A 57,671-nucleotide genomic window follows, 5' to 3' on the forward strand; every position below is an offset into this window, starting at 1 on the left:
ATTTTGGGAGTGATTGCATTATTTCTCCTGCCTCTTGCAGTAGTAAATCCATACTTTATGTATGTTATTAATCTTATTCTAATCTATGCCATCCTTGCACTAGGTCTTGACTTAATTGTTGGTTATACAGGTCAGGTTTCGGTTGGTCATGGTGCATTCTTTGGGATCGGAGCATATGTGGCTGCGATATTGGCCAAAAAATTTGGATTTTCACTTTGGATGAATCTTCCACTTTCTATTGTGGTTACCGCATTAATAGGTTTTGTCATTGGATTTATTGGATTGAAATTAATTGAAGAATACTTAGTTATGGCGACGCTTGCATTTGGAACCATCATATGGCTTGTATTCTTAAACTGGAATGATCTTACAGGCGGACCGATGGGAATTGCCGGAATACCTGCTCCTCCGCCTATTAAAATAGGATCATTTGAACTTTTATTTACACGTTACCATGATTATTATCCCTTATTATTGATATTTGTATTTCTAGGTATTTTAGTCACACGTTTAATCATTAAGTCCGGATTTGGCCGTGCATGCACCGCCATTCGTGATGATGAACTTGCAGCTCAAGCAATGGGAATCCCTGTATTTAAAACAAAAGTAATGATGTTTACCATTTCAGCTGCTTTTTGCGGTGCAGCTGGTGCCTTATATGCTCATTTCCTGCGTGTGGTTAGTCCGGAAACCTTTGCTTTTGGGATGTCTGTCACCATTTTAACAATGGTTATGATTGGCGGCCAAGGTTCTATAGCAGGAGCGTTGATTGGAGCATCGATTCTTACCGTTTCTTCAGAGGTACTACGTGAGACACCTGAATTAAGAATGTTAATCTATGGATTTCTAATCGTCATCATGATTATGTTCTTCCCTAAGGGAGTCATGGGGTTATTAAAAATGTCAAAGAAACGATTTTTTCAAAAAAATTCAAAAGTGGAGAAAACAGCGATAGAGAAAGAGGGGTTAAGTTATGAGCAATAATCTTGTTAATGAATCAGCTATCTTAACCGTCAACAAACTTTCAAAGGCTTTTGGGGGAGTAAAAGCTGTAAACAATCTTTCATTCTCCGTCTCCGAAAACAATATACATGCGATTATCGGTCCGAATGGAGCTGGTAAAAGTACATTATTTAACCTTATCACAGGAGTTATTACACCTGATGAGGGGAAAATACAGCTATTAAATCAGGATATTACTTCATTGAGACCAGATAAAATTGCAGAGCAAGGGGTTTCACGTACATTCCAAAATATTCGCTTATTTCCTGATATGACCGTTTTTGAAACTGTATTAATAGGAACTTATCTTTTAACAGGTGGTAAACTTCTCCCTGCTGTATTCCGGACTAAGAACTTTCGGAATAAGGAACGGCAGGCAAAGGAAAGAATTGAAGAAATTTTGAAATTTGTTGGTTTATGGGATTTGCGCCATGAGTATGCAGCGAAGTTATCCTATGGAAGTCAAAGACGTGTTGAAATTGCCAGGGCTTTAGCAACAAATCCACGGTTATTATTACTGGATGAGCCTACCGCTGGTATGAATCAAAAGGAAACAAAAGAGCTGATGAATCTATTTACACAGGTAAGTAAACAAGGCATTACCATTTTAATTATTGCTCACGATATGCACCTGGTAAATACTTTGTCCAACCAAATTACTGTAATAAATTTTGGAGAAAAGTTGGTAGAAGGTCCTCCTGATGTGATTCAAAATCATCCTGCTGTATTGGAAGCTTATATGGGGAGGGCTGAAGTCAATGCTTAATGTTGAAAACGTTAGTACATATTACGGACAGATATGTGCTATAGACAATATTAGCTTGAAAGTAGAAGAAAAGGAAGCAGTTTCCGTTATCGGTGCCAATGGTGCAGGAAAGAGCACTTTATTAAAAACCATAATTGGTGAGTTGCGCCCTAAAAGTGGTAATATTCAACTTTCCGGTAAATCAATCGTTAATGAAAAAACGTTTAAACTAGTAAGTCGCGGCATGACACTTGTTCCTGAAGGAAGACATGTATTTCCGTTACTCTCCGTTTGGGATAATTTACTTTTAGGCGGTTATACACTTCCTACAAAAAGTCGTCAACAAAGGGCTGAAGAGGTCACTGAGCCATTTCCGATTTTAAGAGAAAGAAAAGAACAGCTGGCAGGTCTATTGTCTGGAGGAGAACAGCAAATGCTGGCGATTGCAAGAGCCATGATGACGAAACCTAAATTATTATTACTGGATGAACCATCAATGGGTTTATCACCAAAACTAGTTTTTGAGGTCTATGATAAAATAACCGAATTACATCAGCAAGGAACCACCATCCTTTTAGTCGATCAGAATGCTGAAATGGCGATTGATTTTTGCAGTCGTGGGTATGTATTAATGGCCGGGCGTTTAGCAGGCGAAGGTACAAAAAAAGAATTAAAGGAAAGCGAAATCGTTCAAAAATCTTATCTTGGATAAATTTTCAAAACATTGACAATTTTCCCAAAAAATATTATATTGTTTTTAGGGCATAAATAGGGATAAATTCCTTTAATAAAATCATAGGGAGGAAATAATAATATGTCAGTCCATGGCGAGACGCAAAAAGTAGAGATTCAGAGATTCCGAAAGTTCAAAACAGCCCAATATTATCCGAAAAGCTTGGGAAAGCCAGAACACCATATTGATAATGAATTTTGCATGGCCGTTCGAGCTGGAAATCGAATCTTTTTGAGGGGGCAAACTGGATTTGATTTAGATGGTAACTTTCACGGTATTGGCGATGTGGCAGCGCAAGCCGAAATGGCATGTACCTGTGTAAGGCAGCTGATCGAAGAGGCTGGCGGAACGATTAATGATATTTGTAAGATTACCGTTTACTTGATGCATCGTGAAGATCGAAGCAAAGTCTATCCGGTCATTGCAAAACATTTTAAAGATGTATACCCTTGCAGTACTGGTTTATTGGTAAGCGGATTTGCGATGCCTGAGATGTTAATGGAAATTGATGTTGAAGCTGTTATTAGCGAATAGAATTTATTTTTTTAGTAGATTAATACTACTTTCATAATGAATACTAAAAAATTAAATCTACCGAGGAGGGGTAAAATGACATTTTCGGTAGCGGGACGCTGTTCTTCCACCGGTGCATTAGGAGTAATTGTAACTTCGAGTAGTCCAGCAGTTGGTGCAAGGTGCCCATGGGTAAAAGCTGGAGAGGGTGCTATTTTATCACAAAATGTAACTGACCCGAGATTAGCAACTATCGGTTTTACCGTGTTGGAAAATGGCTTTGATGCCCAGTCGGCTATCCGTTCAATGAAGGAAGCTTCGCCGTTTCCGGAATACAGGCAACTGGCGGTAGTGGATTCGAAAGGAAATTCCGCTGCATTTACAGGAAAAAAGGCACTAGGTGTCCATGGAGAATTTTGTGCTAAAAATGTTGCTAGTATTGGAAATCTCCTTAGTGATCCTGCGATTCCGGAAGCAATGGGGCATGTCTTTTTAGAAACGGAAGGAAAGCCATTGGCAGAAAGATTAATTTTGGCGCTTGAAAAGGGCTTTCAGTTAGGCGGAGAATTAGATCAGGAACACTCTATTGGACTCTTAGTATATACAGATGAGCCATTCCCTTATGTTGACCTTAGAGTGGATTATAGTGATCATCCTCTTGAAGATATAAAGAAGCTATGGGAAATTTACGGTCCTCAGGCAAATGACTATAAAGTAAGGGCTGTTGTTCCAGAAATGGCACCTTCCTATGGAGTTATTGGTGACGAATAACGTTTTAGGTTAAGTTAAAATCTAACTCTGGGCAATAGTTTGCTAATGAATAGAAAAACACATGGGATTTTGATTGGGAGCCCCATGTGTTTTTTTATGAAATAATGTGTTATAGAGGAGATTGTCGGCGCAAGGAGGAAACGTTACATCCTGGACCACAATAATAAAGAAAAGTTTGCTAATGTAAGTCGGGGTTTACCTCTTTGATTCTTCGGCCAATTAACTATCTATTTTATAATAACACTAAAAATGCTGCCCAAAATTAAAACTTTGAGCAGCATTTTTAGTTTTGACCCGAAAAAAATGAGGCCGTTTGGTTTTCTAAAAAAGTAGGCTGAAACCGTCCTTTTGAGAAAAATTGACAGAACCATCCCCATTTTTTTACACTACACTGTTTTTAATGGCATTACTATCACTGACATCGGGATCAATGACTGTGGAAGCAGGGACCGCTACTGGAGAAAAGTCTCCATTTTGTTCTCCAAAGGCCTGATTTCGCTTATAGGTTACAAGTTGATCAATTAATTGCAGGGTCCCCATATTGGCTACTGCACCATTATCAATTGTATTCACTTTAAATCCAAGAACATTGATGACAACTGGTGAAACAAAAAACATGTTAACACCCCGTTTTTTCAAGTTATTTACATCTAGTTCAAAACAAGAATCAATGCGGACTATAAAAGGCTTGTTTTAACTGAGTTGCTATCAGAGATATCCGGGTCCAATACCCAAGAATTAGACAGTATTGTTGGGGATAAGTCCCCGTTCTGTTCTCCTATTCCTTGGTTCCTTTTATATGAAACAAACTGATCCAAGTGTTGGCTTGGACCTAGATTAACGACTCCTGCATGGTCGATCGCATTTATCTTAATTCCTAATATATTAAGTGATACAGGTGCAAATGTCATAGGATTGCTCCTTATAAATTAGGTAATTTGGCCGTTTCAAAAGAAGAATTAGAATCAATTTGATCCCGGTCATCAACAGCACTTCTGGTGCCAATAAAATTGGTTCCATCTCCCATATTTTGGCCAAGTCCTTGGTTTTTTTTATCAGAATTATGCCATTCCGCTAAAAGGTTTTGCCCCACATTTATTGCTGATGCATTCTCAAATGAATTCACCTTTATGATATTAATATTGATATTAATGTATGGAACCGGACCCACCATTTAAAACCTCCTAATTATTTTTCCTTAAAGGGGTTTACCAGTTATTTTTTGTGAGTTGGAATCCTCGATATCATGATCCAAAATCGTGCTTGTTGTGTAAATTTTCAAACATCCATCAGCCAACTGCTGGCCAAAGCCTTGATTTTTCTTTGCAGATACATTCCTGTTTATTTTCAAGGTAGAACTAAAAGAGATGGAACTACCATGATCGATATTATTTAGTTTTATTCCATTAATAGTCACCTTGGTTGGAATAAAGTCCATGAATGATTATCCTCTCTTTGGCATTACCCCGGGGTACTTAACTATATGATTGTTAACTAGAAAATATGATTTTGTATATAGGGACTAGACGGAACGTGGTAAATCATGGGGGCTTCATTTTAAGATTGGACACTTTTTATGAATGATTTACTAAATAATAAATATTATTAATTATAAGAAGAAATGTACGGGGATTCATACTGAGTCTTACAAGGAGGATGATCCATCATGGATATGAATAAGATCTTACAATGGATGGATTTGGCGAAAAAATACCAAACTGGTGATTTTTGGGATGGGATTTTTGATCAATCCTCCTTTGAAGAATTTATGAAAAGTAATATGGATCCAAATAAATCGGGTGAACCAGCAATGAGAGCGGGTCAGGGGAAAAAGTTTCCCCCAACAGATATTTTCATAACCGATGAGGAAGTTCTGTTAATCTCAGATTTAGCAGGTTATGTAAAAGAAAATATACAATTATCTGTATCAGGAACCCATCTTTTAATCAAAGGAAGCAGTCACCAAATGATGACGGGGGAGCCTGTACAGAAAGAAAGATATCATGGCTCTTTTGAACGGGTTATTCAACTTCCTGAACCGACGTTTCCAAATCAAATTCGGGCTAAATTTAAAAATGGACTTCTATTTGTTACATATAAACGGCAATTTTTAAAAGAAGAGCGAGTAGATATCGATTAACATAGTCGGAAAAATAAAATTACTTTAATGTGGGGAGACACGATGCCTATAAAAAGGATGTTCAATCAAAAGGCTGAAAAAAAAGTCTTAGATAATATGGAAAAGCAGACTTTAAGAATCAATGCACTCGAAGTTCAATTGAAAAGCCTATTGGAGTTTGAGAAGAAGATTCGAACATCGATGTATAGTTACAACAATGGGGAAAAAAATGAACAGGAGCGAGAAAAGACACTAGGTAAGGATTTAAAAATAATAAAGATGGAGAATGCCCATAATTTTAATGAAATCAATAAAAGATTGGAAGAAATGGGACAAAGAGTAGAGCAACTTGAAAAGTTTAGAGAGAATAAAGGACACTCACAATCAATAATAGAAGATCATCGACAGACATCAACTGAAGATTTTTCAACACATGAACATAAAAGTGAAAAAAGAGATAACATGGATGTGTTTTTCACACAGATTGAAATGAGAGTACAACTCTTAGAACGCAATATTTTATTGGTGAATGAAGTCCAGGCTGGGTTGGTAAAACGGCTAGAGGAGCTAATAGATATTAGTAATGGTTTAGTGAAACGAATGGACGAAACAGAGGTACCAATTAAAAACGAAGAACCTATTTTAAAAACGTTATATATTGAAAAGTTATACCTAGAAAAGTATGAACAAAACAATAACTTTGCTCAGCTTGGCATTAAAAGTTTAAGCGGAGCATTAAATATTGGTGCGACATATGGAAAAGAAGCAATCCCGAAGAAAATCACTGAGCAAGTAAAAGAGGAAATGGAAAAAATGAAGGAAATGAAAGGGGAAATGGAAAATAACCAGCCTAGTTCAGATCAGTCTGGTCCTATTCACCATGATGAATCATCCTCAGAAGGAGCTTCTGCCCCATCAGAGGACAAGATTCCATATACGGATATTGTCATTGAGGAGGACGATCCTTCCCATGAAGAGGATTTTTTTTAGGGCTTCTCCAACCTGGAAGTCCTATTTTTGATAGTTCATAATATATAGGCAGCCCAATAACCAAAACCAAAGCCTCCTAGGTTACTTATGCGCCGAGCGTCAAAAAAGGGGAGGGGGAATTAGAAACCTATCTCTATGTCCGGTTCCATTGTTTACTGGACTCAATTGTTTCGATAAATTTCTCAATTGTTGGTGTTAAGTACGTATCAGCTCTTCTAACAAAAACAGTCTTTACCTTACTATATTGCTCTGGAAGCGTATGAAATTGAACTAGACCCTCCTTTTCTAATTGTTTAACTTCTGACTTTGGAACGAATGCCACACCAAGTCCCATAACAGCACTGCGCAAAATGGTTTCTAAAGTACCAAATTCCATTATTTTTTTGGGCGTAATGTTTTGATTTTTATACCATTCTGCTAGACGTGCTCGGTAGCCACAACCTTTGCTGAAACATAATATAGTTTCTTCTTTGATATCTTCTAATGTGGTGACATGAGTATCAGAAATTAAAACGAGCTCCTCTTCAAACACTTCATAGGACAGAAGGTCGTGATGTACATCCGTTTCTGTAATAAAAGCACCATCCAACTTATGATTTAATACTTCCTCCACTAATGATTCTGTAACTCCCGTAAATACAGACAAATCGACTTCTTTATATTTTTTAATATAACTAGACAAAATTTTTGGTAGATGTATAACCGTTTCGATTGTACCAATTTCTAATTTTCCAGACGGTTCTTTATTCGTTTGAACGGCATTTTTCATTTCTTCTGTTAGTAATAATATTCTTTTACTATAGGTTAATAGTTTTTTACCCTCCGGTGTTAAGCTCATACCTCGTCGATGTCGATTAAAGAGAGGAGTATTCATTTCAGCTTCTAGCTTACGAATTCTTGATGTAATATTTGATTGCACATAATTTAGCTCTTTAGCAGCTTCTGATATAGTCCCTTTATCCGCAACCACCTGAAAAATCTCTAGGTCTTTAAATTCCACTTTTCATGCCCCTCTATCATTATTCTGTATTCTTATGATATCACGAAAAATGATAGTAGATCATCATTATTATTGATTTTACAAGATATCAAATAAGGGAGATAATCAATCTGCTATTAATTCAGGGAGGAAGATGGAATTTGAGAAATAAAGTTTTATGGGGAGCTTTTTTATGTTTTATTGCTGCCGTTTCATGGGGAGCCATGTTTCCAATCGCACATGCAGCTTTTAAACATATCGATCCCTTTTATTTTACGATCATTCGTTATGGTGCTGTTACCATCATTTTGGCAGTAATACTATTTTGGAAAGAAGGAAAACAAGCTTTCCGTTTTGAAGGTCTAGGTCTTCCATTATGGTTCTTCGGCACAATGGCGTTTACAGTCTATAATTTATTTATCTTCTGGGGAGAAGATATAATGGGTGAATCAGGGGTAATGGTTGCATCGATTATGGAATCCTTAATGCCGATGATTTCCATTTTATTCGTATGGATGGTTTTCAAGAAACGCCCTCAAAGATTCACTTTTATCTGTGTACTCGTGTCATTAATTGGTGCGATTCTCGTTATTACAAAAGGTGATATTCGAGCATTTCTAGGCGCGAGAGATTCGATCATGCCTTCCATACTCATCTTTATTGCAGTGGTTGGATGGGTCATATATACAATGGGTGGGAGTAGGTTTACTAGTTGGTCCGTTTTACGGTATTCGACGTTAAGCTGTTTACTTGGAACGCTAACGGCGGTTGTGATTGTGGCAGCAGCGACACTGTTTGGATATATATCATTCCCTACAAAAGAAGTGATGATCGCTGCAAGTCCGCATTTATTGTTTATGATAATATTTCCTGGCCTCATTGCACTGCTCGGTTGGAACATCGGTGTCAGCATTTTATCACCCATAAATGCCCTTTTATTCATTAACTTCGTACCCGTTACTACACTTTTAATTTCGATTTATCAAGGCTATGATGTAACAATGTTTGACATTCTAGGTACCGTCTTGATTGTTATTTCACTGCTGGCTAATAATCTTTTTGTAAGGGTGCAAAAGAATGGTTACAAGCAGCATGTTCAAACAAATTTGCATCAACGAGCATCCTAACTACCCAAACCTCTTGTTTGGTAGGAAAGAAATTTTTTTATATTTAATAAAATAAACAAAAAAGGAAAACATCAATAAATCGTTTTCCTTTCTGTTTGGTACCTTTTTATTTTAGCATACTATCTAAATAGCGAATCACTTCATCGTGTTTACCGGAAACTTTCATATCTCTTTCCTGATCCTTCATCAGTTTTTCTTTTGCTTTTCTTAATACTTCTTCCTCAATCGCCTGCGGTATGACTACAACCCCATCTGCATCCGCTATAATGATATCCCCAGGACTAACGGAGGTTCCACCACAAGAAATCGGGACGTTGACTTCACCCCAACCAGCTTTCGCGCTTGAAGCAACGGTTGTCCCTTTGCAGAAAACGGGGAAGTTAAGCTTTTTTACTCCTAGGATGTCTCGAATCACCCCATCGGTAACTACCCCTTTAATGCCTAATGTTTGCGCAAGTCCCAGGATGAAATCCCCTGCGATGGTTCGATAGGTATCACCTTTAGCATCCACTACAAGAATATCTCCCGGCTTGGCTTCACGAATAGCACGTAGAACGTATTGATTATCCCCAACTGGCATTTTTACTGTATAGGCACGACCTGCCATTCTGTATTCTTCTTTTAGCGGTTTAATTAATGGATCCATATTATTAAGTCCTTGCATGGTATCTGAAATACAAGTAGTTGGAATCTCAGAAAATGCCGAAACAATCTCGCTCATTTTTACCCTCCTAAGATCATAATAGAATGTTCTTCAATACAGCAAAAACAGTGGACTTTATATAATAGTAAAAATGAATGGGTGAATATTACAAAATGGAATCAAAAAAATTTTGTAACTAGTATTTAGAGTAGTTCAGCATTACAATCTGTATTCCTAGTAAGCGGTACTTTCTTGTTTGTGATTAGTTCTTTTTATCTATTTTTTATTTCAAAAAGATATTTTCTTCAGAATAGGGGAAGATAGGATGGATTAAAATATCCTGGAGGTTAGTATGCCGGAATATGTAGAAGTGGCTGGTCGGGCTATCTTATCTTTTTTAGTCTTATTTTCGCTTGCAAGAATACTTGGCAAAAAACAGATTTCACAGCTTACGTTTTTTGATTATGTGGTCGGAATTGTAATTGGTGACATGGCTTCACAAGTAGCAATTGATACCTCCATGAAAATTGTGAATGGCTTAATAGGATTAGTGGTTTATACTCTTTTGTCCTTAGTCCTAGCTTATGGTGCGATTAAATCGTTTAAGTTTAGAGATCTAGTAGAAAGTAGTCCTTCTATTTTGATTAAAGATGGGAAAATAATGGAGAAAGGTCTTTTTAAACATAAGATGACGTATGATGACCTTATGAATGGTTTAAGAGAAAAAGATGCATTTATGATTGAAGAGGTTGAAATGGCTATTTTGGAAACAAATGGGCAGATTAGTGTAATGAAAAAACCAGAGTTCCAGTCGCTAACTCCAAAAGACATTGGTCTAAGAATGAAAGCGGACCATGCCCCTTCCTTAATTATTATCGATGGAACTCTTCTAGAAAAACGTCTGAAATCCTTAGGCTATACAAAGGATTGGCTTCTTAGTGAGATAAAGAAAAAAGGGGCAAATCATTTTGAAGATGTCTTTTTAGCTCAGATTAATTCTAATGGAAATGTATATGTTGATTTATATGAAGATAACGAAAAAGAGTGAATTAGCATTAACAAAAGACTGTTTTAAAAGCTCACAATAAATGCAGCCTTTTAAACAGTCTTACTTTTTATTCCTTAATACTCTTGATTAGATTATGATCTGTACGGTTTCAGCATTTTTATCTAATTTAAAGCGCACTTTTTTATCTCCGCAAACTAGATCATACTCACCAAGGAATCCTTCAAATGAAACTATTCCATTGTCATCTGTCTTACCCGTGACATTTGTAGACCAGTCTTCTTTTATCAGCTTCTTTAATACTTCATATGAAGGTTTTGGACTATTATCAGTTCTGAGAAAACCAGCCGGTGCACCAAGCCATGCACCATCATCACTGAAGGACCATGTTGTGATGGCTTCTACTAGAGGATGTTTAAACAGAATGGTATACATTTCTTCTATTTCTTTTGCCTGACGTTCTTCGAATTCAGGTGTTGACGGCCATTCTGGAATTTGATAATCATTCAAGTCTTCGATATGAAGCGGCATGAGATGTCCTGATGTCAATGTATTTTCTGTAAAGTGAATGGGAAGTCCAAAGTGCGAAAAACGGTCTAGAACTTCTTCTAATTTCTCACGCCCACAATATCCTTGGTGCTGATGTGATTGAATCCCAATTGCGTCGATTGGAATACCTGCATGCAAACATCCATCAATTAAGATTTCATAATTAATGGATGTATTAAAGTCATTTAATAATAGTGTCGCACCGGGATTACATTCACGTGTTTTTGCAAACATTTCTTTAATGATCCCAACACGGCCAAGTTCTTGAGAAATTCGCGTAATCCCATTGTCATACTTATCAAAAATTGGCATGATCACAACTTCATTAATTACATCCCACATATCGATTAGTCCTTTGAAATCGGAAACATCACGTTCAATTCGCTCAAACTGTGCTTTGAGGATTTCTTCATTGCTCATTTCCAGAAGCCATGGCGCCGTGACCGTGTGCCAGCAAAGAGGATGTCCTTTTACTGTTACATTTCTTTCTTTTAACCACTGAGCAGCAGCTTTTAATTCCTTTGTTCGCGGTTTTCCTTTTTCAGGCTCAAAAGTTCCCCAATAAAAAGGCAGTGTTGCAGAGTTAAAAACATCTAGGAACTTATCAAGTTTTTGTTCCTGGAAAGCTAGGCGCTCTGCTGGAACATTTTTGTTCGCTACATCAATCACATCAAAAATGCCGCTGCCAAAAAGGAACTTATGGTTCGTATGTTTAAGTACAACTTCTTTTCCAGCTACAGGATTTCCTGCTTCATCCACAAGTTTAATCGTCTTGCTCGCTTTACGGTGTGCCAATTCGTTCGTTTGTCCCATCATGCTACCTCCAATTTCATAACAGTAATGAACTATTTAAGAAACCACTTTCATATGTCAATAAAAGTCTACCAAACTTTGTCTATCCAGTATATTAACTATACTGTTTATCTATAGTTTTTAAAGTAAGTAGTTTATTAATTATGGGTAATCCTATCTTGAATGATTCAGACTTCTAGTTTTATGGGGTTTTAGCCATAATTGAGTGGAAGAGTAGAGGAGTATTATTGGAATAAAAGTGATAGCAGATGGATGTAGGTCTCGGTAAAACAAAAGGGAGGGTTCTCTTGCAAAATAGTACAAGCAGAGCCTTCGCTGATCTGTTAAGTAACATTTTATGTATTCTTTTTTTATCTGTGTTGATCGAAAAGAATCTGATTACCATCTGGATCTTCTATTATAAAATGCACTGGTCCTTCAGTGGCTTCATCTGCTTCAGAAAACATTGTGATTCCTTTTTCTTTTAGCTGCTCTTGAAGTTCACATACGTCTGTAAATGAGTCGAGATTTTCTGCATTTTCATTCCACCCAGGATTGAAGGTAAGGATGTATTTTTTCTAACTTAGCTTGGAATAGTATCCTTTCTATTTTTAAAGACCAATTATTTTATTGAACTTTTATTAATGGTAAACTGAATGGGTTATGCAATAATCTTGTGAATACAATAATAACTTAGAAATGAATCAGGTGAAATAGATGAAATCTGCAGGTATTACGGTAAGTGAAATTCTCCGCCTTCCCGTTTTAAAAGAGGCAAAGGTGATTAGTGGTGAATTGGGAATGAATCGTGTTGTTAAATATATAGACATTATGGAGGTTCCTGATGTTACAGGCTGGCTTAGAGAAGGGGAGGTCCTGCTTACTACTGCTTATGCTATTCGTCATGATCCTACACTACTACCGAAATTAGTGGAACAATTAGCACTGGCTGAAGCAGCGGCTTTAGCAATCAAAACTGAGAGATTTCTACATGATATGCCCATAGAGATGATCCAAATGAGTCAAAAATATAACTTGCCAATTATCCAACTTCCCAATAATGTACCGTATATGGATATCACCCATGCAGTCATGGAGCAAATCATTGATAAACAAGCCTCTTTGCTAAGAAGGTCGGAAGAGATTTACAAGACTTTGACTACGTTAGTCGTAGAAAATAAGGGAATACAAGCGGTTGCGGACAAGGTTTCCGGGTTGTTAAGATCGTCGATGTGGCTAGTAGATAAAACTGGAAAGACAATTGTTTCCTCTCCCGCACATACTCCGAATCTCCCTTCACATAATAAAAAGTTTTGGAATATAAACGTGGATAAAAAACATGAAGGAAAGCTCGTTATTGATAAAGCAACATTAGATGATGTCGAGCTTATATGTGTAGAGCAAGCAAGGCTTGTATTTTCATTAGAATTAATGAGAAGGAAAACGGCCATAGAAACGGAAAATAAAATACGTGGTGATTTTATTGAAGAACTTTTGTCTGGTTTAACCTTATCTAAGGAAGTCATCATCAATAAAGGAAATCAGCTAGGATTTAAACCAGACGGTGAGTGGGAACTTGCGATCGTTGAAGTAGAAAATGATAACGATGCTGTGTTAATTGAAAAAATTAGTACCTTAGTTGTACAAACTTCGCAAGAGTATCGAATAAAGTCGCATATTCTTGATAAGGGTAATCGTTTATTGTTAATACTTGCCTCACAGAACGATGAACAAATGAAACATATTGGCAATAACGTACCTTTGCATTGGAGGTCGATTTTGTCTCCTATTATTCAAGGGCGGCAGGGTATTCGGATTGGTTTTGGAGGAAAAAAACCGTTATGGGATATTCAAGGCAGTTTTTTAGAAGCAAAACGTGCAATGATGATGGGGTCCAAATTAAATCGGTATCATCAAATATTTGATTTTGAGGAGCTGGAATTGTTCCAATTATTAATGGACGCTACAGAATTTGTTGATATGGACAAGTTTGTAGAAAAAAAGATTGGTTTGCTGGTTGACTATGATAAGGAAAATGGAACGGACTTGGTAAGCACTTTATACTATTATCTTTTTACAGGTGGAAGTTTGATGGGAACAGCCAAGAAACTTTTTATCCATCGAAATTCTGTGAAATACCGGATGGATAGAATTCGAGAGATAGCCGATATCGATATGGAGAATTTCCAGGAGAGATTTATTTATTACTTTTGCATCATTTATTTTAAATTGAAAATGGAAACAACAACTTAGGGTCAATTTGTGCTCAGAGCACAATTGACCCTATTTTTTTTTGGCTTTGTAGGACATTGTAGTGATTCGGAAGATTATTTAGAATTAAAAACATTCAATACTTTCTTTTTTTTCAGAAAATGCAATAAGAAAGGGGAATTTGTATGATTGGTATTATTCGGGTTTTCACGACTGATCAGGAAGAAGTACTTCAACAGCATGGGAAGGTAATTTCTAAATCTTTTGATGTCCCAACCATAACAAAATGTATCCCTGACCAGCCTTTAGGAATCTACAATGATGAAACAGAAACTATTGCGGTTCCTAAGATCGTTGAGTTAGGCAAACATATGGAACAAGAGGGTTGTAAGGTTCTTGTTATTAGTTGTGCAGCTGACCCTGCCATTAACGAACTGCGAAAAGAAGTGTCCATACCCATAATCGGTGCTGGTAGTGCTGCAGCTCTAACGGCTTTGGCGATTGGGGAACCTGTTGGTGTCATAGGAATTACAGAAGCACCACCAGCCGTGATTGAGCAAACATTGGGCAACTTGCTTGTTGGGTATTCAAAGCCAGAAGGTGTGTCGAACACAACAGATTTATTGACTCCTGCCGGGCGTCAAAATGCAATAGAGACTGCAAAAGGATTACTCGGTCAAGGGGCAAAAGTCATTGTCTTTGCTTGTACTGGATTTTCTACGATTGGACTAGCTGATCTGTTAAGAGAAGAGATTAACGTTCCAGTTATTGATGCTGTTGAGGCAGAGGGAATGTTTGCGGCCACCTTGTATCATCAGTTATCTATAAAAGCATAAAATAATCGCTTACTAGTGTTCCGAAGTGGGTAGGGAAGAACTAGTAGCATTGGTTGAAAGAAGGTTTTCCATTGGTCCGATCCTATCTTTTGCTCTTAATATGTGTCTTTATATGGGCGGGAAACTACCTTGCACGTCAATTTTTACTTAAAGAATTTTCTCCCTTGTTTCTATCAGCCTTTAGCCTGACTGTCATCTCGATTTTCTTCTGTTTATTGGCTTTCTTTACTAAATCCTACGTTCGCTTACAGCGAAAGGAACTGGTGATATTTTGTTTTGCTGGTTTAATTGGATTAGTAGCAAATCAAATCTTTTTGTTTATGGGTCTAAAATATTCAACGGCCACCAATGCTTCCTTAATTTTTAGTTTATCACCTTTAATAACGGCAGGTTTAGCAGCTGTCTTTCTGAAGGAAAAGGTAACAGGACAAATGGTAATTGGTAGTATAATTGCAATTTTTGGTATTTTTTTAGTTTTATCCGTACGAGGAGAATTCGTTTTCAATATTGGTGATGTCCTCCTCTTTGGAGGAACAGCCACATTTGCCTGTAATCTTATTTTTGTTCGATTGCTATCCAAAAGGCTATCACCTATTATCATTACAACCTATAGTTTTATGATGGGTGCGATCATTTTTGATCCCTTCCTTTTGATTGGCACCAACATTGATTGGAATCATTCAATTGCCATTTGGGGATTTGCGATATGCTCGGTGGTAATCGGACAGGGACTTACCACATTAATGTGGAATAAGGCGATGAATGATGTAGGTGCAGCAAGAGCAGCCGTTGTGTTAAATCTTCAACCTTTAATGACCATGCTGCTAGACTTTTTGATTTACAAGAACACTGTGACTCTGCAACAAATGATTGGGGCAGCGCTTGTATTTACCGGAATCCTTTTTAGTATTTTACAAAAAACTACTATAAGAAAGGGTCATTTCGAAATGATGGCTACCCAAATAGCAGAAGCCAATACGGTTAAGAACAAATCAAAGGCTAAGTAATAAACTTGCAAAGAAAGCTATCAAAGCATATAGAGAAAGCAAGTTAAGTCCAATACAGATTAACTATTAATAGGGGGAAATACTGTGAAACATGAAACTCAAGATGAAAAACATCCACGTTTATTTGAACCATTTACATTTATTTTAACGCTCATAACATCAGTCTTTGGTGCGATTATCGGTATGCAGATTATTGTAAGTCTAGGGGTAACACCAAATACTTCGATTATTGGTGCTCTACTAGCGATGTTGATTGCTAGAATTCCAATTGCTATTTTTGCGAAATACAAATCTGTTCATCGTCAAAATCTTATACAAACAGCTATATCTGCTGCAACTTTTGGAGCAGCCAATAGTCTATTAATTCCAATCGGTATCCCATTTCTAATGGGGGCACCGGAATTAATCATTCCAATGTTAATTGGTGCTGCGTTAGCGATGTTTGTCGATGCAGCCATTCTTTATAAACTTTTTGATTCAAAACTGTTCCCTGCAAAAGGCACATGGGCGCCTGGCGTTGCAACAGCTCAAGCGATCCTGGCAGGTGATAAAGGTGGTAAGAGGGCTGGTTTACTTGGAGTCGGTACTCTAATTGGTATTGTTGGTTCTTTTCTTCATATACCAATGTCAGCATTTGGTGTTGCTTTTATCGGGAATATTTGGGCCCTTTCTATGTTTGGTATCGGTCTTTTGTTCCGCCAGTACTCTATTCCTGTGTTTGGAGTAGATGTAAACGCACTTTATATTCCACACGGCATTATGATCGGGGCAGGAATTATTGCATTAGTGCAGGTTTCGATGTTGATTTTTGCTAAGAAAAAGAAATCTGAACCATCAACGAAGGATGAAGTGGCAGCAACCATAGAAGTGGCTGATGATGTAGAGTTTACTCGCCCAATAGATAAAGCAAGGAAAGCCTTAGGGTTAGGTTTCGGTGCCTACCTAGCTGTTGCATTAATCATTGCGATTACAGGCGGTATTATCACAGACATGTCTCCCGGTATGTTCATCGGATTCTTGTTCTTTGCTGCTTTTGCTGCATTCGTTCATGAAATGATCGTGGGTATCGCGGCCATGCATTCAGGCTGGTTTCCAGCGTTCGCGGTAGCATTTATTACTCTTCTAATTGGGATGATGGTTGGGTTCCCGCCATTAGCTCTTGCATTGTTAGCTGGATTTAGTGCTGCTACAGGGCCAGCGTTTGCTGATATGGGCTATGACTTTAAAACAGGACATATCTTACGTGGTGCTGGGAAGAACAGAGAATATGAAATTGCAGGGCGAAAACAACAATACTTTACGTCTATGATTGCCTTTGGTGTGGCGTTATTAACAGTGCTTGTTACTTACAAAGGATATTTTGCACAAAATTTAGTACCTCCAATTGATGCAGTTTATGTTTCAACGATTGAAGCAGGTACATCTGCAGATGTTGCAAAACAATTATTACTTTGGGCAATTCCTGGTGCCATTCTTCAACTTATTGGTGGACCAAGCCGTCAATTAGGGGTTCTTTTTGCAACAGGTTTATTGATCTTAACTCCTTATGCAGGTTTTGCAGTACTAACTGGTATTGTCATTCGCTTAATTTGGGTAAAAGCAAAGGGTAAAGAAGCAGAAGCACCTATGAGTATTTTAGCAGCCGGATTTATCGCAGGGGATGCATTATTCAGCTTTTTCAATTCTGTTTTCAAAATGGGCAAATAAGGGAGAGTAAAATGGCGAAAATTCAATTAGATAAAAAAATTGTTGAGTATGCAGTATATGGCGGTGCAGTCCTCGGTGGCGGTGGGGGAGGCTGGATTGAGGATGGTCTGCAAATTGGGAGGTTAGCTCTTGACGTTGGTCAGCCTGAACTTTTAACCGTAGAGGAGCTTTCAGATGAGGATTTGCTCGTTACAGCTTCATTAGTAGGTGCACCTGCTGCAAAGGATAAATTTGTTAAACCGATTCATTATTCAAGAGCATTAGAGCTTCTTTCACAAAAAATCGGAAAACCGATTCAAGGAATTATTACAAACGAAAATGGAGCAGGTACTACGGTAAACGGATGGTTTCAATCAGCCGTAACCGGTATCCCAGTTATTGATATTCCATGTAATGGACGAGCACATCCAACTGGCTCTATGGGATCAATGAATCTTTCAGAGCAAGAGGACTATGTCTCCCATCAGGCTGCAGTTGGCGGTAAAGGCTCTAACTACATGGAGTTGAGTGTATCTGGTTCACTTGACAAGGCTTCGACATTAATTCGGAAAGCTTCGATTGAAGCTGGCGGTTTATTAGCGGTGGCTAGGAACCCCGTAACGGTTGCTTATGCCAAGGCTCATGGTGCTGCTGGGGCGATTCAACAAGCGATTCAGGTAGGAGAAGCATTGTTAAGCCATGTTGGCGAAGCGGCTATCGATGCCGTGGTAAGTACCCTGGGAGGAAAAGTGGTTACAGAAGGAACAGTAACGGACTTTGTTCTTGAAACTACAGGCGGTTTTGATGTTGGTACCGTCACCATAAATGATTCCTATGAATTAACATTTTGGAATGAATACATGACGATTGAAAAAAATGGTGAGAGATTTGGTACTTTTCCTGACCTAATTATGACACTTGACGCAAGAACAGCTGAGCCGATTGTCTCGGCAGCTATTCAAAAAGGTCAGCAAATTGCTGTAATAGCAGCTCCGAAGGAAAAGTTAATCTTAAGTAGTACCATGAGAAATCAAAAGTTATTAAAACCAATAGAGGATATTATTAATAGATCAATACTTGAATATAGCATTTAAGCGGAATGGAGAGGAAAAACGATGGTACTTAAGCAAACTCTAACAGCCATTGACACATTAGACAGTGCCTATGTTTCTGGGGAAAGTGTCAAGGGATTATTTAGTTCTTATTCAAACGTTACTGTAACGGTACAAACAGTTCAAGGTGATAAAGGCAGCACTGATTTCATAAAAATAGTGATTCCGGGTTCAAATGGAAAAAGTAATGGTGGAGATGCACCAACCTTTGGAATTGTAGGGAGATTAGGTGGAATCGGTGCTCGTCCAAGTCGAATTGGTATAGTTTCCGATGCGGATGGTGCGGTAGCAGCCGTCGCTTCTGCATTGAAGCTAGCTGAGATGCAAAAAAAAGGGGATACGCTGGTTGGCGACGTAATTGTTACCACTCATATTTGCCCAGATGCGCCAACTCGCCCACATGAACCAGTTGATTTTATGGATTCTCCAGTAGATATTTTGACTATGAATAAATATGAAGTAGTCCCGGAAATGGAGGCCATTTTATCAATTGATACAACTAAAGGAAACCGTGTCATCAACCATAAGGGAATCGCTATTTCACCAACTGTGAAGGAAGGATACATTCTCCGTATTAGCGATGATTTGCTTCGGATAATGGAAATGACAACAGGTCAATTCGCGGTGACCTTCCCAATCACAACGCAAGACATTACACCATACGGAAATGATTTGTATCATATAAACTCCATCCTACAGCCTGCTGTTGCTACATCAGCTCCTGTAGTCGGTGTAGCGATTACCGCTCAAGCCGTTGTTCCAGGCTGTGGAACTGGTGCGAGTCATGAAACCGATATCGCAGATGCCGTGCGGTTTGCCGTAGAAGTTGCAAAAGAAGCAACTAACGGAACATGTGAATTATATAGTAAAGACGAGTTTAATAAAATCATAGAATTATATGGTTCTATGGAAAGATTCCAAACGATGGGGCAAAAAGCTCCTCAGCTGTAGTTAGGGGAGGGCATCTGCCCTCCTTTTATTTTCATATAATCAAGGGGTGTAGGGATGGAAAGGTTAGGAATGATAACTATTGGTCAAGCACCAAGAAACGATGTTGCACCTATTATTAAGAAATACTTGGACGGGCGTGCGCAGTTGGTTCAAGTTGGGGTGTTGGACGGAATGACGAAGGAATATATTGAAGAAAATTTGTATCCAGAAGAAGGGGATTATGTATTAACATCACGATTGGTTACAGATGAATCCGTTATCATGGCACGTGAGAAAATTAAACCGATTTTACAAGAAAAAATTAATGCTCTTGAGAAAATGGGGATTAAACAAATCCTGCTGCTATGTACAGGTGTATTTCCCGGTCTTACTACTGAGAGCGCTTATTTAATCGAACCTGATCATGTAATTCCTCCAGCTGTTAAGGCAATGGTTGGAAGTAGAAGATTTGGAGTAATTGTCCCGCTAGATGAGCAAAAAGAATCCCTAGTATCGAAGTTTTTACCGTTTGGGTTATCACCTTCTTTTGGTGTTGCATCGCCTTATCATAATGATCCAAAAAGCTTTGAAACAGCTGCAAACGAACTGAAAGATAAAGTAGATATTATTTTACTCGATTGCATGGGTTACACAGAGGAAGCAAGGGAATTGGTTTCACAAGCAACAGGCTTGCCAGTTATACTTTCTAATGCCATTATGGCAAAATTAACATCAGAAATGATTTAAGAGGGTGATTAAAGTGAATCAACAGTTAATCGAAATTAGCAAAAATGTATTGGTAAAATGTTTAGGACTCAAAGAGACTGAATTGTTCCTTGTTGTGACCGATGATGTTAAAAAGGAATTAGGTGAATCCTTATTCGAAGCGGGTAAACTACTAGGTGCAGAAAGCATGCTAATGGTAATGAAGGAACGAAAAAAATCAGGAGAAGAACCACCCGCTTCCGTAACAGCAGCGATGATTGAGGCAGATGTGGTGGTATGTCTTACAGAACACTCGTTAACACATACACAGGCAAGAAAGAAGGCTGCGGCTTCTGAGACACGATTAGCCACGATGCCAGGCATAACTGAAGATATGTTCTTAGAAGGGGCCATTGCAGCTGATTATTCTCAAGTGAAAATATTAACTGAAGCGATGACAGATGTTTTAACGGAAGGAAAAAGCGTTCGGATTGAAAAAGATGAATACACACTCACTTTTTCTATTGAAGGAAGGGATGGCATCCCAAGTACAGGAATGTATTTAGAACCTGGGCAGTCTGGTAACCTGCCTTCAGGGGAAGCGTATATTGCTCCTGTGGAGGGAACAGCGATTGGACAAATTACAATTGACGGCTCCATTGCTGGTATTGGCCGTCTTGATACACCTGTCCTTTTAACGATTGAGAATGGTCGGATTGTTCGTGCCGAGGGTGAGGCAGGGGCAAAACTATTGGAAATTTTAGGCGATGGCGACGGCAGACTCCTTGGTGAATTTGGCATTGGAACGAACGACAAAGCTAGGATTACCGGCGTTGTGTTGGAAGATGAAAAAGTATATGGAACCATTCATGTTGCTTTTGGGAGCAATAATACCTTTGGCGGTACTATTTCAGCCGGCGTTCACATTGACGGGGTCGTGACAAAGCCAACGGTTTATATTAATGAAGAAATATTAATGGAAAACGGGAGCTTTAAAAAATAAAAAGGTGCTAAAGGGAAGGCGGATTCTATGACGAAAATAAGCCATATTACCAGTAGGTTAGAACTAGAAGGAATCACTTTGCCTAATGATTTCCTTAATCAAACAATAGAAGTCCTTACATCTCATGAATCAGTCCGCGGTTTTCAACCAAAGCCCCTGCCAGAAGAAATGTTCGAAGCGATTATCACAGCTTCACGTAGTGCTCCGACATCATCTAATCTACAGGCCTACAGTATCATCGTTGTCAAGAATGAAGAGCGAAAAGATAAACTAGCTCGTTTATCTGGCAATCAGAATTTTATTCGAGAAGCACCTGTATTTCTAATTTTTTGTGCGGATATCTTTAGATTGAAATATGTAACCGCTAGACAGGAGTATCGGTTTTCTGCAGATACGCTTGAAATGTTTTTACTTGCAGCAATGGACGCCTCGTTGGCTTTGCAAAATGCCGTTGTTGCAGCTGAATCCCTAGGTTTAGCGTGTTGTCCGGTTGGTTCAATAAGGAATGATCCAATTGCAGTTGCAGAGGAGTTAAACCTGCCAAAGGGAGTATTTGCTGTATCGGGATTGGCGATAGGTTTTGAGCGAGAGGGAGTAAGACGTGGAGTGAAACCACGGCTCCCTTCTCAAGTGACTGTACACGTAGAAACCTATTCCAGAGACGATTTAGATAAGTATTTGAATGAATATGATCAAACTATGATTTCACGAAGAACATATGATGGGCGGCGAGTTTCATTAGCCGGTGAACCAGAAAAAGGGGGAATCGAGTATGGTTGGTGTGAGCATACTGCCCGCCGCTGCAGTCGTCCTGAAACCATAGCTGTATCTGCAAGCTTAAGAGAAAACCTTAAACAAATTCTAAAAGAGTATGGTTTTTCATTAAAATAAGGAAGGATGTGTAAAGTAGTGGAAGTAATCGAGGCTGTTAAATCAAGGCGAAGTACTAGATCCTATGAGCCTAGTAAATTACCGACTGAATTTATCCAAGATATTGAGAGTGCCATACTGAATAGTCCTTCTGGAAGCAACGCACAAGAATCGCACTTTGTCATTGTTCAGGATGAAGGGAAATTAAGACTAATCAAACGGTTTGCTCCAGGATTATCTGGAGATCCTGCTGCTGTTGTGGTTTTATGCTCCAATGCAACGGAATCATTAAATCGTGGAGGATTGGATACAGCAGAAGTACTTCGTTTTGTAAATATTGGTATTGCTGCTGCTTATATTCTTTTAACGGCACATTCAAATGGTGTGGGAAATTGCCCGGTTCGTTCCTTTCATCGGGAAGCAATCAAAAAAGTCCTAGATCTTCCAACTGATGTAGAGCCAGAACTATTAATTAGTCTAGGTTTTGCAAACATGCCGCCACGTCCGAAAACGAGTAAACAGGCACTGGAGGTGATTTCATATGACCAATATGGCAACAGGTAAAATAGAAGAACAAATCCTTGAACAACTTCGTGATTATGTTGCCTACACGCTTACGAGCGCAAAAGGGCTATATAGGGAGCCGCATAGTTATGGTGCAATGAGAATGATTGATTCAATGGAAAGAGCAATTAGACTCCTTCAAGAAGTTGGAATTAAAGATGAATCGCTCGAATTGGGGTTATCAAGTGTAAGGAATGAAAGATGGCGTGCGATGACAGAGCCAAAAGAATTTGGTGTAGCAATTGATGAATCCGTTCTACAGATTGTAAATCTTTCGATGAACAGTAATAAATAAATTGTTTGGTGTGAGGTATGATCCACTAATGGATTATCTTTGCACCTTTTTTAATTGTAATCTGTAACATTACATGTTAGGAAATTCTATACATTTGGCTATGTTCACAACCGTTTGTTGCTTAATGAAATTTTTAGCCTATCCATTTCACATATATTTGATTCGATATCATCGATGTTAGCAATAATATTTATAATTAAACGTGTCAAATTTAAAAGGATTTTGTATATTTAGTAACGAAATGTTACTATCTTGGAAATTGTTCAATTTGATTCTGAGGTACCAGTGTTGGTTATTAATGAAGGAAAATAAATTAATATTGCTGCATAACGGGAGGATATTAGCATGACCTATGAAGAAATTATGCAAAAACTTAAAGAATTAGGATCTCAACAAACGAAGCAAATTTATAACAATCACGGAGTAAAAGAGCCTTTTTTTGGTGTGAAAATTGCGGATTTGAAGAAACTAGTTAAATATGTAAAGAAGGATCATGATTTAGCGTTAAAATTATATGACTCAGGCAATCATGATGCCATGTATTTGGCAGGTCTCTCGGTAAATCCAAAACTGATTTCAAAAGAGACCTTACAGGATTGGGCCCAGAAAGCTTACTGGTATATGGCAGCGGAATATACAGTTGCCCAAGTAGCAGCTGAAAGTGATTATGCCATGGAATTGGCGAGAGAATGGATAAAATCTGAGGAAGAAATGATCGCCGTTTGCGGCTGGAGTACTTATTCCAATTATTTATCCATCACTCCGGATGAAAAGTTGGACATATCGGAAATTCGTTCTTTATTAGACCATGTGCATAAGAATATCCATTCTGAACGAAACCGTGTACGATATGTGATGAATGGTTTTGTTATTTCTGTGGGCGCGTATGTAACGGAACTAAGTGAAGAAGCAAAACAGGTGGCAGAGTTTATCGGAAAGGTGCACGTTGACGTAGGGAACACGGCTTGTAAGGTTCCTCTTGCAACAGATTACATAAAGAAAATAGAAGTGAAAAATAGAGTTGGTTTGAAGCGGAAGACTTGTATTTGTTAATTCGGTTCGTCATTCCAATTAATGTTATGAAGGGAAGTTGGTTAATAAAGTTTCTAAAAGTACTTAAGTTAACGATAAGTTTATTAAAAGATAATTGAATAAATCAGTATCTATGCATGAAGAGAAGATTTTTTATTGAATAATTAAAATCAGAGTGGTAATGGGATTTTATGTAAAAGGGAGAGGTTAATATTCAATTTATGATGGTTAAAAGAGAATTTAAGCTTGTTGGATTAAAAGGTAGTGGTGCGTTTGTTAACTTTGGTAAAGAGGTTCCCTTGCTTGCAAAGCAATTATTAAGTCGCTCGAACGAAATCCAACAATCAACTGAGATCGAAATTGCATAATTTGAGCCTAAAAAGCATCAGAAATATTTACCAATTCAAGTTTAAAGTGCATCAAAAATTTTAGATTTCAATAACAGTTTTGAAAGGAGAAAAAAATGGGAGAGAGATTATTAAGGATTGGAACAACATATATACCTGTAACGAATGTAGACCTTTCATCTGATTGGTATGTAAATAAATTAGGAGCAGAATTAAGCTACAAAGATCAAGACAAAGCTATTTTAAACTTTGCCAATCTAAGCTTTTTTCTTATGAGGTCTAATAAAAACCAAAGCTCCAATTTTTTTGATATTTACGGTAATGAGTGTTTTTCGTTAACATTTGAAGTTAATGGATTAAAAGCTTTAGAAGCCATCCATAAAGACTTTAAGGAAAGAGAAATAAGAGTTGGAGAGATTGAAGATAGAGGACACTCTGGAAGAAATTTTGTTTTTTATGATTTAGATGGTAATAAATTTGATGTATGGAGTGAACTGAGTCCAATCTTCAAAGAAAAATATCTTATTTCTTAATAGATAGTTAATTGAGGTACATGTTTTACCTATAAAATTACTTACAAAGTATCAAGGAACCTTCCACTTTGAAAGTGAAAAAGGGCTGCAAATATGCAGCTCATTTTTTTAGGAAAGAAAAATACTAAGGGTTTTTTTAATTAATTAATTTTTATCTCTCGTTTTTGATTTTTGGATAGGTTTTTCAAGGGCAACAGCAATTTTATCTTTGATTACAGAAACAGGTTCGTCAGTTCGGGTATTCCATATGCTAGATTTAATAGTATTAGGTGCACCTGTATTTTCATTTTCCATTATTCATCCACCTCGTTTATTACTTTTCTCTTTTACACAAGTTTATTGAATCATCGCGTTCCCCGTTTACCTTACAGAAATGTTCCCTTTGTTTATGGTTCTAATTAGGGCAATGATACCTCTACAAATTAGCAGTTTTAACATAAGACTTATTAAAGAGTGATACCATGTCCATCCCTTTTTCCATTTAATTAGGTTGGTTTTCTTTGAAGCAAAGGTTTCTATGATTGTTTGCGGTATAACAAAAGGAAAAAGTTTTAAAATAATCCCAAAAGGTTTGCTGTTCAATGTCCACTGATTATAATAAAGCAGCATTAAAGGATAATGAATAAAATCAAATGGGAGATGGATTTTATACTTTGGGAAAAGTTTTTTTGGATATTTTAGATACCCTCTTGCCACTAAATATTTGTCTGAGAAAAAATTACCAATGAAACTTACAAGGTATACAATAATCCAATCCTTAAAGGAACGTTTTACAATTGCAAAAGGTAATAAAACCAATCCAATTAATGTAATCGTCATTAACGAAAAATATGGATATTTTTTTCTTCTCATTTTATTACACCTCCTCATTATAATTTGTCGCAATGCAAACTTTTATGTAAAAATCCTAAAACCAAGTGAAATCCGGCATGTGGAAATAGGTTGTGGCGTGGAATAGTGGTTGATGAGTAACCAAACAGAGGGTGATCATCATCTACTTTAATCTAATTTTCCGATAATATAAAAAAGTTCAAAAAGTTGTAATATTTGAGGTGATTTTACCCTTTCTACTTTATGTATAATAAAAACATAAGAAAGGTGGAGAAATAAATGAGAAAACGTAGCATCATAAGCTTTAAGAAATTAGTCGATGAAAACAAACAGGAATTAAAAAGTGATCTCAAAGCAATGGAGAGAATTGAGGCGAAAATTGATAAAAAACATTCAAAAAGGTAAAAATTTCATATATAGGAACCATAAAGAGCAACCCTAAATTTGAATTGGTTGCTCTTTATATGTATATTGGGAGAAATTTAAAGCAAAAATTGATATACTTACTATAAGAAGACAGGCAGTGGAGATGTTCAACAAATGAATTTTATTACTAAACTTTTTACAAAAGAAAAGAAATTAACGATCAATTTTTGTGAAAAAAACCTTGATCGCTTTTTATCAGAGGACTTACAAAATGAATATAGTACCTTCTTGAGTAAGAAAAATATAGAATATAAAGAGTATCATTGTCAAAGTCGTTGTGAGGAATGCAAACAATCACCTTATGCGATTGTTAATGGTGTGTTTATTGCAGCTGAGGATTCAGAGGATTTATTGAAGAAGCTTAGACATCTCCAAGAAGATAAAAAATAGTTTACAAATTAGTAGTACTGTGCTATAATATTTCATGTAATATTGATAGGTCACTTAACATGCGGGTGTAGTTTAGTGGTAAAACCACAGCCTTCCAAGCTGTTGTTGTGGGTTCGATTCCCATCACCCGCTCCAAATACTTCTAACAGGGCTTTTGGCACAGCTAGTTAAGCGTAATACAATCCATTTAAGCTTATATTGATACATACACACAAAACCGAACTTATAAAAAGTTCGGTTTTTTTGCGTTTTCAGGGAGAAGATATGAAGAAGCAGCAGAGAGGAAGTGGATTTATGCCTGAACTGCCAGAGATGGAAAATTACAGAAGAATGCTCAATCAAAAAATAGCGGGTCAAACCATTACTGAAGTACAAATTAATAGAGAGAAATCGATAAATGTGAACCCTGTTCTCTTCTCTAGTACCGTCGTAAATCAGAAGGTCGTGACAGTCAATCGCAGAGGAAAGCATTTACTCTTTCATTTAGATAACGGGCAGGTTTTGTTGCTTCATTTAATGCTTGGCGGCTGGATGTATCTTGGGACAGGGGAAGACAAACCGAACCGAACGATTCAGGTTCGTTTATCGTTTGGACATCACCATCTTTATTTTATTGGGCTTCGACTGGGTTATTTACACTTATATAGTGAACAGGATGTTCAAAAAGAATTATCCTCATTGGGTCCAGAGCCATTGGATCCACCATTCACGGCACAAGCATTTTTAAAACTGCTTGGAGACAGACGGGGAAAAATCAAATCAAAACTCCTCGATCAGGAGTTTATTGCAGGTATTGGAAACTGTTACTCAGACGAAATCTGTTATCACGCTGAAATTAAAACAAAACGGAGTATAGAAGATATAAAGGAGAATGAACGAAATCAACTTTATCTTTCGATGAAACATGTTCTACTCGATGCTCTAAAGCATGGAGGTTACATGGAAAATCCTTTTTTTAAGGGTGATGACCTAACAGGTGGATATAACAATCTATGTTTAGTGTATGACCGAGAAGGTGAACCTTGCAAAAGATGTGGTGTTACGATTGTGAAGGAAATGATCTCGTCACGCAAAACCTTCTTCTGTCCGAACTGTCAAAAATAGTTAGAATCCTATCTCCAACGGTAGGGTTCTTTTTTTGCCTGAACCCCCCTGGTAACTGTTAGTTGGGTAAAATGGTGCGGCTCTATTGGTCAGAAACCATAGTGACTCAATGAATTGGGTAAAGTGGGAAGGCGCCACTGGCCCGAAACCATAGTGGCTCAATGAATTGGGTAAAGTGGAAAGGCGCCACTAGCCCGAAACCTTAATGAACACGAATTAGGTAACATAAAAGCAGCACTATTTTGCGTGTTAAAAATTTGTCAAAAATATGTTGAACTAATTGTTCCCTATATTGTATAAATGTAATATACTATATATTAATAAGTATAGCACATTTAAATTTCAGGCATGAAATATAACATGATTATCTTGAAAAGGGGGTCAATGTGATTAAATTAACGAAACGCCAAGATGAAATTCTGAAGATTGTAAAGGAAAGCGGGCCAATTACAGGGCAGCAAATTGCAGAGAAGCTTTCCTTAACCAGAGCAGCCTTAAGACCAGATTTAGCGATTTTAACGATGGCAGGCAATTTGGATGCCAGACCTCGCGTCGGTTATTTTTTCAATCATAACCATGAGGTAAAGCAACAGGCAGAACAATTCATTCTTCAAAAAGTTGCGGATTATAAAGCACATCCGATCGTGGTTGAAAAATCCACTTCTGTATATGATGCGATTGTTCAATTGTTCTTAGAAGATGTCGGGACGCTTTATGCGGTTGACAGCGATGGCTATTTAGCCGGAGTTATTTCAAGAAAAGACCTGTTAAGAACTGCCATTGGAAACAAAGACTTGCAAGAACTACCATGCAGCGTCATTATGACCAGAATGCCAAACATCATAACGGTTACACCTGATGAAACCTTGCTAGAGGCAGCAAAAAAGATGATTTTCAATCACATTGACTCCTTACCAGTAGTCAAAGATATCAATCCGGGAAACCATACATATTTACTTGTCGGTCGGATTACGAAAACAACCATTACACGAGCATATCTAGAAATAATGGAGCAAAATTCGGTATAAAGGGGAGTGGCAGTGATTTTAGGAGAGAAGGAAGTTGTCTATGTGGTTTCAGACTCGGTTGGGGAAACAGCAGAGTTTGTTGTAAAAGCGGTTGCGACACAATTTAACGGAGGAAATGTTGAGATTCGCCGCAATTCCTATGTTGACGATTTTGAAGACATTGAGGATGTGCTTATTCTAGCGAGAACGGGAAAATCCATTATTGCCTATACGATTGTCATCCCTGTTCTAAAGGAATATTTAGATCGACGGGCGGCAGAAGAAAATATTATGGCGGTGGATTTGCTTAGTCCTTTGATAAATGCCTTCACAACTAGTTTTAATAAGACTCCTCACCACCAGCCAGGATTAATGAGAAAACTAGATGAAGAGTATTTTAGAAAAATAGAAGCCATTGAATTTGCTGTAAAGTATGATGACGGCCGTGATCCTCGAGGAATTCTTAAGGCAGATATTGTCTTAATAGGTGTTTCAAGGACATCGAAGACACCGTTATCTATGTATTTAGCGCATAAACGATTTAAGGTTGCCAATGTTCCCTTGGTTCCAGAGGTTCCAGCACCAGACGAATTGTTCGAGATTCCGAGAAAAAATTGTATTGGATTAATTATTTCTCCCGATAAATTAAATGAAATCCGACTTGAAAGGTTAAAAGCTTTAGGGTTAGGTTCCAAAGCAAGTTATGCAAATTTTTGAAAGGATCCTTGATGAACTTGATTATGCTGAAAAAATTATGAAGCGAGTAGGTTGTCCAATTATCAATGTTTCAAATAAAGCGATAGAAGAAACAGCAGGATTAATATTAGAAGTGCTGAAAAAAGAGAGGGGCTTATGATGATGGAAAAATTCGTTTACTTGTTTCATGAAGGAAATGGAAATATGAAGGAAACACTCGGAGGAAAAGGTGCAAACCTAGCGGAAATGACGCGTATTGGTTTACCTGTTCCTTATGGTTTTACCATTTCGACTCAAGCTTGTAATGCTTATTATGATGCAGGGAAAACCATTCCATCGCTTGTTGAGAGCCAAGTATTAGGGGCTTTGAGCACCCTAGAGGAGAAAATGGGAAAAAAACTAGGATGTGCGGAAAATCCGTTGCTAGTTTCAGTCCGCTCTGGATCAGTTTTTTCAATGCCAGGGATGATGGATACGGTCTTGAACTTAGGTATGAATGATGAAACAGTAATTGGTATGGGTAAATTAACAAATAATCCTCGTTTTGCTTACGACTCTTACCGTCGCTTCATCCAAATGTTCAGTAATGTTGTCCTTGATATCAATACGTTCTATTTTGAACAATTATTAGAAGAAACACGCGAGCATAAAGGCTATAGTGCTGACCCAGAAATGACGGCTGAAGATTGGAAAGAAGTCATAGAGGGGTACAAAGGTATTGTTAAAAAGCATACTAGAAAAGAATTTCCACAGGATCCAAAGGAACAACTATTTCTTGCCATTAATGCCGTGTTTGATTCCTGGAATAATCAGCGTGCCATCGTCTACCGCCGCTTGAATAAAATTCCTGATCATCTTGGAACGGCTGTAAATATTCAAAGCATGGTGTTCGGAAACATGGGAAATGATTCAGGTACAGGTGTAGCCTTTACTCGAAATCCTTCAACGGGAGAACATGTTCTTTACGGCGAGTACCTCATTAATGCTCAAGGGGAAGATGTGGTAGCAGGTATTCGTACACCACAGCCGATAAAAACATTAAAGGACGAAATGCCAGCTGTTTATAAACAGTTTGCTGACACATGCAAACGACTTGAACAGCATTATAAAGAAATGCAGGACATTGAATTCACAGTAGAACGAGGTCAATTGTTTATTCTTCAAACCCGTCATGGTAAGCGTACAGCTCAAGCCGCAATTCGAATTGCGGTAGAGATGGTTGAAGAAGGAATCATAGATAAAAAGACTGCCTTGCTTCGTGTCGACCCAGATCAACTAAATCAGCTTCTACACCGAAGAATTGATGATAAACATCAGCGTACATTATTAGCAAAAGGTCTGCCTGCATCACCTGGTGCGGCAACAGGTCAAGTTGTGTTTGGTGCTGATGAAGCAGAGGAACTTGGGAATGCTGGTAAAAAAGTGATTCTAGTTCGTCCGGAAACCACTCCTGATGATATTCATGGAATTGTAGCAGCTCAGGCCATTGTTACCAGCCGTGGCGGTATGACCAGTCACGCTGCTGTTGTTGCCCGAGGGATGGGTAAAGCGTGTATTTGCGGATGTGACGCACTAAAAATTGATGTGAAAGCAAAGCAATTTACCGTGGACGAAAAGGTTATTAAATATGGCGATGTGATTACGATTGATGGCTCAACAGGTGAAATTATGCTTGGGGAAATTCCGATGATTGAACCACAGCTTTCTGACGAGTTCCAGCTTTTACTTGCATGGGCTGACCAAGAGAGAAATATTGGAGTTCGTGCCAATGCCGATAACCCAGAGGATGCACAAAAAGCCTTTGAATTTGGGGCAGGTGGAATAGGATTGTGCCGGACTGAACATATGTTTATGGATTTAAAACGAATTCCGATCGTTCAAAAAATGATATTGGCTGAGCAGTACAAAGAGCGTATGGAGGCTCTTGATGAGCTTCTTCCAATGCAGCAAGGTGATTTTGAAGGAATTTTTGAAGCAATGCAGGGTTTCCCAGTAACAATTCGTTTATTAGACCCGCCGTTACATGAGTTTTTACCAGATAAGGAAGAGTTGTTAGTAGAAGTGACGAAATTGCAAATTCTTGACCCTGCTTCACCTGAACTGAAAAAGAAAGAGTTACTATTGAAAAAGGTCCGCCAACTAGATGAATTCAACCCAATGCTCGGACACCGCGGATGCCGTTTAGGAATGGTCTATCCAGAAATTTATGAAATGCAGGCAAAGGCAATTTTCTATGCTGCGGCTAAGCTTGCAGACAAAGGGCTGGACGTTCAGCCTGAAATCATGATTCCGCTTGTTGGTCATGTTAATGAATTAAAACAAATGCGACAGCTTGTGATTGACGCAGCTGTAAAGGTTCAGGAAGAAACAAAGAAGCAATTTGAATATACGATTGGAACCATGATTGAAATACCACGTGCGGCGCTGACCGCTGATCAAATTGCGGAAGAAGCTGATTTCTTCTCATTTGGTACAAACGATTTAACCCAAACAACATTCGGATACAGCCGTGACGATGCGGAAGGCAAATTCCTTCAAAACTATATTGAAAACAAGGTACTGCCTGAAAATCCGTTTGCAGTCCTTGATCAAGATGGTGTTGGCAGATTGGTAGAAATGGGCGTTAAACTCGGCCGTGGAGCAAAACCTACATTGAAAACAGGAATTTGCGGGGAGCATGGCGGCGAAAAAACATCAATCGATTTCTGCTACAAAACTGGATTGGATTATGTAAGCTGTTCACCATATCGTGTGCCTTTAGCAAGATTAGCAGCTGCACAAGCAACGATTCGTCATGAATCAAATAAGAAGGAAGTTTATACGACTGCATAAATCTCTTATCATGAAGAAACAATAAAGATAATTAACCATTAGGAGACCAAATCTATAATAGATTTGGTCTCATTTTCTTTTAAGGAAAGCAATAAATCCATCAAAATTGAGAATTATCCCCCCTTTTATTTTGTTTAACAAGGAAGATTCAAATATAATGAAAAAATTGAGAGGGTGGCACAGTGTAGAATACATAAAGAAACAAAGTGAAACTATATAAAAGTTACGAAAGTAGGAGATTCAATTGAGTGCAAACACGAAACTAAAACCCAATAAACTAAAAATGATTTCACGTGCTTTGTTGGTTATTATGGGGGCCATTATTACTGCATATGGACTAGAAACGGTATTAATTCCTAATAATGTATCAGATGGCGGTGTGACAGGACTGAGTATTGTTGGTTCGAATTTATTTGGATTACCTTTAGGGCTCCTCATTGCAGTTCTGAATATCCCATTTGTATTTTTAGGTTATAAACAGATTGGTACCGGTTTTGCTATTTATTCTGTTATTGGTATTGCTTCATTAGCAATAGGAACATTACTTATGCACCACTTACCACCCATTATTGAAGGAGATACCTTGTTAATAACAGTTGTTGGTGGAATTATCATCGGTTTTGGGATGGGGTTAGCATTACGAAATGGCGGTGCATTAGATGGTATTGATATGTTAGCCGTATTACTTTCTCGTAAATTACCATTTGGGACTAGCGATCTTATTTTATTTTTAAACATGTTTGTTTTTATTGTGGTGTCAACCGTCTTCGGTCTTCAAGGAGCCATTCTTTCGGCAATTGCTTACTATATTGCATCTAAAGTGATACATATTGTGGAAGAAGGTTTAAGTGGTTCAAAAACATTTAAAATTATAACCAATGAACCAGAACTAATGGTAGAAAAGATTCGTGAGAACTTAGGACGCGGGGCAACTTATAATGTAGTGGAAGGCGGTTATACAAACGAAAAATTTAAAGAAATCAATTGCGTGATTAACCGTTTAGAAGATAGCAAAATGAAAGAAATCATAAATGAAATTGACGAAAATGCTTTTGTTATCGTATATGATGTAGCCGAAGTTAAAGGCGGTAACTTCAAGAAGCATGATGTTCATTAAGCAAATAGACATTAAAAGGTGACAGGCACCATTTATGCAAAAGACGCTGTTTATGCAGCGTTTTTTGTATTTTTTTCTAGCCTGTTTTGAGAATTTTTCTTTATTTTTTCGAAATTTTTAAGATTTGTGTGATATGGTTCAATTATCTTGATGGGTATTTAGTTGAAAATTGATTGGAGGTGAAGTATGTCCATTAAAATGAGGTTTCTGTTGTCATACGTGGGGGTCATTGTTTTTTCTATTTCTTTGTTTTTAGCGGCTGGTTATTTGCTTCTTTTTACGATAACGGGCGATGTAAATTCGATCGCGAACTTTTATAAGAAATCATATCTTCAAAAACCTTTGACTCCAGTTGAGGAAAGTGTGTTTCTTGATTTAAAGCTTTTGGCAAAAAATAACTCTGAGCAGCTATTAAATAAAGAACAACTGAAGAAGCTTGAACAGCAAGATATCAAAATTGTCGTAAGAAAAGATCACAACATTGAGTATGCGACTTCCACGTTAAGCCAGCAGGCATTGGTTACGTCACTTCCTAAGTTTGAGGAAACGAATATAAACACCCGGGATTCCATTAAACTCAATGACTTTTATTTTACTTATGTAAAGTTTGATTTTTATTTTTCAGACAAAAGTAAAGGAAGTATTTTTGTATTAAGGAAGGTAAGCTCGAATGCTCAATTGATTCAAGAGCTGTTTCCTATTTTATTAGGTCTTTTACTGCTTCTGTTTATCATGATTATTGGGTTGCTAAACTATTTAGTGTCAAGAAGCATTATCAAGCCGATCTCCATCCTTAAAGAGGGGGCAGAACGGATTAAATCGGGTGATTTACATTTTGAGATCAAAACAACTTCTAGTGATGAAATCGGACAATTAAATAAAACCTTTGAGGAAATGAGGCTAAAATTAAAGGAGTCGATCACCCTTCAGCTTCAATATGAGGAAAATCGAAAAGAACTTCTTTCAAATATTTCACATGATCTAAAAACACCGATTACGTCGATTATTGGTTATGTTGAGGGAATAAAAGACGGTGTAGCAAATACCCAGGAGAAAATGGAGAAGTATTTAACCACCATTCATGTCAAAGCAAGGGACCTAGATACATTAATCGATGAACTATTTTTATTTTCAAAACTAGATTTAAAGAAAGAGTCCTTCACTTTTAAAACGATTGAATTGGTTGAATACATGCAAGATTTTGTAGAAAAACTTCATCTTGATTTGGTTCAAAAAGGTATAAAGATTCACCACCATCCACCTAATAAACCGATATACGTGAGTGCTGACCGGGAAAAGTTAAAACGTGTTTTAGTAAATCTCATAAACAATTGTGTGAAGTATATGAATAAAGATGATAAGTATATTTCAATTCAACTGCATGAAGGCCCTTTTGATGTCGTCTTAGAAGTAATGGATAATGGCTATGGAATTGAACCTTCTGCGTTGCCATATATTTTTAATCGTTTTTACCGGGCAGAAAAGTCTAGAAATTCCCGGACTGGTGGAAGTGGATTAGGACTGGCCATTGCTAAACACATCGTTGAAGAGCACGAAGGGGAGATATGGGCAACTAGTGTGAAAGGCAATGGTACAAGTGTTTTCTTTTCTTTGAAGAAAGGTGTGTAAAGATGAAAAAGATATTATTGATCGAAGATGAAGTCAGTATCGCAGAATTACAAAGAGATTATCTAGAAATTAATCAGTTCCTAGTAGATGTTGAACATAGTGGTGATTCAGGACTCCAAATGGCACTCGAAAATGATTATGATTTGATAATTTTAGACATCATGCTCCCTGGCGTAAGTGGATTTGATATATGCAAACAAGTACGGCAAGTTAAAAATATTCCGATTCTGTTTGTTTCTGCAAAAAAGGAGGATATCGATAAAATCCGAGGTCTGGGTTTAGGAGCAGATGATTATATTACTAAGCCTTTTAGTCCAAGTGAGTTGGTAGCTAGGGTGAAGGCACATATTGATCGGTATGAACGACTAGCTGGAAATCAAACAAAATCAAATATGATTAAGGTTAAAGAGATTATGATTGATAAGTCAGCGCGTAAAGTTTATCTTAACGGTGAGGAGACATCGTTCACAACAAAGGAATTTGATTTGTTGGTATTTCTTGTAAATCACCCGAATCAAGTCTTGAACAAAGAGCAGCTATATGAACATATTTGGGGCTATGAAATGGCAGCGGATGTGTCAACGGTGACCGTCCATATAAGAAAAATACGCGGGAAAATTGAAAAAGATCCCGCCCATCCGAAATACTTGGAAACGGTTTGGGGAGCAGGCTATCGATTCAATGTTTAAAATTAATAGTATAAATACAATCCGTCACATAAGGTGGCGGATATTTTTTTATAAACATGAAGAAATTTTCTGAAAAAGTTTATCTTTTTTTAAGAAATTCTTTCGAGGGAGTTTAATATTTCGGTTTAACATAAATGTATGGCCAAATGAGTGAAGGAGGATAGCAATAGTAAACCGATAGGTGGTGAAAATCATGTGGAGGCGCCAAGCAATCGTCTTTGGAACTATATTCATTCTTCATGGCTGTGTCTCTGTTAATGATGGTAATACAAATAAAAAGGTGAATGAGATAAAGGTAGTGATAGATATGGAGGAACAACTGATTATAGCAGCAAAAGGCAAAGACGCGGATACCGTAAGAAGATTGATTGAGGAAGGTGTCGATATTAATACGCAGGACTCAGAAGGGCGAACTCCCACAATGATTGCGACATACAACAACGATTTAGAGACTGCAAAAATACTTATTGGCGCGGGAGCAGACGTCAATATCCAGGATGATATCGAAAATAACCCCTTCCTGTATGCTGGTGCTGAAGGGTATATTGAAATCCTAAAACTTACGATTCAAGCTGGTGCCGACCCATCTATAACAAACCGGTATGGAGGAACTGCTTTAATCCCTGTCTCAGAACATGGATATGTAGATGTTATTAAAGAACTTCTTACCAATACTCATATCGATATAAATCATATAAATGATCTCGGCTGGACAGCTTTACTAGAAGCTATAATTTTGAATAATGGTGATGAAAAACAGCTGCAAACAGTGCAATTGTTGATCGATCATGGGGCAGACGTGAATATTCCCGATCGGAATCATGTAACTCCTTTACAGCATGCACGAAAGAAAGGTTTTAAAGAGATTGAAAATATATTGGTAAAAGCAGGGGCAAAATAACTAGGTTTGTAAAGACTTACTTAGGAACATAACCATGTAATTGACACCAAAATAAAGAAATGAGGAGACAACAAAAATGAACAAAAAAGCAAAAATGTTACCGTCTATTCTTCTTGGGTTAACTTTAGTTATTTCAGGATGCGGCACAATCACACAAGCGCAAACAAATGACCAGAAACAAGAACAAACTGAAAAAAAGGGAAGTGAACAAAATAAGGAAACCAAAGGACAGGAATTAGCTAATATTCTTAGTAGCACAAATTGGCAAGGTACCAAGGTATATGATAAGGATAAAAATGACTTAACAAAAGAAAACGCAAGCTTTATTGGTCTAGCAAAATACGACGATAAAACCGCAAGATATGAATTTTTTGATAAAACCACAAAAAGGAGCCGCGGTGACAAAGGAACGTTCTTTATCACCAATGATGGAAAGATCAGAGTATTAATATCTGAATCAATGGGTTACCAAGCTGTTGTTGAAATAACAAAACTCAATAAAGACATCTTTACTTATAAGAGAATGGGAAAAGATGCGAATGGTAACGATGTAGAGGTATTTGTTGATCATATTCCATATAAAGAAACATCTCTATCTTTTACGGACCCAGATAAGACCTTGGTAACAAAAACGGGGGAAATTGTTACAGATAAGGATGGAGATAAAATTCTATCAGACACCCTTTGGCAAGGGACTGTGGCATTAGATGAAAACGGAAATGATGTGTCAGCCTATAACACAAATTTTCTAGGGCTTGCGAAATATGATTTTAAGACAAATAAATATGAATTTTTTGATGCGAAAACAGGAGCAAGCCGTGGGGATTACGGCTATTACGATGTTGTACACGGTAATAAGATACGAGCACATGTTTCAATAGGAATGAAGTACGGTGCAGTTCTTGAACTGACAGAGCTGAATGAAAAGAAATTTACTTATAAAAGAATGGGTAAAGATAAAGATGGTAAAAACATAACGATAACAGTTGAACATGTTCCATATAAAGGTGATTTCAAACTAAAATTCACTAAATTTTAATGACAAATTGGCACGCAGCCATGAAGGGAATGGATTTACTCCACTCCCTTTTTTGTTCGGAAGAATTAAGGAACAATTTCAAAAACAGTACCCTGGTTTAAATCAGTCACCTTCATCGATCCGTAAACCCCTAAATATAATCTAGTTTGCTCCAGATTACTTCCCAAACTTACATAATACGCGGCTTGAGATCCATAATCATATTCGGTTTGAATTACCCTAAAATCATTTTGTTTACCATCTGTTCTTATACTGGAGTAGGCTAGGGCACCTCTAGGTTGAGGTTGAGATTCTTTCCGAGAAAGATCGATGAACACAACACTACCCGTTAAAGCGGGAATCGCATGCCCGACATAGGCTTGCACTCCTGTTAGTGCGGTTCCACTAAACTTATCTGGTCGTGGATCACTATGATAATAACTAGTCAAAGGCTGAAGACGCCTCACTGAAGTAGATATTGCTTCATTATAAAAAGCAATTATTTTCTCATCTAAAGCCGGATTATTCGTGCAGCCTCTGATAAATGAAGTAGGAAATGCACCTTCCCACCCCCTCCAGCCAAAGTTAACAAATCCTTCCGGGTCAAGGCTAACATTCATTGAAGCGGCTTGAACAAGCTGAGTAACTGGTATTGGTTTAGAATGAAAGAATGAAAAAATTGCCTCTTCTAAATCCTGTCCGACATTTCCTACATATTTAATATACTGATTTTGCAACCTTTGATAAGAAATGCCTGTTATATTGCGAACTCCTTTTGCCATTATACTAAGCGTTCCCTGAATAGATACGGGAAGTTCATTGAAACGTGTGACAACGGGTGGGTTCGGGATACCTGTATTTTTTCCAACGTCGATTTCAATGATCTTTCCTGCAATTTCCATCGTATCCTGACTTAAATTAAAAGGATCATAGCCTGACCCTCCATCACCTGTTGTTAAAACAAGTCTCCCTGTTTCAGGTGAAAAGTTCAAGCTATTGACACCATTATGATTCATAAAAGGTCTTCTTACGTTTAGTAATGTCCGGCGTTTTTGAGGTTGACCATTGGATTGTAAAATCCATTCCTCCACTGTATCAATATGGTCATATTGATTTTCTCTATTAAGCCACCTTAAGGATAGTGTTTTAGGGTCACAAGGGTTAGGTGTAAAAGATTCAGAAAGAGCTCCTGGACCTTGAGTTCCGGCTGCGGAATAATGTAGATAAAACAGACCGTTATAATAAAATTGGGGGTGAAATGCCAGTCCAAGCAATCCTCGTTCATCATACCCGCCAGACGCACCAAGTTTTATAATCCGCTGACGAATATCTAAAAAAGTCCTAATACCTTCATTACTTAAAAAGAAGATCTCTCCGACCTGGGTTGCAATGAATAATCTTTCCATTGAGTCACCCGGAAGGAAAGTGGTTTTCAAAACAGTGGGTAAATTGATTTTGCTGACAATCGGCCGTAAACGAACCTTTACGTTTATCACCTAACTTTCCACTCCTCCTAATTGGTCTCTCCTATGAGAATATGATTAGACCTGTTCTCTTAGTACCGTTCTGTTTTTGGAAGATTAACCACAGCACAATAGTAAATACTAAAAAAAATTAGAAAAAAGGGGATTATCATGGGAGCGATTGAACGAAACGGATTTCGATTTGTACCAGAATATAGTGTCAGCCACCAAAATGGGGCGATTCATGTCTACAACAAAAATCGAATCATTGAAGAAATCAAATTTGAATTTTCAGGTGATTTTCCTGAACTGGATCAGATAGAGGATTTAGTCGACCAATATTGCATTAAACGAGAAATTTAAGGTCCGAATATTTGTTCGATTTCTGATTTAGTGATAAACTCGAAGTACCAAATAGTGATTAAGGAGGGAAGAAGTTGAATAAACTAACCGCCGTTTACCCTCAAGCGATTGAACATACAAAGAATAAAGTTATCGAAGATATGAATCATTATTTAGAGTCAAAAGAAAGTTTGCCGTCTTTTAATGAATATTTACATGACCGCGGGCATTATCTTGAGCAAATTTGGGTCAATGTTTGGTTGAATAAGGTCACTAATGATGTCCCGAAGAATGAGAAAAAAGAGTTTTTGCGGGAAAAAGGATACGAGGTTCAAGGAGTGGACCGCAAACTAATTAATAAACTTTTTCGGGATGAAATGAGAGACTATCAGCCATTTCATGCGCGTGAATGGACCGAGGAAACTTTTGCAAATCAAAAAGATGAATGGGAACAAAGATATCACCAAGCGAAAGCAGATTTTATAAAAAGACAAGAAGTGAACCGCTTGGCAGAATTGCGTCATATACTTGCAGAAAAAATAGAAGAAATGGCATCAGAAATGATTGAGAAAGATTATCCTGAACTTTATCTCTATGTTCGTCATTTCACAGCCAAACAATTAGCTGCGGATATCAAGAATAATGTAAAATTCCAAACCATCGATACCTTTGCCCTAGAAGAAAAATTAGTGGATGAAGGACATTTTAATCCTGATTCGTACACAACGGTGGCGAAGTTTTTTGAGGAACTAACAGGGGATATTCATAAAACGGTTAACTGGGGCCGGAGCTTGTATGAATATCAAACGTATTTTTTTGTCTATGAAAGCTTAATTTCCGACTACCTTTCAGAGTTAATCCCAAAGAGGATTTTGGAAAAACTCCCGCAGGTAATGAAGGAACAGTATCAGGAAGCCTTTGGTGAAAAACTGACACCTGCTTACATAAAGGGGAGCATGACACAGCTTTTGTATGAGGTAGAAGATTATGTTATTGAAGATATCCAAGAGGAATATCTTTCAGATTTACTGAAAATTGCAGAACTTCCTTTTGACCTTACCGTTCATCAGCAAATTTTTGAAAAGGACTACTCCGAAAGAGAACGAAAAAAGGCGGAGGAAGAAGCAGAATTACAACGAAAACGAGAAGAAGAAGAACGAATGATGGATGATATTTTTGGTCAGGAGTATAATCCGTCGCTTGGTGGAAGAGTTCGTTACGTTCTTCATATAGGTGAAACCAATACAGGGAAAACTCACCATGCACTTGAGCAGATGAAGCAGGCAAACAGTGGTTTGTATCTAGCTCCACTAAGATTATTGGCGCTTGAGGTTTATGATAAGTTAAATATTGAAGGAACACCGTGCTCGTTAAAAACGGGTGAAGAAGAAAAAATGGTACCGGGTGCTAACCATTTTTCATGCACGGTGGAAATGTTTCATGAAAAAGAAAGCTATGATATTGTTGTTATTGACGAAGCACAAATGATTACCGATAAGGACCGGGGTTTCTCTTGGTACAAAGCGATCACAAAAGCCAAAGCACATGAGGTTCATATTATCGGCAGCAGGAATTCAAAACCGATGCTGCTGCAATTGCTAGGAGAATCGGATATTACGATATACGAATACAGCCGCGATACACCGCTGGAAGTGGAAACAAAAGAATTCCATATTAAACATGTGAAAAAAGGGGATGCACTGATTTGTTTTTCAAGGAGGCGAGTGCTTGAAACGGCGTCTCGGCTTCAAAGCGATGGTCATTCAGTCAGCATGATTTACGGCAGCATGCCCCCAGAAACAAGAAAAAAGCAAATTGAGCAATTTAACACTGGGAAAACTAAGGTCATTGTATCGACTGATGCCATTGGAATGGGCTTGAACTTGCCGATTCGCCGGATTGTGTTTTTGGAAAATGAGAAATTTGATGGAACCAGAAGGCGGTTGTTAACCTCGCAGGAAGTGAAACAAATCGCCGGCCGGGCAGGTCGCAAAGGAATCTATGATGTGGGAAAGGTTGCATTTACCAAGGACATCAGGCTGATGAGGAGATTGCTGAATCAAGAGGATGAGCCCGTGCATACATTTGCCATTGCCCCAACCAACTCGGTATTCGAGCGTTTCCAACGCTATTATCGTGATTTAGGAACATTCTTTGAGCTTTGGGGGAAATTTAAAAGCCCACCAGGAACGAAGAAAGCTTCCTTGGCAGAGGAGCGTTCCCTTTACGATGTGATTGCTGGGACAGAAATTGAAGCACGATTACCTTTAATGGACCTATATGGGTTTTTACACCTCCCTTTCTCAAAAAATGAACCGACATTAACACGACAATGGGAAGATACGATGTATGCAATTATCCAGGGTACTCCTTTACCGGAACCTCCATACAAGGAACGAAGTTTAGAGGATCTCGAATTAGCATATAAAGCACTTGGCTTGCATTTGCTCTTTTTATATCGATTAGGTGAGCGTACGGAAGCGATATATTGGGAGCGGCTGCGTGAAGAAATGAGTGACAAGGTCCAAGATAAATTAAAAACGGATATTCGCAAGTTCGTGAAAAAATGTAGAAACTGTGGCAAGAACCTCCCTTGGGATCACTCATTTCCAACCTGTGATGCCTGCCATAGTGCTAAATATAGAAGACGCTTTGCAGAAGATTTCTAGAAGTACCGTTTAAGGTTCAAATCGCAAATGATTTGAACCTTTTTATTTTACTAGCGGAAATTATTGGAATTTTATTACAGTTAAATAGCGTTAAATGATATAATTTTTTCTAAGAAATTATAGAAATTAAAGGGGGGATAGTATGGGAAGAATTATTTGGTCGGTTATTACGATAGGTCTGATTCTTTTTGCAAACTGGGGGATAGCAAAACTTTTTAATAATGATTTCCTTGATTGGTCCTTTTTAACAGGTCTTGCAGCAGTCGTATTGGTTAAGTTTTTTAATTCATCGGGTGGAATGGCATCAGAATTTGCTAATGCGAGACTACAAAGTGGAAATGAGGATAATGATCTTCAAGTAGAGGTTTGGACGAGAATAGAAAAGATTGAAAGGCGTTTTAAAGCCACACCATCGTTTTATGTGGCAATAGGTTATACGCTTGTTTCGGGGATTATAACATTTATTTATTACTTCATTTAATAAAAAGAAACTACTTTAAAACTCTTACGATATGGTTTGTGTTTATCTTGAAAAGTAATGTTGCAGGTATGTATAAGAAGGATTATATTCCAACAAACAATTATAAACACGTTAGATATATTATATTGAGATACTGATTAAAGAAAATTTTAACTCCAGGGAGGTACCATTATTGGTGCCTTTTTTGAGTTCTTATGATGTTCTGTTCATAAAGACAGAAAATGTATAATTTTTTTAAAAAATTAATGTTATTAGTTTAGAACTTGTCCAATTATTTCAGCATAACATGTTAGTGTAAGAGCTCTTTCAATAAGGTTGAAAGGGGGGAGAAAAATGTCTATAAATCTAGTTACAGTAGTTCTTGTGTTGCTTCTCTTAGTAGCCCTGCTTGTTGCTGTTTTACTTGGCACGCCAGAACAACAACAAATCATTATTGCTGCTATTAATGCATTGCTTGGTTAATATAATGTAGTAATATATTTCCCCTCAGTATAAGGCCCCTTTAATATCACTTCCACTAATAGGTAGTTGGTATTATGGGGGTTTCTATTTTTTGATGGATGACTTTTTATTGTGAAGCTATGATTTTAACCCAATTTTACATCGTATGGTTTTTTGCTAACACACATTTAACTTTTTTTCATAGTATGTAACAGTATAGGACGAGAATCAGTTCTCCTTGTTATCCTAAGATAAAAAAGGTGGAGTTTACTACATGACTAATGAAAACGAATCCAAACTAGAGGTTAAAAACCCTCTAACAAACAATACAGCGATAGATCTAAGTGGAATCATGAATATTGCAGGTTCATTACTTAAAAATCCGGAAGTATTGAATACAGTTTCAGATGTAATGAAACTTACTAATAGCGTCCATGAGACCTCCAATAAACCAGAGGAACTTCAGAAAAACACGATTTCGGCGTTGCAGAAACAAATAGCAGAATTGAATCAACAAATGATCGGGCTACAAGAACAAATAGTTAAAAATAATGAGGAACTAAAAGAATTGATTTTAAAAATGCAAAGCTCCCTCAATGAGCGAAAGTAGTGTACTAATTTTGAATGCACCAAATTTCATTTAATTAAAGACACTACTTACAATGGGGTCTATAGTCAATTTACTTTTCAATTAAAGGAAGCGTTAATCCAAGAGGGATTAATGCTTCTTTTTATGCACTTTAATGAAGTTACGGGTAGCTTTAGTAAGATTTCCTTCGAAATTAATTCGGTGTGTAACCTATGTTCATTAGAGCCAGGGATATTTTTTTATAAACCAAAAGCAACTCAAATACGGTGGAAATTAATATTCATTTAACTTTACATATTTAGCTGTAAATTCACGTTAAGTGATAGGAAACTGAAACCGTTAATATATTCTTTCACTACTTATTACGTTTGAATTGAAAAAAATTACTCTTAAACGTAAAAAGCGGTTGCTTTTTAGAGTAATCAGTTTTACTATATAAAGTAAGGAGGTGAAAATAATGGAAAATATAAGATTAAATGTTCCATTATTACGAAGAAGAGTGCCCAATCTTACCAGTGCTGCAAAAGAAGTAGGGCTGCGGCCAGCGACTGTATCTAATTTATGCACGGGGAAAATTCCGGTTGGCCGCTCTGAAGTTCGGACCATCGTAGCTTTAGCAGAATTAGCACAGTGTAGTTTAGATGAATTGATTTTAAGAGGGGAGAATGTAGAGATGATTGAAACAAAAATAAAAACATTAGATTTGTTTGCACCAATCGTTAAGGGAGGCACCATTGGACTTGTTGCTCGGCCTGGTATGGGGCAGTTGGTCGTACTAGCAGAGTTATTTTATCGTTTTAAGCGAGAGGGTTATGCAACGGTTTTATTAAAACCTGAAAATGATCATCCAGAGTTAGCGGAAATTCTAGACGATACGGAGATTGTAGCTGAGTCAATTGAAAAGGCTTTCGTTGAAATGTCAAAGGCAGGAAAAAATAAAGAGATTATTTTTGTTGCTGACCGTTCACATGTTTTAACCGGGGAAATCTACGAACTTCAGGAAAAATTACAAGATGTCGACATCAAGTCTGTTACAACCTTTTTACTAGATTTAAAAGGGGCTTCAGTGGATGAAGATCTGCCATATGGTCCGCTTGAAACGTTATGGCAGTTTGATATGGACTTAGCAGTAAGACATCGCTTCCCAGCAGTAAACCCAATCTACTCTACATCCTCCGTATTGGAAGGTGCACACCTAGATCAAACCCATCTTTCCATCCAACAAAAAGCACAAAAGCTATTAAGACGTTACCGTGAACTACGATCACTCGTAAATGTGAAAGGAATTAGTGGAATCCCTGCTTCTGAAATTGAAACATTTCATCGAGGCGAACGTTTAGAGGCATATTTGACACAGCCATTCTATGTAGCAGAAGCGTTTACGGGTATTAAAGGAGAAGAAGTAAGTTTGAAGGATACATTGACTGATGTTAAGAAGATTTTAGATGGTGTTGTCGATTCTATGGATATTACTTCTTTAAATTTTATCGGTACAATTTAATAATTTTGTGAGGTAAAGTAAAAGAATTTCGTTATCTTCAGGTATGTTTTTGATAAATGACAATAGAAATGACGTGTGAATTTGCACACGTCATTTCTTCACTACCATAAGTTTGAGAGTTCTTGGAATTTAGGTGTAATAATGTACAAAGAATTGTTTTCACCGAATAGATCTACTACAGAGCGGGTATAAAAAATTAAACATTTCTTAATATATTCGACTTCTGTTTGAACAGGCAGGGGAGTTGTGTGTTTAAGCATGGTATACATTTCATCCAATGTATCGCCATCACGATAAAGAACACTCCAATGAAATTTAGAATCTTTTAATGATAACGGGGATTCTGAAATGGCAAGTAAATGAGCCTGTAGCTCCTCTACTATATATTGAATTCTTACTAATAAAGGATTGATTTCCTCTTTCGATTTTTGTTTTGCTGCCAATTGGATTTGTTGAGAAGCTTGTATTACTTCATTTACATTTGGTAACAGGTAGTTCACATCCCCTCATTAACCATTATCTTTTCAATCCGGCAAGCACCATTTTTAAAGTGTGGTTGTTTAGAAACAAGATCCCAAGTCTCTAATGTTAGTACGTTAGCAGACTGATTTTCAGTTAGAGATCCATAGTGAAAAGGAATGAAAATTGATCCTTGATTAACGGAATCTGTTATTCTTGCAGGAATCTCAATCGAACCTCTTTTTGTTGTAACCCTAACCATGTTTCCCATTTCTATTTCCAGTTTCAATGCGTCTAAAGGATTTATTTCGATATATCCTTCAGGGGATGTCATGTGCAGAAGCGGTGACCTGGCAGTTTTTGTTCTTGTATGCCATTGATATACAAGTCGACCTGTATTTAAGGCAAACGGAAACTTTTCTGATGGCACTTCTAATGGAGGAGACCAGTCAAATCCATATAAAATGGCTCTCCCATTTGCTTGGAGAGCTTCAAATTCTTCCCTTGTTCTAGCTCTCCCAGTCAGCATATCTCTCCCATATGATTCAGCTGTGTCCGCATAAGTATAAAATTCTCCATCGGAATACCATCTATCTTTTCCATTAGGGTATTGTTCATTACAGGGATGTTGTATACCACCGAGTTTTTCCATTTTATTATAAGTCATCCCTGACATATCACAAGGGCGCCCTTTTGACACTGTTCTCCACTCATTAAAGGCTTCTTCTGGACTTAGATAGGAAATGAGAGGCTTTCCGTCCTTATCTTTAAAACCCATTCTCTTGGAGAATTCTAAAAGAATTTCAAAATCTGAGGGTAAACCAAATGGAGGTTCCACTGCTTTTCTTAGAACATTTACTCTTCTTTCCAGATTTGTCATCGTTCCTTCTTTTTCACCCCAAAGTGCTGTTGGAAGAACAATATCGGCTAATTCTGCTGTTTCACTTAAAAATGGGTCTTGTACAACGAGAAAAACTTTTTTTAATAGCTGAATCATTCTATTACGATTTGGCAAAGAAACCGCAGGATTGGTGAACATTACCCAAAATAGTTCTATTTCTCCCTGTTCAATCAAGTTCATCATTTCCATAATATAAGTTTGTGGACCTACTGGTAATATCTCAGGATGTACATTCCATAATTGTGCGATTTCACGAATATGGTCAGGATTACTGTTATTTCTATAACCTGGGTAGAAACCAGCCCCTCCAACCTCGCGATTTGACATGGCGCTAGGCTGACCTGCATGTTGGAACGGCCCAGACCCGGGCTTACCTATTTTGCCCATTATTAATTGCATAGAGTTTACAAGCGAAGCGGCTGCTGTGGCGTCCATACTTTGATAGACTCCTTGTAAAAGAATGGTCAATGTTCTACCCGAAGTACCTATCCACTCTGCACATTGTAGCAACTTTTCTTGTGGAATAGTTGTAATTTCTTCTACTAATGAAGGCGTATACCGGGCTGCCGTATGGGCTAGTTGCTTGTACCCGACTGTATGTTTGTCAATATACGATTGATCAATCCATTGGTTCTTAATTAATAAATGGATAATCCCATTTAATAACGCAACATTCGTACCACTTCTTGGCTGTAAAGAAAGATCTGCCATCTTGTCACTAATATCATTCCGGGTATCAATTTCTATGATTCTAGTTCCATTTTTCTTTCTTGCTTCTAGTACACGTTCCCATAAAACGGTGTTAGTTTCATTAGAATTTCTACCTATAAAAACTATCACATCTGCTAGATCTACATCTTCCTCACAGGCTGGTGGACCATCCGAACCAAAACTTTGAATGAGTGCCCATTCTGCTGTAGCTGTACATAACCTTGTATTTGCATCAACGTGGTGCATTCTTAAACCGGCACGAGTAATTTTAGAGATTGTGTAATATTCTTCTAAGTATGCTTGCCCGGTATGGTAAAAACCTAGACCCCCCGGTCCTTTTTTTCTTTGAATATCTTTTACTTTATGAACCAATAAAGAATAGGCGTCATCCCAAGTGGCTGAAAGAAGTTTTCCGTTATGGCGGATTAAAGGGGCAGATAAACGATCCACACTATTATTTGCCCACCATTGATTCTCTCCTTTGGGACCTAGCCGTCCCTTATTTATTGGGTAGTTTTCATTCCCCATAATTCCGACGATTTTCTCGTCCTTTACTGCAATAAAACACCCACAGCCATTTGAACACAGGTTACAAGTGGAATAAACCAGTTTGTCTGGTTTACCTTGCGAATAAATGTTCATATCAACCCTTGAGGTGTCCCATACCATACTTTCAACTCCTTATTTTTCTTTATTCGTTTTTAACAAATGAATTTGCTGCTGTAAGGATGGGGAGGCTGGAAATCTACTTATTCTTCGATACGGTAGGAAAGGGGGCACAATTGGATTAATGGCAGCATAAATAGGGATGTCCTCTTGTGAAACATTTGTTTCCATACGATGGGGAGGGACAAGTAGTTGTTTAAATGGAAGATCTGAAAAATCCTTATTCAAAATAACAACACCTCCTATATCAATCATTCATATTTTTATTAGGTTTTTGTCTGTACAGTATTGTTCTATTGTATGAATGAATTAAGAGTATGATGATTTGTAATATGTCGTAAATTCTAAGTATTAAATCTTTCATCTAAAAATTTCCAAAAAACCCTTCATTGTGTAATTATGTTAGATAAGGAAAATACTTCAGGAGAAGTGGAGTGTAAAAAATGCAGCTATCATTAACTGTTAGAGGTTCCGATGCAGATATGATCTCTTATCTTATCGCAAAAAACCCAAATAATCCGTATGAACGGAATGAAAAAGGATTCAAGGTCAGACTGTTCTACCCAATATTCACCAAAGAGGAAGTTCAGTTCGTCATTTATGTAAAGCCTGATCCGATAGATTTAGTGCGAAACTCCTCCGATTTATATGATATTACTCATTACATAAATGACCGCGAATTTGCCGTCAGCAGCTTGTTTATTACTACCATCCGTAAGGCATTAGGTACCGCTTTAAATGGGAAACCAGATTCAGAGTATCTGCCATGGGTGGACAACCAGTTTGATATGAAGCTGGCTTTTGGTCCGGTATCAACTGATTTTAGAGATCAGGAATTGGCTGATTTGTTTGAACCAATGGGTTACAAAGTGGTAATTGAGCGTGGAGAAAGTACGATTCGTAAAAAAAGCTCCGCACGATTTGTCACGATCTCCGGCAGGCAGAGCGTTCAAAACGCACTTATGCATGTTTCGATTCTCATACCTGTTATCGATAACTATAAGCACTATTTTTTAGACGAAAGAGAAGTGGAGAAACTCGAACGTTACGGTGAAGGATGGCTAGAAACTCATCCGTTAAAGCAAATTATCGTCAAGCGTGCCCTTCGATTTAATGCCTTAATTTCTCAATCTAAATACTATGAAAAGAAACCGTACGTTCGTAACCAGGAAGAGAGCCCGAAGACTCGCTTAAACGACCTGCGCTATGAAGCGATACTGAACATTATTCGCACACTCCCGCAGAGGGAGACCGTTGTGGACCTTGGTGCTGGGGAAGGAAGACTATCCGTACAGCTTGGATTTGTCGAAGGTGTCAAAGAAATTTTATCGATTGAGCCCTCAAACAAATCCCGACTTAAGGCGATTGAAAGATTTGGACAAGTGATAGATAAAGAAGGATTTGTTGAACCACAATCACTCGCAGGGTCTTTATTTTATTTTGACAGCCGGCTTCAAAATAAAGACATCATCATTTTGTGTGAAGTGATTGAGCATATTGACGAGAACCGGCTCCCAAATATAGTTGATACGATTCTTGGTGAGTATCGGCCAAAAACTCTGATTGTTACAACACCAAACCAGGAATACAATGTCCTCTATGATATGGATGAAGCAATGCGACATGATGATCACCGGTTTGAATGGACACGAGCAGAATTTGCTAAGCATGTGGAAGCATGGAAGAAAAGATATCCTTACCAAGTCAGCATTCAAGGGATTGGCGAAGAACATCCAACATACGGACAGCCGACACAAATGGCCATTTTTAGAAGGGAGGAGATCTGATGACAACACTACATTTACCCTATGCGGGAATTGTCCTGTTAGTGGGACCCTCTAATACCGGAAAAACAACTTTATTAAATCAATTAATACAAGAAGAGCAGATTCTTCCATCTGAAGTGGTCAGCTCTGATCAGTTTCGTGTTTTGGTCAGCGATATTGAATTTATTAGCTGGAACGGGCGTCCTAAAGACGAAAGTGATGCATTATTTTATGAATACCAGCAAATATCGGGTGCTGCCTTTGAGGCAATGGATTATGTGATTTCAAAACGCTGTAAACTCAATAAATTAACGTTTATCGACGCAACCCATTTACGTGAGGAAGAACATGAAAAATATCTGCAAATGGGGAAGAAATATCATGTACCTGTGATTGCGATGGTCTTAAATATTTCAGAAACGGAATTGATGAGACGGGATATGGAACGTGCCTTTCCGCGTGGTCGAAATCGTATCAAGCAACAATATCAACTATTTAAAAATACACTTCGCTTCATTAAAAAGAAGCCATATCGCCGTGTTTACATGCTTGGAGAAGATGAACTTCAAGTAGTAAATGTCAGTCGTTTGGAGAACCCATTATATATTGAATTGGGGACAGGAATCGATTTTATCGGGGATATTCACGGTTGTTTTGATGAATTTATTGAAATACTGACGAAACTTGGCTACAAGGAAAACGATGAAGGGTATTGCATTCATCCGGAGGGAAGGAAGATACTTTCATTAGGAGATGTATTAAGCCGGGGACCGAAGTCCATTAAAACTCTTCAATTTTTCCAGAAGCATGTTACAGCAGGATTGGCTTATATGATTGACAGCAATCATGGCTGGAAAATTGCCCGCTGGCTCGATGGAAAAAATGTAAAGATGGCACATGGTGATGAAAATGTAGTAGCTGAATTTGAAGAATATGAGCGTAATAACGGCAGTGAGGCTGCTGAGAACTTAAAGGGACAAATAAAAGAGTTACTTTTACAAGCAAAATCTCACTATGTAATTCGAAAAAATGGGGTTAATGCTGTAGTTGCTGTACATGCAGGAATAAAGGACCACTATATCGGAAAGCAGTCAAACCGGATTTCTGATTTTTGCCGGTATGGTGGTAGTGAGGGGCTTGATGAGAATGGGAAGCCAATTCGAAAAGATTGGTCTGTCGCCCATAAGTCAAGTGAGCTCATTCTTTGGGGGCACGACCCAAAGCCGCAGCCATTGCTGGTTAACAACACACTAAATATTGACCAAGGTGTGGTCTTTGGTGGTAGTTTAACGGCTTATCGTTATCCAGAAAAACAGTTTGTTTCGGTCAAGGCGAAACAGGATTATGCAAATGTTCCTGACAATCCATTGAAGGAATGGGAACTCAAGAGACTCGCAGCACCGAATATCATGAAATTTTTAGATGGTTATTCCGTATTAACGGAGCAGTACGGCGAGATCATGATTTATGATGATGGTGTGAAACCAGCCTTAGATGATCTATCTCATTACACTTTGCCGCTTGAAGACATCGTGTATCTTCCTCCAACAATGAGTCCGACACCAAAATCTTCACGTAAGGAAGAATACCTCGAGCACCCTATGGAGGCATTCGAATATTATCAAAACAATGGTGTCGATACGATGGTGGTTGAGAAGAAACATATGGGCAGCAGGGGGATTCTGTTTTTATTCAAAAATAAAGAAATTGCCAAGGAGTATGTTGGCAGGGAAACATTAGGAACCATTTATACCCGAACAGGCAGGGCATTTTTTCAAAAAGAACTGCAGGAACAAGTGGTCAGTGTCTTGAATGAAGATTTAGTGAAAAGTGGTTATTTTGAGAAGTACAATACTGATTTTGTCTTGCTTGATGCAGAAATTCTGCCATGGAATTTGAAGGCGAAAGACCTGATCCTGAACCAATATGCGCATGTGGGGGAAATGGCGCTGCTGGACCGGCATAAATTAAAGAATTCACTCGAGCAGGCACTAGAAAGTGGGAAGGATGTTTTAAGCTGGGTTCAGGAAAATGATGTGGGGATCGAAAATGCCCATGTATTTAATACGGTGTATCAGAAATATTGTTGGGAAACAGAAGGATTGGAAGGAATTCAAATCGCCCCATTCCACACATTGGCTCACAGCTCAGAAACATTTTTTGACAAGCCGCATACTTGGCATATGGAAAAAAATAAAGAACTTAGTGGGATTTCCCGTTTGTTTATAGAAACTGAATATAAAATTGTAAATGATGAAGCCTCAATGAAAGCGGCCATTAAATGGTGGGAAGAGATGACAGAGGATGGTCATGAAGGATTCGTTGTGAAACCAGAATCTTATATAACGCGTTACAAAGGAAAACTTCTCCAGCCTGCGATAAAAGTTAGGGGTCGCAAGTATTTGCATATCATTTATGGAATCGACTATCTGCTTCCAGAAAATTTAACACGATTAAAGAAACGGAATGCTGGCAAGAAGCAGCGTAACGCATTGAAGGAATTCGCTCTAAGTATAGAGGGTGTTAATCGATTTGTAAAAAGAGAATCATTAGAACGTGTTCATGAATGTATGTTAGGAATTCTAGCATTAGAAGCCGAACCCATTGATCCAAGATTATAGGTAAGTAGAACGAGCTGGTTTATCTCAGTTCGTTTTTTTTATATAAAAAGCCATATTCTACAAGGTTTCCCCATATGATGTAGGTAAAAAGGAGTGTGAGTGGTATGGGTGTACATGTTGTGGGGACGGGAGAGAATCTGTGGGCAATTTCAAATCGAAATGGTGTTCCGATTCAAACGATTGTCGAGCTAAATGAACTGCCGTCTGCTAATGCCCTTGTACCAGGTCTTGCCTTGTATATTCCCGACAATCAACTGCCAATCCGCTCCTATAAAATTAAAGCTGGTGATCAAATTTGGGAATTAGCCAAGAGATTTAGAACGGACATTTCGTCGATTTTAGCTGCAAATCCAGGAGTAAATCCGAATCAACTTTTCGTTGGTCAAATTATCCATATTCCCTCACCGGTAAAATTACGCATTTCGACATTAGGGTTTATTGTGCCATCAGGGGAGAGTGCTGTTCTTCCAATATTAGATTCTCTCGCCGGGCAATTAACATATTTAGCGGTAGTCGCCTATTCATTTACGACCGAGGGGTATGCCTATAACCTGATAGAGGATTCAGCCATTGTTGCTCGGAGTAAGCAATTAAACATTACGCCTTTACTCATGATCCGCAATTTTACAGGAGTTGATTTTAGTGCGGAGCTGGCCGGTCAGGTACTAGCCAATCCTGTATACCGCCGGAATTTGATTCAGAGCATTGTGAACCTGACAAGGCAAAGAGGATTTGGCGGGGTTAGTATCGATTTTGAATTTATACCGCCGCCCCAGCGTAATGCTTTTAATTTATTTTTAAGAGAATTAAAGACTGCCTTAGGAGAGTTAATACTGCACGTAAATGTACATGCGAAAACGGCAGACCTCCCGACCAATCGAATTGTCGGGGCATATGATTATGCCGCGATAGGGAATGCAGCTGACATTGTGGCTGTTATGACCATTGATTTTGGATACCCAGGCGGTCCGCCGGATCCGATTGCGCCTATATGGTGGATGGAGGAAGTAGTTCAATACGCCCTTACGCAAATCAATCCTCATAAACTTCAGATTGCAATACCTCTTTATGGTTATGATAAAGTCGTAGGCACGAATACCACACGTGCTATGTCAGTTGTAGCAGCCCAGAATCAAGCCATTGCGACAGGTTCAATCATTGAATTTGACCAAAGGTCCATGTCCCCTTGGTACCGGCATTGGAGTGCGGGGGTAGAACAGGTCGTTTGGTTTGAGGATATTAGAAGTTTTATAGAAAAATACCGATTAATTGATGTTTACCAGTTGTCAGGGACCACCTATTGGCAGATAAGTTTAGCTGCGCCGCAGAATTGGGCTTTTTTGAGTAGAAATATTGCGGTTTTAAAATAAGGTAATTGGTGCTTTCGGAGGTATCGCTGATATATTTGGATTATTGCTGATTTAATTGGATAAACGCCGATAAGTGGTACAGCAACGCTGATATCAAAAAAAATTTCTCCATAAGTTGTAGAAAAAACCTTGTTTTTTGGGAAGACTTTAGGAAAAAAGGGAAAGTTGGAAACAGATTTTGCTGAAACAATTGAATTTAATCATTTTTATATGTTTTTTAGTAACCCTACTGCCACAAACTCAGCCAGTTTTTGCGGTGGACAATTTGGCACAGCAATTAAATCAACTTTTAAATGAAGATCCCAATTTACATGGAGCCATTGCAGGAGTAAGTATACGGAATGCTTCAAACGGCGAGGTAATCTATGATCATTTAGGAGATGTTCGCCTGCGGCCAGCATCGAATATGAAACTTTTTACAGCTGCAGCTGCATTATCGGTGTTAGGGGAAGATTACACTTTCAAAACTGAAGTACTTACGGTTGGGACTATAAAAAAGAAAACTCTGCAAGGGAATCTATATTTAAAAGGAAAAGGCGACCCTACACTCCTAAAGGAAGACTTCGATAAAATGGCGGTCGAGCTAAAAACAAGGGGAATACAAAAGATTACTGGCCATTTAATTGGCGACGATACTTGGTATGATGATATCCGATATTCGATCGATTTGCCGTGGAGTGATGAACAAATGTACTACGGTGCACAGATTTCCGCCTTAACGGCTTCACCAACTCATGATTATGACTCAGGTTCCGTTATGATCGAAGTCAAACCGGGAAAAAACGAGGGTGATAGGGCGGAAGTAACAGTAACCCCAAATACTGACTTTGTCAGAATTATTAATCTAACCGAAACGGTTGCTAAGGATCGGAAAAAGAAGCTCACCTATGAACGGGAGCACGCTAAAAACACGATTACGATAACAGGGAATTTACCTATTGCATCTAAAGGTGAAAAGGAATGGATTGGTGTCTGGGAACCGACCATGTATGCATTAGCACTTTTTAAACAATCACTAGCAGAACAAGGCATACAAATATCTGGGAAAGTAAAAACCGGAACCACTCCATTAGAAGCTAAAATTGTACATACACATAACTCGATAAAACTTTCGGAATTACTTGTCCCATTTATGAAACTGAGCAACAACGGGCATGCTGAAACCTTAGTAAAAGAAATGGGAAGAGTGGTAAAAGGGGAAGGCAGCTGGGAAAAGGGCATCGAGGTCATGGAAGCAGAGTTAGCCAAATTTGGAATTAAGACGGAAACACTGGTATTACGGGATGGTTCCGGAATTTCACATGTCAATCTAGTCCCGGCGGCGCAGCTATCTCACTTATTGATTGCCGTCCAGCAGCAACCGTGGTTTCCTGCTTTTCTTCATTCTCTGCCGGTTGCAGGAGTCAGTGGGAAAATGGAAGGCGGCAGCTTACGAAGTCGGATGAAAGGTCCGGATGTAAAAGGAAAGGTATTCGCAAAAACCGGGACTATTTCTACGGTAAGTACTATATCAGGTTATGTTACCACAAGAAGCGGACAAACCATGATTTTTTCTATCATGTTAAACAATCTTATGGAAGAAGCTAAAGGAAAGAAAATTGAAGATAAACTGATTTCAATTATAGCAAGTCATTGATGGGTTGTTTCTTACGATTCAACCTCTTTTTTTGTTAAAATATAGAAAAATATGTTTTGGAAAGGGGATTACATATGGTGACTCTTCTCGAACGCTATCAGGGATGCTTGATTGGCGGGGCAATTGGGGATGCTTTGGGATGGCCAGTGGAGTTTTTAAGACTTGATGAGATAAAGCAAAAATATGGACCACAGGGTATTACACAGTTAGAAAAAGGAAGAAGTAATCTTGTAGAAATCACCGATGATACCCAGATGACGATCTTTACAGTGGAAGGATTATTACGTGCTGAAAATAGAGGGAGAAATAAAGGAATTGTCCATATTCCGGAGGTTGTTTATCGCAGTTACCTGCGCTGGCTAAATACACAAGGAGTGAATAGCGACGTTGAAAAGGATGGTTGGATTTACTCTATTGAGGGTTTACATACGAGAAGAGCACCTGGTAATACATGTTTAGACGCACTGATGTCTGGGAAAATGGGTACGATGGAAAGGCCAATCAATAATAGTAAAGGCTGCGGTGGTGTAATGCGGACCGCACCAATTGGTTTATTGTATAAAAAAGAGCAAGCATTCAAGCTCGGATGTGAAAGTGCTGCCATAACACATGGACACCCGAGCGGATACCTTTCTGCCGGAGCGCTAAGTTATGTGATAGCAGCAATCGTGGCGGGAGAAGATTTAGACACTGCAGTTGAACAGGCTCTTGAGGAATGTGTAATGTACCCTTCGAGTGAAGAATGCAGCCAACTCATCAAAAAAGCTGTCGCCCTAACGAATTCAGACATATCGGACCTGCAAGCAATCGGGAGTCTGGGAGAAGGATGGGTAGGGGAGGAAGCCCTAGCTATTTCGATTTACTGCGCTTTAAAATATCAAAATGATTTTCAGAAAGCTGTAATTACAGCCGTAAACCATAATGGAGACAGTGATAGTACAGGTGCAATTACAGGGAATATTTTAGGGGCCTATCTTGGACTTAAGGGCATGCCGGAAAATTGGGTAAAGGAAGTAGAACTTTCAGAAGAGTTAACTCAACTAGCGCATGACCTAGTCAAAATCTATGAAGATACTGAGAAATGGCACCAAAAGTATCCTGGGAGGTAAATAACACATTATTTCGATACGGGTTCTAGATTCAATTGATGCAAAAAAACCACAAGAAGGTGATTTTTTTATTTGGACTAACCGTGCAGTTTTAGTGTAAAGAGGTAATTTTTATACAAAAAAATGCATGGAATATATTTAGATAGTCGAAATAATTAATGGTTTTAAAAGGTTTTTGACAAACGTATTTTTATAATAATTTGATTATGTTAACTAATTGTGTATATAATGGTATATAGGTTATGGGGATTTGCTGTAAAAACAGTAGCAAATTTCAAAAATAATAACACATTCGGTTGCCCTCTAAACTAGCATTCAGTTGTGATAGAGGATAGATGAATGTGAAAATTACGTTTAGAAAAGGGGACGAAATGAAAGGATGATTGCATGAGTTTAGACCAAACAATAGGTATCCAAGTAGAAGCGAAAGATGATTATTCATTTGAACAGGTTCCAGAAGAAAAACGGAATATGGGATGGTTTAGTGTCACCAATATTACGTTTGGGATTGCGACAGCCATTTTTTATTTTCAAACAGGCAGTGTAATGGCCCTTCAGTATGGGGCTACAAACGCTATCATTTCAGCGATTTATGCAATTATTATTGCCGGCGTATTAGGTACTGTCATTGCCTATTTATCGGCAAAATCAGGTATGAATGTCAATCTCATGTCTAGACAAGGGTTTGGCTATATAGGCGCCTCTTTAACTTCGCTCATTTACGCATCTAACTTTATCATGTATTGTGCTTTCGAAGGGATGATTCTCGTAGCGGCCGTACATGCATATTTCCCCGCAATTCCATTATGGCTGCTAATTATTGTATTCGGATCAATTGTTATTCCATTGAATTGGTTTGGTATTAAACAATTGGATAAGCTTCAGAAATGGTCGTTGCCGATTTTTGGCATATTTCTAATTCTCACGATTATTTTTGCTTACAACACACCTTCTAAATTTGACGGTAACTTTTGGACTTACTTACCAGATGGTGTCCAAACAGGTGGTACTGCCCTGCTATTGTGTATTGGTATGCAGCACGGGATTATGGGCTTAACTGCTCTCATCGCGTCAGACTATGCACGCTTCCTAAAGCCAAAGGACATTAAAATTGGCTCTATTATGATTGGGTTTATTCCACAAATTTTCTGCTTTGGTGTCATGGGATTACTAGGAATATGGTTTGGTGTCCGTTTGGCTGAATCG

58 protein-coding genes, 1 tRNA gene and 2 pseudogenes (2 of these 61 running past the window's edge) are annotated in these 57,671 nt (G+C 38.0%); 47 read left to right on the forward strand and 14 right to left on the reverse strand.

The window, feature by feature from the left end; all coding sequences use genetic code 11:
• The 5 genes from ACN6MT_RS15945 to ACN6MT_RS15965 all read left to right on the forward strand — a co-directional run.
• Positions 1 to 984, forward strand: partial view of a branched-chain amino acid ABC transporter permease gene (locus ACN6MT_RS15945; protein WP_419887030.1) — the 3' portion only. 42 nt of this gene lie to the left of the window's left edge; 984 of the gene's 1,026 nt are visible here — the last part of the coding sequence; the start codon falls outside the window, past its left edge; the stop codon is at positions 982 to 984.
• Positions 974 to 1,768, forward strand: coding sequence for an ABC transporter ATP-binding protein (locus ACN6MT_RS15950; RefSeq protein ID WP_419887031.1), 795 nt, complete (start codon positions 974 to 976; stop codon positions 1,766 to 1,768). Before ACN6MT_RS15945 ends, ACN6MT_RS15950 begins: the two co-directional genes overlap by 11 nt.
• On the forward strand, positions 1,761 to 2,459 hold the full coding sequence (locus ACN6MT_RS15955; RefSeq protein ID WP_419887032.1) for an ABC transporter ATP-binding protein: 699 nt from the start codon (positions 1,761 to 1,763) through the stop codon (positions 2,457 to 2,459). Before ACN6MT_RS15950 ends, ACN6MT_RS15955 begins: the two co-directional genes overlap by 8 nt.
• Positions 2,460 to 2,561: 102 nt before the next feature.
• Positions 2,562 to 3,014, forward strand: coding sequence for a Rid family hydrolase (locus ACN6MT_RS15960; protein ID WP_419887033.1), 453 nt, complete (start codon positions 2,562 to 2,564; stop codon positions 3,012 to 3,014).
• A 75-nt stretch (positions 3,015 to 3,089) separates the two neighbouring features.
• On the forward strand, positions 3,090 to 3,764 hold the full coding sequence (locus ACN6MT_RS15965) for a DUF1028 domain-containing protein (RefSeq protein ID WP_419887034.1): 675 nt from the start codon (positions 3,090 to 3,092) through the stop codon (positions 3,762 to 3,764).
• Between the two features lie 381 nt (positions 3,765 to 4,145).
• Here the strand turns inward: ACN6MT_RS15965 and ACN6MT_RS15970 are convergent, their stop codons facing one another.
• From ACN6MT_RS15970 to ACN6MT_RS15985, 4 genes are read right to left on the reverse strand one after another with little or no spacing between them, the layout of a single operon-like run.
• Positions 4,146 to 4,382: a hypothetical protein gene (locus ACN6MT_RS15970; protein WP_419887035.1), complete on the reverse strand. Its 237-nt coding sequence runs from the start codon at positions 4,380 to 4,382 to the stop codon at positions 4,146 to 4,148.
• Between the two features lie 59 nt (positions 4,383 to 4,441).
• A complete protein-coding gene (locus ACN6MT_RS15975) occupies positions 4,442 to 4,675 on the reverse strand; it encodes a spore germination protein (protein WP_063253872.1) in 234 nt (77 codons plus the stop codon).
• 11 nt (positions 4,676 to 4,686) lie between these two features.
• Positions 4,687 to 4,938: a hypothetical protein gene (locus ACN6MT_RS15980; RefSeq protein WP_063253871.1), complete on the reverse strand. Its 252-nt coding sequence runs from the start codon at positions 4,936 to 4,938 to the stop codon at positions 4,687 to 4,689.
• A gap of 24 nt (positions 4,939 to 4,962) precedes the next feature.
• A complete protein-coding gene (locus ACN6MT_RS15985; protein WP_419887036.1) occupies positions 4,963 to 5,202 on the reverse strand; it encodes a hypothetical protein in 240 nt (79 codons plus the stop codon).
• Between the two features lie 228 nt (positions 5,203 to 5,430).
• On the opposite strand from ACN6MT_RS15985, the gene ACN6MT_RS15990 reads away from it, so the two are divergent.
• Complete coding sequence (locus tag ACN6MT_RS15990; protein WP_063253869.1) at positions 5,431 to 5,904, forward strand: Hsp20/alpha crystallin family protein; 474 nt, start codon at positions 5,431 to 5,433, stop codon at positions 5,902 to 5,904.
• Positions 5,905 to 5,946: 42 nt separating this feature from the next.
• The gene (locus ACN6MT_RS15995) at positions 5,947 to 6,873 is read left to right on the forward strand and encodes a hypothetical protein (protein WP_419887037.1); all 927 of its coding nucleotides are present in this window, start codon (positions 5,947 to 5,949) and stop codon (positions 6,871 to 6,873) included.
• Between the two features lie 133 nt (positions 6,874 to 7,006).
• Here the strand turns inward: ACN6MT_RS15995 and ACN6MT_RS16000 are convergent, their stop codons facing one another.
• Positions 7,007 to 7,873: a LysR family transcriptional regulator gene (locus ACN6MT_RS16000; protein ID WP_419887038.1), complete on the reverse strand. Its 867-nt coding sequence runs from the start codon at positions 7,871 to 7,873 to the stop codon at positions 7,007 to 7,009.
• Between the two features lie 140 nt (positions 7,874 to 8,013).
• Here ACN6MT_RS16000 and ACN6MT_RS16005 point away from each other — a divergent pair, with 140 nt between their 5' ends.
• Positions 8,014 to 8,979, forward strand: coding sequence for a DMT family transporter (locus ACN6MT_RS16005; RefSeq protein ID WP_419887039.1), 966 nt, complete (start codon positions 8,014 to 8,016; stop codon positions 8,977 to 8,979).
• A gap of 106 nt (positions 8,980 to 9,085) precedes the next feature.
• Here the strand turns inward: ACN6MT_RS16005 and ACN6MT_RS16010 are convergent, their stop codons facing one another.
• Positions 9,086 to 9,700 (reverse strand): RraA family protein, encoded by a 615-nt coding sequence (locus tag ACN6MT_RS16010; protein ID WP_419887040.1) that lies wholly within the window; start codon positions 9,698 to 9,700, stop codon positions 9,086 to 9,088.
• Between the two features lie 274 nt (positions 9,701 to 9,974).
• Between ACN6MT_RS16010 and ACN6MT_RS16015 the strand changes: the two genes are divergently transcribed.
• On the forward strand, positions 9,975 to 10,670 hold the full coding sequence (locus ACN6MT_RS16015; protein WP_419887041.1) for a YetF domain-containing protein: 696 nt from the start codon (positions 9,975 to 9,977) through the stop codon (positions 10,668 to 10,670).
• Positions 10,671 to 10,757: 87 nt separating this feature from the next.
• On the opposite strand, the gene ACN6MT_RS16020 is transcribed toward ACN6MT_RS16015, so the two are convergent.
• Positions 10,758 to 11,993, reverse strand: coding sequence for an endo-1,4-beta-xylanase (locus ACN6MT_RS16020; RefSeq protein ID WP_419887042.1), 1,236 nt, complete (start codon positions 11,991 to 11,993; stop codon positions 10,758 to 10,760).
• Positions 11,994 to 12,340: 347 nt separating this feature from the next.
• Positions 12,341 to 12,547, reverse strand: a pseudogene (locus ACN6MT_RS16025) (VOC family protein); the annotation flags it as partial.
• A 139-nt stretch (positions 12,548 to 12,686) separates the two neighbouring features.
• Here ACN6MT_RS16025 and ACN6MT_RS16030 point away from each other — a divergent pair.
• The 14 genes from ACN6MT_RS16030 (at position 12,687) to ACN6MT_RS16095 (ending at position 25,100) form a co-directional block, all read left to right on the forward strand.
• Entirely contained in the window at positions 12,687 to 14,222 is a 1,536-nt protein-coding gene (locus ACN6MT_RS16030; RefSeq protein WP_419887043.1) for a PucR family transcriptional regulator, read from the forward strand.
• 143 nt (positions 14,223 to 14,365) lie between these two features.
• Positions 14,366 to 15,016 (forward strand): aspartate/glutamate racemase family protein, encoded by a 651-nt coding sequence (locus ACN6MT_RS16035; protein WP_419887044.1) that lies wholly within the window; start codon positions 14,366 to 14,368, stop codon positions 15,014 to 15,016.
• Between the two features lie 71 nt (positions 15,017 to 15,087).
• Positions 15,088 to 16,023 carry a DMT family transporter gene (locus tag ACN6MT_RS16040; protein WP_419887045.1) on the forward strand — a complete coding sequence of 312 codons (936 nt, stop codon included), beginning with the start codon at positions 15,088 to 15,090 and terminating at the stop codon, positions 16,021 to 16,023.
• 84 nt (positions 16,024 to 16,107) lie between these two features.
• Positions 16,108 to 17,730, forward strand: a complete 1,623-nt coding sequence (locus tag ACN6MT_RS16045; RefSeq protein ID WP_419887046.1) for an OPT/YSL family transporter — start codon at positions 16,108 to 16,110, stop codon at positions 17,728 to 17,730.
• Between the two features lie 11 nt (positions 17,731 to 17,741).
• Positions 17,742 to 18,803, forward strand: a complete 1,062-nt coding sequence (locus ACN6MT_RS16050) for a DUF917 domain-containing protein (RefSeq protein WP_419887047.1) — start codon at positions 17,742 to 17,744, stop codon at positions 18,801 to 18,803.
• A 21-nt stretch (positions 18,804 to 18,824) separates the two neighbouring features.
• Positions 18,825 to 19,772, forward strand: a complete 948-nt coding sequence (locus ACN6MT_RS16055) for a DUF1177 domain-containing protein (protein WP_419887048.1) — start codon at positions 18,825 to 18,827, stop codon at positions 19,770 to 19,772.
• Between the two features lie 54 nt (positions 19,773 to 19,826).
• The gene (locus tag ACN6MT_RS16060) at positions 19,827 to 20,498 is read left to right on the forward strand and encodes an AroM family protein (protein ID WP_419887049.1); all 672 of its coding nucleotides are present in this window, start codon (positions 19,827 to 19,829) and stop codon (positions 20,496 to 20,498) included.
• Positions 20,499 to 20,511: 13 nt separating this feature from the next.
• Positions 20,512 to 21,459, forward strand: a complete 948-nt coding sequence (locus tag ACN6MT_RS16065) for an aminopeptidase (RefSeq protein WP_419887050.1) — start codon at positions 20,512 to 20,514, stop codon at positions 21,457 to 21,459.
• Positions 21,460 to 21,486: 27 nt separating this feature from the next.
• Positions 21,487 to 22,350 (forward strand): NADPH-dependent oxidoreductase, encoded by an 864-nt coding sequence (locus ACN6MT_RS16070; protein ID WP_419887051.1) that lies wholly within the window; start codon positions 21,487 to 21,489, stop codon positions 22,348 to 22,350.
• An 18-nt stretch (positions 22,351 to 22,368) separates the two neighbouring features.
• Complete coding sequence (locus ACN6MT_RS16075) at positions 22,369 to 22,893, forward strand: nitroreductase family protein (RefSeq protein WP_419887052.1); 525 nt, start codon at positions 22,369 to 22,371, stop codon at positions 22,891 to 22,893.
• Entirely contained in the window at positions 22,871 to 23,188 is a 318-nt protein-coding gene (locus ACN6MT_RS16080) for a DUF6092 family protein (RefSeq protein ID WP_419887053.1), read from the forward strand. The genes ACN6MT_RS16075 and ACN6MT_RS16080 overlap by 23 nt, the downstream gene beginning before the upstream one ends.
• A 345-nt stretch (positions 23,189 to 23,533) precedes the next feature.
• Positions 23,534 to 24,241 (forward strand): DNA alkylation repair protein, encoded by a 708-nt coding sequence (locus tag ACN6MT_RS16085; protein WP_419887054.1) that lies wholly within the window; start codon positions 23,534 to 23,536, stop codon positions 24,239 to 24,241.
• 200 nt (positions 24,242 to 24,441) lie between these two features.
• Positions 24,442 to 24,588, forward strand: coding sequence for a hypothetical protein (locus ACN6MT_RS16090; protein WP_419887055.1), 147 nt, complete (start codon positions 24,442 to 24,444; stop codon positions 24,586 to 24,588).
• Between the two features lie 95 nt (positions 24,589 to 24,683).
• Positions 24,684 to 25,100 carry a VOC family protein gene (locus tag ACN6MT_RS16095; RefSeq protein WP_419887056.1) on the forward strand — a complete coding sequence of 139 codons (417 nt, stop codon included), beginning with the start codon at positions 24,684 to 24,686 and terminating at the stop codon, positions 25,098 to 25,100.
• A gap of 144 nt (positions 25,101 to 25,244) precedes the next feature.
• Here the strand turns inward: ACN6MT_RS16095 and ACN6MT_RS16100 are convergent, their stop codons facing one another.
• Positions 25,245 to 25,394 carry a hypothetical protein gene (locus tag ACN6MT_RS16100; protein ID WP_157411814.1) on the reverse strand — a complete coding sequence of 50 codons (150 nt, stop codon included), beginning with the start codon at positions 25,392 to 25,394 and terminating at the stop codon, positions 25,245 to 25,247.
• Between the two features lie 66 nt (positions 25,395 to 25,460).
• Positions 25,461 to 25,952 carry a CBO0543 family protein gene (locus ACN6MT_RS16105; RefSeq protein ID WP_419887057.1) on the reverse strand — a complete coding sequence of 164 codons (492 nt, stop codon included), beginning with the start codon at positions 25,950 to 25,952 and terminating at the stop codon, positions 25,461 to 25,463.
• 258 nt (positions 25,953 to 26,210) lie between these two features.
• Between ACN6MT_RS16105 and ACN6MT_RS16110 the strand changes: the two genes are divergently transcribed.
• From ACN6MT_RS16110 to ACN6MT_RS16165, 12 genes and pseudogenes are all read left to right on the forward strand, one after another.
• The gene (locus ACN6MT_RS16110; RefSeq protein ID WP_157411813.1) at positions 26,211 to 26,336 is read left to right on the forward strand and encodes an FbpB family small basic protein; all 126 of its coding nucleotides are present in this window, start codon (positions 26,211 to 26,213) and stop codon (positions 26,334 to 26,336) included.
• A gap of 135 nt (positions 26,337 to 26,471) precedes the next feature.
• Positions 26,472 to 26,747, forward strand: coding sequence for a DUF1450 domain-containing protein (locus tag ACN6MT_RS16115; protein ID WP_419887058.1), 276 nt, complete (start codon positions 26,472 to 26,474; stop codon positions 26,745 to 26,747).
• A 61-nt stretch (positions 26,748 to 26,808) separates the two neighbouring features.
• A tRNA-Gly gene (locus ACN6MT_RS16120) sits at positions 26,809 to 26,882 on the forward strand.
• Positions 26,883 to 27,041: 159 nt separating this feature from the next.
• Complete coding sequence (gene mutM / locus ACN6MT_RS16125; RefSeq protein WP_419956454.1) at positions 27,042 to 27,851, forward strand: bifunctional DNA-formamidopyrimidine glycosylase/DNA-(apurinic or apyrimidinic site) lyase; 810 nt, start codon at positions 27,042 to 27,044, stop codon at positions 27,849 to 27,851.
• A 386-nt stretch (positions 27,852 to 28,237) separates the two neighbouring features.
• On the forward strand, positions 28,238 to 28,879 hold the full coding sequence (locus tag ACN6MT_RS16130) for a helix-turn-helix transcriptional regulator (RefSeq protein WP_063253846.1): 642 nt from the start codon (positions 28,238 to 28,240) through the stop codon (positions 28,877 to 28,879).
• A gap of 15 nt (positions 28,880 to 28,894) precedes the next feature.
• A pseudogene (locus tag ACN6MT_RS16135) lies at positions 28,895 to 29,714 on the forward strand (pyruvate, water dikinase regulatory protein).
• 2 nt (positions 29,715 to 29,716) lie between these two features.
• Positions 29,717 to 32,386, forward strand: coding sequence for a pyruvate, phosphate dikinase (gene ppdK, locus ACN6MT_RS16140; protein ID WP_419956455.1), 2,670 nt, complete (start codon positions 29,717 to 29,719; stop codon positions 32,384 to 32,386).
• Between the two features lie 283 nt (positions 32,387 to 32,669).
• Entirely contained in the window at positions 32,670 to 33,503 is an 834-nt protein-coding gene (locus tag ACN6MT_RS16145) for a YitT family protein (RefSeq protein WP_063253908.1), read from the forward strand.
• Between the two features lie 186 nt (positions 33,504 to 33,689).
• A complete protein-coding gene (locus ACN6MT_RS16150; RefSeq protein WP_419887059.1) occupies positions 33,690 to 35,132 on the forward strand; it encodes an ATP-binding protein in 1,443 nt (480 codons plus the stop codon).
• Between the two features lie 2 nt (positions 35,133 to 35,134).
• Positions 35,135 to 35,821 (forward strand): response regulator transcription factor, encoded by a 687-nt coding sequence (locus tag ACN6MT_RS16155; protein WP_063253841.1) that lies wholly within the window; start codon positions 35,135 to 35,137, stop codon positions 35,819 to 35,821.
• 193 nt (positions 35,822 to 36,014) lie between these two features.
• Positions 36,015 to 36,722: an ankyrin repeat domain-containing protein gene (locus ACN6MT_RS16160; RefSeq protein ID WP_419887060.1), complete on the forward strand. Its 708-nt coding sequence runs from the start codon at positions 36,015 to 36,017 to the stop codon at positions 36,720 to 36,722.
• Positions 36,723 to 36,798: 76 nt separating this feature from the next.
• Positions 36,799 to 37,761 carry a DUF4822 domain-containing protein gene (locus ACN6MT_RS16165; protein ID WP_419887061.1) on the forward strand — a complete coding sequence of 321 codons (963 nt, stop codon included), beginning with the start codon at positions 36,799 to 36,801 and terminating at the stop codon, positions 37,759 to 37,761.
• A 65-nt stretch (positions 37,762 to 37,826) separates the two neighbouring features.
• Here the strand turns inward: ACN6MT_RS16165 and ACN6MT_RS16170 are convergent, their stop codons facing one another.
• Positions 37,827 to 39,236, reverse strand: a complete 1,410-nt coding sequence (locus ACN6MT_RS16170) for a PQQ-dependent sugar dehydrogenase (protein WP_419887062.1) — start codon at positions 39,234 to 39,236, stop codon at positions 37,827 to 37,829.
• Positions 39,237 to 39,374: 138 nt separating this feature from the next.
• Between ACN6MT_RS16170 and ACN6MT_RS16175 the strand changes: the two genes are divergently transcribed.
• The 6 genes from ACN6MT_RS16175 to ACN6MT_RS16200 all read left to right on the forward strand — a co-directional run bounded on the left by ACN6MT_RS16175 (position 39,375) and on the right by ACN6MT_RS16200 (position 45,226).
• A complete protein-coding gene (locus ACN6MT_RS16175) occupies positions 39,375 to 39,566 on the forward strand; it encodes a YbxH family protein (RefSeq protein ID WP_419887063.1) in 192 nt (63 codons plus the stop codon).
• Between the two features lie 74 nt (positions 39,567 to 39,640).
• Complete coding sequence (locus ACN6MT_RS16180) at positions 39,641 to 42,214, forward strand: helicase-related protein (protein ID WP_419887064.1); 2,574 nt, start codon at positions 39,641 to 39,643, stop codon at positions 42,212 to 42,214.
• Between the two features lie 142 nt (positions 42,215 to 42,356).
• On the forward strand, positions 42,357 to 42,695 hold the full coding sequence (locus tag ACN6MT_RS16185; protein ID WP_419887065.1) for a hypothetical protein: 339 nt from the start codon (positions 42,357 to 42,359) through the stop codon (positions 42,693 to 42,695).
• 333 nt (positions 42,696 to 43,028) lie between these two features.
• A complete protein-coding gene (locus ACN6MT_RS16190; protein WP_260631668.1) occupies positions 43,029 to 43,157 on the forward strand; it encodes a hypothetical protein in 129 nt (42 codons plus the stop codon).
• A gap of 253 nt (positions 43,158 to 43,410) precedes the next feature.
• Complete coding sequence (locus ACN6MT_RS16195; RefSeq protein ID WP_419887066.1) at positions 43,411 to 43,746, forward strand: hypothetical protein; 336 nt, start codon at positions 43,411 to 43,413, stop codon at positions 43,744 to 43,746.
• A 436-nt stretch (positions 43,747 to 44,182) separates the two neighbouring features.
• Entirely contained in the window at positions 44,183 to 45,226 is a 1,044-nt protein-coding gene (locus tag ACN6MT_RS16200; RefSeq protein ID WP_419887067.1) for a hypothetical protein, read from the forward strand.
• 101 nt (positions 45,227 to 45,327) lie between these two features.
• On the opposite strand, the gene ACN6MT_RS16205 is transcribed toward ACN6MT_RS16200, so the two are convergent.
• From ACN6MT_RS16205 to ACN6MT_RS16215, 3 genes are read right to left on the reverse strand one after another with little or no spacing between them, the layout of a single operon-like run.
• The gene (locus tag ACN6MT_RS16205) at positions 45,328 to 45,726 is read right to left on the reverse strand and encodes a hypothetical protein (protein WP_419887068.1); all 399 of its coding nucleotides are present in this window, start codon (positions 45,724 to 45,726) and stop codon (positions 45,328 to 45,330) included.
• The gene (locus ACN6MT_RS16210) at positions 45,723 to 47,966 is read right to left on the reverse strand and encodes a molybdopterin oxidoreductase family protein (RefSeq protein ID WP_419887069.1); all 2,244 of its coding nucleotides are present in this window, start codon (positions 47,964 to 47,966) and stop codon (positions 45,723 to 45,725) included. Before ACN6MT_RS16210 ends, ACN6MT_RS16205 begins: the two co-directional genes overlap by 4 nt.
• 12 nt (positions 47,967 to 47,978) lie before the next feature.
• Positions 47,979 to 48,191, reverse strand: coding sequence for a hypothetical protein (locus ACN6MT_RS16215; RefSeq protein ID WP_419887070.1), 213 nt, complete (start codon positions 48,189 to 48,191; stop codon positions 47,979 to 47,981).
• A gap of 215 nt (positions 48,192 to 48,406) precedes the next feature.
• Here ACN6MT_RS16215 and ACN6MT_RS16220 point away from each other — a divergent pair, with 215 nt between their 5' ends.
• From ACN6MT_RS16220 to ACN6MT_RS16245, 6 genes are all read left to right on the forward strand, one after another.
• A complete protein-coding gene (locus ACN6MT_RS16220) occupies positions 48,407 to 49,750 on the forward strand; it encodes a 3' terminal RNA ribose 2'-O-methyltransferase Hen1 (RefSeq protein ID WP_419887071.1) in 1,344 nt (447 codons plus the stop codon).
• On the forward strand, positions 49,750 to 52,350 hold the full coding sequence (locus ACN6MT_RS16225; RefSeq protein ID WP_419887072.1) for a polynucleotide kinase-phosphatase: 2,601 nt from the start codon (positions 49,750 to 49,752) through the stop codon (positions 52,348 to 52,350). The genes ACN6MT_RS16220 and ACN6MT_RS16225 overlap by 1 nt, the downstream gene beginning before the upstream one ends.
• Positions 52,351 to 52,454: 104 nt before the next feature.
• Complete coding sequence (locus tag ACN6MT_RS16230) at positions 52,455 to 53,720, forward strand: glycosyl hydrolase family 18 protein (protein WP_419887073.1); 1,266 nt, start codon at positions 52,455 to 52,457, stop codon at positions 53,718 to 53,720.
• A gap of 175 nt (positions 53,721 to 53,895) precedes the next feature.
• Positions 53,896 to 55,356 carry a D-alanyl-D-alanine carboxypeptidase/D-alanyl-D-alanine endopeptidase gene (gene dacB, locus ACN6MT_RS16235; RefSeq protein ID WP_419956456.1) on the forward strand — a complete coding sequence of 487 codons (1,461 nt, stop codon included), beginning with the start codon at positions 53,896 to 53,898 and terminating at the stop codon, positions 55,354 to 55,356.
• Between the two features lie 74 nt (positions 55,357 to 55,430).
• On the forward strand, positions 55,431 to 56,465 hold the full coding sequence (locus tag ACN6MT_RS16240; protein ID WP_419887074.1) for an ADP-ribosylglycohydrolase family protein: 1,035 nt from the start codon (positions 55,431 to 55,433) through the stop codon (positions 56,463 to 56,465).
• A 387-nt stretch (positions 56,466 to 56,852) separates the two neighbouring features.
• Positions 56,853 to 57,671, forward strand: the 5' portion of a protein-coding gene (locus tag ACN6MT_RS16245) for a purine-cytosine permease family protein (protein ID WP_419887075.1). The gene runs 612 nt beyond the window's last position; only the first 819 of its 1,431 coding nucleotides appear in the window; it begins with the start codon at positions 56,853 to 56,855; the stop codon falls past the right edge of the window.

Origin of the sequence: Neobacillus niacini (assembly GCF_048572935.1) — a bacterium.
In the GTDB taxonomy this organism is placed as follows: Bacteria; Bacillota; Bacilli; order Bacillales; family Cytobacillaceae; genus Neobacillus; species Neobacillus niacini.

Bases quoted from the DNA above. Each gene is read 5' to 3' on its own strand.
- ACN6MT_RS16030 (WP_419887043.1), top strand. From the start codon at position 12,687: ATGAAATCTGCAGGTATTACGGTAAGTGAAATTCTCCGCCTTCCCGTT.
- ACN6MT_RS16110 (WP_157411813.1), top strand. From the start codon at position 26,211: ATGAGAAAACGTAGCATCATAAGCTTTAAGAAATTAGTCGATGAAAAC.
- ACN6MT_RS15960 (WP_419887033.1), top strand. From the start codon at position 2,562: ATGTCAGTCCATGGCGAGACGCAAAAAGTAGAGATTCAGAGATTCCGA.
- ACN6MT_RS16185 (WP_419887065.1), top strand. From the start codon at position 42,357: ATGGGAAGAATTATTTGGTCGGTTATTACGATAGGTCTGATTCTTTTT.
- ACN6MT_RS16035 (WP_419887044.1), top strand. From the start codon at position 14,366: ATGATTGGTATTATTCGGGTTTTCACGACTGATCAGGAAGAAGTACTT.
- ACN6MT_RS15970 (WP_419887035.1), bottom strand. From the start codon at position 4,382: ATGTTTTTTGTTTCACCAGTTGTCATCAATGTTCTTGGATTTAAAGTG.
- ACN6MT_RS15955 (WP_419887032.1), top strand. From the start codon at position 1,761: ATGCTTAATGTTGAAAACGTTAGTACATATTACGGACAGATATGTGCT.
- ACN6MT_RS15985 (WP_419887036.1), bottom strand. From the start codon at position 5,202: ATGGACTTTATTCCAACCAAGGTGACTATTAATGGAATAAAACTAAAT.
- ACN6MT_RS16200 (WP_419887067.1), top strand. From the start codon at position 44,183: ATGGAAAATATAAGATTAAATGTTCCATTATTACGAAGAAGAGTGCCC.
- ACN6MT_RS16190 (WP_260631668.1), top strand. From the start codon at position 43,029: ATGTCTATAAATCTAGTTACAGTAGTTCTTGTGTTGCTTCTCTTAGTA.
- ACN6MT_RS16085 (WP_419887054.1), top strand. From the start codon at position 23,534: ATGACCTATGAAGAAATTATGCAAAAACTTAAAGAATTAGGATCTCAA.
- ACN6MT_RS16055 (WP_419887048.1), top strand. From the start codon at position 18,825: ATGGTACTTAAGCAAACTCTAACAGCCATTGACACATTAGACAGTGCC.
- ACN6MT_RS16145 (WP_063253908.1), top strand. From the start codon at position 32,670: ATGATTTCACGTGCTTTGTTGGTTATTATGGGGGCCATTATTACTGCA.
- ACN6MT_RS16090 (WP_419887055.1), top strand. From the start codon at position 24,442: ATGATGGTTAAAAGAGAATTTAAGCTTGTTGGATTAAAAGGTAGTGGT.
- ACN6MT_RS16015 (WP_419887041.1), top strand. From the start codon at position 9,975: ATGCCGGAATATGTAGAAGTGGCTGGTCGGGCTATCTTATCTTTTTTA.
- ACN6MT_RS15975 (WP_063253872.1), bottom strand. From the start codon at position 4,675: ATGACATTTGCACCTGTATCACTTAATATATTAGGAATTAAGATAAAT.
- ACN6MT_RS16210 (WP_419887069.1), bottom strand. From the start codon at position 47,966: ATGGTATGGGACACCTCAAGGGTTGATATGAACATTTATTCGCAAGGT.
- ACN6MT_RS16010 (WP_419887040.1), bottom strand. From the start codon at position 9,700: ATGAGCGAGATTGTTTCGGCATTTTCTGAGATTCCAACTACTTGTATT.
- ACN6MT_RS15950 (WP_419887031.1), top strand. From the start codon at position 974: ATGAGCAATAATCTTGTTAATGAATCAGCTATCTTAACCGTCAACAAA.
- ACN6MT_RS16165 (WP_419887061.1), top strand. From the start codon at position 36,799: ATGAACAAAAAAGCAAAAATGTTACCGTCTATTCTTCTTGGGTTAACT.
- ACN6MT_RS16175 (WP_419887063.1), top strand. From the start codon at position 39,375: ATGGGAGCGATTGAACGAAACGGATTTCGATTTGTACCAGAATATAGT.
- ACN6MT_RS16195 (WP_419887066.1), top strand. From the start codon at position 43,411: ATGACTAATGAAAACGAATCCAAACTAGAGGTTAAAAACCCTCTAACA.
- ACN6MT_RS16240 (WP_419887074.1), top strand. From the start codon at position 55,431: ATGGTGACTCTTCTCGAACGCTATCAGGGATGCTTGATTGGCGGGGCA.
- ACN6MT_RS16155 (WP_063253841.1), top strand. From the start codon at position 35,135: ATGAAAAAGATATTATTGATCGAAGATGAAGTCAGTATCGCAGAATTA.
- mutM (WP_419956454.1), top strand. From the start codon at position 27,042: ATGCCTGAACTGCCAGAGATGGAAAATTACAGAAGAATGCTCAATCAA.
- ACN6MT_RS16080 (WP_419887053.1), top strand. From the start codon at position 22,871: ATGACCAATATGGCAACAGGTAAAATAGAAGAACAAATCCTTGAACAA.
- ACN6MT_RS15990 (WP_063253869.1), top strand. From the start codon at position 5,431: ATGGATATGAATAAGATCTTACAATGGATGGATTTGGCGAAAAAATAC.
- ACN6MT_RS16050 (WP_419887047.1), top strand. From the start codon at position 17,742: ATGGCGAAAATTCAATTAGATAAAAAAATTGTTGAGTATGCAGTATAT.
- ACN6MT_RS16095 (WP_419887056.1), top strand. From the start codon at position 24,684: ATGGGAGAGAGATTATTAAGGATTGGAACAACATATATACCTGTAACG.
- ACN6MT_RS15965 (WP_419887034.1), top strand. From the start codon at position 3,090: ATGACATTTTCGGTAGCGGGACGCTGTTCTTCCACCGGTGCATTAGGA.
- ACN6MT_RS15980 (WP_063253871.1), bottom strand. From the start codon at position 4,938: ATGGTGGGTCCGGTTCCATACATTAATATCAATATTAATATCATAAAG.
- ACN6MT_RS15995 (WP_419887037.1), top strand. From the start codon at position 5,947: ATGCCTATAAAAAGGATGTTCAATCAAAAGGCTGAAAAAAAAGTCTTA.
- ACN6MT_RS16100 (WP_157411814.1), bottom strand. From the start codon at position 25,394: ATGGAAAATGAAAATACAGGTGCACCTAATACTATTAAATCTAGCATA.
- ACN6MT_RS16115 (WP_419887058.1), top strand. From the start codon at position 26,472: ATGAATTTTATTACTAAACTTTTTACAAAAGAAAAGAAATTAACGATC.
- ppdK (WP_419956455.1), top strand. From the start codon at position 29,717: ATGGAAAAATTCGTTTACTTGTTTCATGAAGGAAATGGAAATATGAAG.
- ACN6MT_RS16230 (WP_419887073.1), top strand. From the start codon at position 52,455: ATGGGTGTACATGTTGTGGGGACGGGAGAGAATCTGTGGGCAATTTCA.
- ACN6MT_RS16070 (WP_419887051.1), top strand. From the start codon at position 21,487: ATGACGAAAATAAGCCATATTACCAGTAGGTTAGAACTAGAAGGAATC.
- ACN6MT_RS16160 (WP_419887060.1), top strand. From the start codon at position 36,015: ATGTGGAGGCGCCAAGCAATCGTCTTTGGAACTATATTCATTCTTCAT.
- ACN6MT_RS16020 (WP_419887042.1), bottom strand. From the start codon at position 11,993: ATGATGGGACAAACGAACGAATTGGCACACCGTAAAGCGAGCAAGACG.
- ACN6MT_RS16150 (WP_419887059.1), top strand. From the start codon at position 33,690: ATGTCCATTAAAATGAGGTTTCTGTTGTCATACGTGGGGGTCATTGTT.
- ACN6MT_RS16225 (WP_419887072.1), top strand. From the start codon at position 49,750: ATGACAACACTACATTTACCCTATGCGGGAATTGTCCTGTTAGTGGGA.
- ACN6MT_RS16220 (WP_419887071.1), top strand. From the start codon at position 48,407: ATGCAGCTATCATTAACTGTTAGAGGTTCCGATGCAGATATGATCTCT.
- ACN6MT_RS16060 (WP_419887049.1), top strand. From the start codon at position 19,827: ATGGAAAGGTTAGGAATGATAACTATTGGTCAAGCACCAAGAAACGAT.
- ACN6MT_RS16105 (WP_419887057.1), bottom strand. From the start codon at position 25,952: ATGAGAAGAAAAAAATATCCATATTTTTCGTTAATGACGATTACATTA.